Source organism: Mesobacillus selenatarsenatis SF-1, assembly GCF_000813125.1.
In the GTDB taxonomy this organism is placed as follows: Bacteria; Bacillota; Bacilli; order Bacillales; family Cytobacillaceae; genus Mesobacillus; species Mesobacillus selenatarsenatis.
This window is the reverse complement of the sequence record NZ_BASE01000113.1, coordinates 57672-101622: the sequence shown is the minus strand read 5'-3', so window position 1 is coordinate 101622 and position 43951 is coordinate 57672. Positions and strand designations below refer to the sequence as shown.

Genomic DNA, 43951 nt, shown 5'->3' with positions numbered 1-43951 from the left:
TGTAATGCCCTTTTGGAAAATTTGTGGTGCATAAGATGCACCGCCCACCTTCGTAATGTCCACCTTTAATTCTCCATTTTCTACTGCAGCCGATCCTTCAGCTACACCGCTCCATTGGTCACCCCACCAAGATGTCCAATGATCCATTCCTGTATCAAAAGTGCCATTGTCTAGTTCAGGTGTAAATTCTGGAGCTTCCGGTTCTTCTGGTATCGCTTCACCAGCCAAGCTAATCTTAACATTATCAATAAAAATGTCATGTGCTCCTGAGCCTTGTTTTCCCATTTGGAATTTCAAGCTTAGTGTGTCATTAGCTGTCATTTCAACGTCATAGGTAAAGGTTTTCATTTCATTCGTTAATTCAGTAATTTCAGAGAGATATCTTTTGTACTCTGCATTTTCCAAGGAGACAACGATTGGTCGGTCCGTTGTTGATCTTGCATCAAAAGAGACAGTATATTTTTGTCCCTGGCCAAATTTCAAGCCTTTTTGCTCAAGAAGAACGCCCCACTCTTCTCCACCAGGATTTGTAATCGCTACTTTCGCTTCACCGTTCGCTTCTGTTATTTGTGCCTGTGCATCAAAGTGGATGTATTGTGACCAAGGTTCTAGTCCATTGCTAAAATCACCATTTACTAATGATGGGATTACTGCATTCCCTGACAGATTCAGCAGCTTAACATCATCAATATAAACATCCGAACTATTTCCACCTAAGTTGAATACTAACTGACCTTGAGTGTCTGTCACTCCACCAGGCATTGTAAACTCAATCGTTTTCTTGTTCATTTCTTGAGATAAGTTGACAGTATTCGTTGAGTAAACGACTGTTCCATCCTTGCTTAAGAAATCTACTTGAATATCTCTTGGTTGGTCTGCTCTTGCATTGAAGGTCAATTCGTAATCTTTACCTTCGAGTAAATTCATACCCTTTTGCGTTAACTGGATAGCAGTTGAGCTGCTTCCTCCATCAGCAATGGTGGCCTTGAATTCCCTGGTTGCTTCACTAACATCCCCTGTGGCTGAACCGTCATTTTGAATAAAATTCCAAAAAGTCATGCGATCCATTGTTCCTTGGTCGAACGTACCATTATAAATATGGTTGCCATTTAGCAGAGGTTGCTTAGCAGAATAATCCTGTTGAACTCCTGTAATATCTTCCACTCTGACATTCCCAATCCAAATCGGATTGTTCCCGTTGGCTCCCATATTAAACTCTAATCGTGCAGCTAGGTCCGTTTCCTGAATCATGTCAAAGGTGAATTCATAGGATTGGACTTCGCTCGTTAATTCAATGGTTTCTTCATTTGAATACTTTGCCCAGCCTCTGTCAGCACCGCCAGATGCTTTCACCATCATATTCCGATTACCAGTGGACTTCGCATCAAAGCTGACTTTATACTTGCCGCCCTTTGCAATTGACATTAATTGAATCTTTTGCAGGGACCAAAGAGCAGTTCCTGGGTTTTTAACCTCTACCTTGGCAAATGCCTCTTCGTTAATGGTGTCAGTTGTTATGACCCCGTCACCGCCAAAGCTTGGCAGGTGAAGAAAATTCCAGTATAGGGAATCCATAGATTGTGTGTCTGTTGAAATATCTGTAAAACCCTTAATATACTCATTGTCATAAATAAGATTGCCATCTGCTTGCGGCATCTTTGCACCCGCTGGCAATTCTACTTTTTCAACAGATGGTTCAACCGGTGTTTTATAGTCTCTTCCTGTCAATTCGTAAACTCGTACATAATCTACTTCCATTTTACCAGGAAAAGAAGTTGTTGCATCTGGATCTCCACCATACCAGCCGCCGACTGCAAGATTCAAAACAAGATAGAATTCTTGATCAAATGGGGCAGGGAAAGAGTACTTTTCGGCATTATTTTTATTTTTGCTATACCAATTATTCGAAGTCTGATAGAGGTTTCCATCTACATACCAACGAATTTCTCCAGGTTCCCATTCAATTGCATATGTATGGAAATCTGTAATAGCCTCATCTTGAGGGAACTGGTATGCTTTTGCTGTATGAACATTGTTAGGAAATACCTCTCCAAAGTGAAGGGCACCACCAATTTCCTTTACGTTTTTACCTGCTGCTTCCATGATGTCTATTTCACCTGAAGCTGCCCAACCGCCATACACATCATTCTCAGGTAACATCCAAAATGCTGGCCAGTATCCTTGGCCACTTGGAAGCTTCATTCTAGCTTCGAACTTCCCGTACTTTTTGCTGAACAAACCCTTAGTTTTGAGCTTAGCAGAAGTATAGTCAAATGAGCCATACTCATCCGTCGTTTCTTCTTTCTTGGCTTCAATTACTAGATTCCCATCTTGAATATAGGAATTTTCAGGGGAGTCGGTATAATACTCTAGTTCGTTATTTCCCCATCCTGGAGCTACTCCATTTCCATCTCCATCGACAATCCAGTTTCCAATATCATATGACCATTTCGTTTTATCAATGGCTGTTCCGTTAAACTCATCCGACCAGAAAAGTGTCCAATCTGAATCATTTGTTGAATTTGTCGCCGCTTCCGGTTTGATCGTAGGGGTACTTGCAAGTCCTAAACTTTGAAATGCTAATAAGAACGTTAATAGAATAATAAATGGCTTATTCAAACTTTTTCCTCCTTCGTTTTTTACCCTTTTGCTAGTTCGGTGTCCTTTGGCCCTTTCCTTATTGCCCCCTTCTCACAAGCAAGAAAATAAAAGAGTTCTAAAACAATATCTACTAATCAAGTGACTTAGTTGAAAGTTGTTTTAATTAATCTAAGGATGTCGGCGCATTTATTTTCTTTTTATGGGATTATTTATCAGTACCACACTTAATTTTATCCTTTTTCGACATGTTTCTTTAGGTTTGGATTTTTGTAAACGGTTTCATTATTTTGGGACAAAGGGCTTGACCACCGTCTCTTTGTTTCTAACAACCGAAGGATTGTCTCGGAACAACCCTCAGAGAACACACAAGCCACTTGAATTTTAGAATTTTCCCTCGAGATTTATTAGGTAAAAATAACCTTATTTGTAAGAATGATGAATAATACTTGTGAATATATTCCTACAAACCGCTATAAGGAGTTGTATCGATTGCCATTAGTGAAGGTGAAAAACCGGAGAGATGAACAAGAATTCCAAACCATTCTTTCAAGAGGATGGAAGGAAAAGCAGTGGGAGCAATATGCAATCAAGGGACAAAATTATCTCTTCAAGGATATTAATGGAGAAAGTTTTGCTACTATTACAATCTTAAACTATAATCCCGACATAAAGAGTTTTGTTAACCATATATATCGCTTTGATCAAGCAGAACCGATAAGAAATAATATTGAACACACAATAGAACTGGATCAATTCACTATTCTTAAAGAAAAACGAGGTTTCAAAACAATACTTATGTGCGCTAAAGATACCGCTATAGAAGTGTTGACACATGCAGAAATTAAGTATTGCATAGCGATTAGGAGCCACGTTTCTTTAATGGGTTAAAAAGAATATTCGGAAAGTCAATGGTTGCTCTATCGGAACCTATATATCAAAAAGAGGATGATAGTCTCTTTATCCCCTTCTATTTTGACGTGGAAGTAGCGAGACAATATTTAAGAAGGTTGAAGCTAGTAAAAGTATAGGAGTGATAACTATACCTAAGTACTAGCTGTCGTAAAACCCAGAAAGCCTACCTTTCACTTAAAGAAAGATAGGCTTTCACATAGAGTTAAGTTTTGTCTTCAGCCTAATTTCCACGACTTCAGTTCTTTACTCCACCTCAGGTTATATATTCTCCAATTCTGCTAGTTGTTCTTGGATAACCTCCACAAATTGACCAATTCCTTTTACTAGATTTACTTCACTTAAATACTTTACTTCCGCATCTTTTTCATAATCTTCATAACTCCAGTAGGAAAGAGCTTGGATGGAAGTTGAAATGTTATAACCTATTTCTTGTGTAGGAAAGGGAATTTGTCTTAATTCAGGATATTTATCGATTACTTCATTTCCTACCTCTGCCCGAGCGGTAAAAAACTCTTCGGTCGATCCTGAATTTGCAGCGCTGTTTAATCTTTCATACCAGGCTTGTATATCTTCAAGATACGCCCTTGATATTTGAAGACCAGCCTCTCCGTTTGCATCTATTTGCTCAGGAACAATTTGATTTACCATAATTGAACCATACATAAAATTCGAGTTTAGGAGACTTGTATGTACTAATTCCTTTGCTCTTGAGTAATTAATCGCTTCTTCAAGCGGAAGGTAAGCATCACCATCTTCATTTATTTGATAATGCTCTAAATAGGGATCCTCCATATTAGCAGTGTACATATACTTAGGGTTGTTCTCTCCACCTTCATAATTCACAAGTGTAAGAACTCCTTCATCTATAGAGCTTTTTATCGAGTCGGAAGACCCCGAATCGATTGTTCCGATTATGATTTTATCGTTTAGCAAGGTCTGATCCATATAATAAATATACGCTCTCTTGTCAGAGGATGGATCCTTTTCAAGCACAACCTGTCCCTCTAAGCGATCATCAAGCTGAATAGAATATGTATTGTCAGAAGGCTGAGAAGCCTCTTCTTCCTCGGTTGAAACCTCTTCGTTTTCTGGTTGATTAGGATCAGCGTCACTAGAATCTTGTTTTTCTACAACGACTTCTTTTTCTTCCACCTGACTCTTTTCTTGACTGCATCCTGATAACACGAACAGGATGGCAAGCAAGGATAAAATGATATTTTTCATTCTATTTTTCCTTTCTCAGTTAATAATTTCTCATAACACCCAACGAGTAAAACATCTGTTATAAAAGGGATTATTATAACGCTTATGAACCTGTCCCTCATAAAAGTAGTATATTTCACCTATAAACTACCTATCGTCATTAACCAATAGAATTTTAGTTTTTTTCCCATTCTCCTTCCAAAATACTTTTTTAGAATATTATCTTCAGAAACTATTAGTTTAAAGTACACTAGCGCAAACGGTTCTAAAATAGCAGGATGGGAACCCAATAAATGGTATAGCGTACGATATGAAGTGGAATTTGATTATCCTTCTATTACACCAAGTTGGCCGCTATGGAATTACGGAGATTATGGGTGGTTAGCAGCTGGAAAGGGATATAGAATAGGAACTTTTAAATAATGTCTTTTCACTTCAAAAAAGTGCATCTTACATCGATGCACTTTTTTACTTATAATTTTTGAAGTATAAAACCCATTCTTTCCTTTCCAATCAATATTCTGTCTAAGCCATAGGCTTCAACGTTCACAATACTCGTAATTAACAAGAGGATCTTTAATGAACGATTGTTTGTTAAAGTTATATATTAATATTTTATCAAGAATGAGGTGATAAAATGGCAACATTCTTTACTGTTTTTATCATGATCGCAGGTACCTTTATCAGTGTATTTATAGTGGCACTCCTGATTGTTTTGTGGAGATTTATTAGACTTCAGTATCTAAAAATCAAAAATCTTTATATAGAGATGAAAATTTCAAATATTAAGAGTAAGGGAAGGTGACTTTATATAGTTTCTTAAAAAGGCCAAGCAGATAAAGCATAGGATCGTAACCGAGTACGTCCTTTGTTTTACTTAATTTCTCTCATAATATTTATAGTATTGTATCTCTCTGACTTCTCCCTCTGTTAATTCAAAAAGCTCACCCAACTCTTTTTCACTGGTCGCTCGCGGGAAGGTCCTTCTTTTGAGTGGTCCGTATTTGCGCCTGTTGTATGAACTCCACCAGCTGAGGAAGGCTGCGCTTGTGATTACCAAAAAAACGGTGATAAGCAGGATAGAATTCGCGTTAGCTAAATTCAGTTCTAGAAATGTGAAATCCACGGTAACGTTGAAATGAGTGATGAAATTATATAGGAAAAGAGCGAGAAACATCCATCCGAAAAAGGTAAGCAATATATCTATAATTTTTCGAGGGTTTGATTGCTTGCTGTTAATAATCATATTTTCTCCTTATAGATGGAGTCCTCGGTCTGGACTTTCCCATGTGGCAAATTGGTTTTTATTTTTCCTGAGTATTTTTAATCCTCTCGGCAATGCCATAATGACGAGCAGGGCGTTGATATGCCAGTAAAGAATGGGGTACCAGATTCCCCACAGCATGTATTTTAGGATTCCTTTTTCATACTTCCTTTCAATGTAGAGCGCAACCAAGAATTGCAGCAAGCATATAATAGAAAGGTAGTTGCCAATCCATAATGTTGGCAGGATGAATACTTGATGGAAAATGTATTGGTACAGCATAATGATTAGTGATACGAACCAGGTAATCGACCATAGAACGCTCAGTACCTGTTCGATATAGACTGGATACAATCTCCGCTGGCGCCAATCCAGAAAGATATCCTTGTGGCGCAGTATGACTTCGATTCCACCTTGGGTCCATCTCAGGCGCTGCTTCCAGATTCCCTTCAACGTTTCCGGGACAAGCATCCAGCAAAGCGCCTTTGGTTCGTACCGGACATCCCAGAATCTTCTTTGCAGCTTCCAGGTAATCCCGATATCATCCGTAATTAAGTCGGTATCCCACATTCCCACGTCCAGCAAGGCTTTTTTCCGAAATACGACAAAAACACCAGAAACCGTCATGACTTTGCCGAGCACTCTTTGCGTCCTTTTTATCAAGCCAATAATACTTGCGTATTCCACCAGCTGGATTTTCGCAAGCAGACTTGTCCGGTTTCGGATTCTAGGGTTTCCGGTAACCGCTCCAACTCTCTCTCCATTATTCGGAGTGATGAAATGAGGAACGATATGGATAAGCGCATCCTTATCCAAGATTGCGTCACTGTCTGTCGTCGCAATGAGTTCGCCTTTGGAGGCCAGCACGCCCTGCTTTAAAGCATTCGCCTTGCCCTTATTGTTCACGACATTGACGACCCGTAATTTCGGGTATTGGTCCAGCAGAGATTTTAGTATGGTGAGGGTCCGATCCTTGCTGCCGTCATTGATGACAATCACTTCATAGTTGGGATAATTGAGGCTCGATGCATATTTCACCGTTTCCTCGATTGTCTGTTCCTCGTTGTAGGCTGGAATCAGCAAGGAAACATAAGGTAACTCCTCCATACCATGTTCAAGGACACGATCCTGCTTTTCTTTTTTTATATAATAAAGTAAACTTCCCGTAATCCAAACAATTCCCATGACAAGTGGATAATAAAATAGAAACAGCACCAAGAAGTTGATCAAATTCGAACCCGTCCTATTAAGTAGTAATAAGATGATATTACTTTGCGGGTAGCACATTAGCAATCTTAAATATTTGGTAGTATTTGGAGTGTGTTTTGTTTTAGTTAAACAGTGGATTTCTTCAAAGAGCCTAACTATCTAATTAACCGAACAAAAGGAGAATCAGGCGTAAATAACCCCTGATAAAAACAAGCTGACTAATTACTCTTTAGCAACCATTAGTTAACTAACAAAGAACTACTTTCTTTTCGTAACACTCATACAATTAAAATTTCCCGCTTCCGCTTCATTCAGCTACATACTACCCCACCTCCGCATAGTTGCTCCCTTTCAAAAATACAGGAAATTAGTTATACCCTCCCTCTACCTTGTTTCTATTTCAAAACTACCAATTCCCCAAGGTCTGCCTAGTCCCTTTCTCTCATTTATTTCGTAAAACGAAATATTCGACAAATTATAGCAACATTTCACTATTATCCTTATTAAAATAGCTAGGAAATTACTTTTACTAGTTTAAGGAGTGATGAGTCGATGAAGAAAAATAAGGTAATTGCCGGACTAAGTGTATTGGCACTATGTACTGCCCTTGCTACGCCAACACTGGCAACCAACTCGCCAAATGGGAAACTCTACAACGAAAATCAGGTATACTCCGTAAAAGGTTATACCGACTATACTCAGATGGTGAATCGTCTTCAGCAAATTGAAGCTAATAGCCAGGGTAGGGTTACTTTGGAGGTAGTTGGCCAATCAAACCAGGGAAGAGATATTTACCAGGCAAGAGTCGGTACTGGGGAAAAAGTAGTTTTAATTGAGAGTGAGATCCATGGAAACGAAAGCACTGGGACTGAAGCGCTGTTAAGCATCCTTCAATATTTAGGATCAAGCAATTCACCTGATGCGCAAAAGATCCGTGAGGAAATCACCCTTGTCACTCTTCCAAAAATGAACCCTGATGCTTCCGAATTGGACCGCCGCGGAAATGACATGTCATGGGAGGAAGTTGTCGCAGCTTTCCCTCAGCTGGCCGACGCTGCGGGCCCTGCATGGAATTACTATAACAACGCGATCATCCAGGACAGAGATTACAACGGGCGACCTGGTTTCGATGTGAACCGCGACTTCAATCCAGACTTGAACTATGTCCCACAGGCATCCGACTTCCCTGGCAATTCAAGCAAGGCGGGCTGGTACATCACACCTGAGTCACAAACCGTACGCGATGTTTACAAGTCACTGCAAGCAGAGTTCGGAAAGGTAGATGTGTTCATTGACCTCCATCACCAAGGCCAATACTACGTAGAAGGAACAGATGACCTTGTTACAATGTCTTTGTCAGCTGACTTTGTTCCCGATCCAGACACACCGGTGGGAGCCAAGTACGCTCAGTATGCGGACAACTACAATTTCGAGTTTTCCAAGCAATTGAATCTGGCAGCGTACAACGCGCTGCAGTCACTTGGTGAAAATTCACCTTTCAACAATATTACCCTTTATCAACAAAACTTGGACCTTCCAGGAACAGCACTAGGAAGCTTCGCTTTAAATGGCAGCGGAACCGTACTTTTCGAAGTACGCGGTCAATCTCATACACTAGGCCATAAGAAAAAAGGCCAGCTGGTTAAAGCGGTCGAAACCGGACTATATGGAATCATTAACGGCGTCGTGGATGGCAGCGTTGAACAACTGGATGCTTCGGATTATGACAGTATTCCAAAGACCGCTTACAGACCTGGAATATAAAAATTAATACTAAAGGCGAAAGGCACCCCTAATTTGGAGGGTGCCTTTCCTCTTGGAAGCAAGAACGATGAATCGAACTGGTCAACTATGCTATAACAAACAACAATTATTAAACAGGAGAACATTAGCCTTCTGTTCTAATAACCCGTCTCTACCATTCTCACAAAGTCTTCTAATGTATGATTTTGCAAAATCATGATCCTCGGCAGTTCATACCTGTCTCTCTGGTCTGTGCTGAGTCCGCCGCCTACTTTGAATGCCCCTTTAAATCCTAATTCTTCTAAAACGGAGATTGTATCGGCATTATAGCTTCCATAAGGATAGGCGAAGGTATTGGGTGTTCTGCCTGTCAGATTTTTAAGGACCTTTGTTGCTTCATTGATTTCTGTGTATTGCTGTTCCCTGCTTAGATCGGCAAGGGCTGGGTGTGTTACTGAATGATTTTGGATGTCTACCCCGTTTTCCATTACGGTCAGAAGTTCGTTTGAAGTCATATTCCAGCTGCCATCTACCCAATCTGACACTGTGAATTGAGTGGCTTTCATTCCATACTTCTGCAAGACTGGATACACATAAGGATAAAAATCATTTGAATTGTCGTCAAATGTCAGCAGAATTGGCTTCTTTGGCATCGCTGCTTTTTTATCAAGGATGTTGAAGTATTGCTTCATTGTTAAAGTGCGGTAGCCATTTTCATGCAGGTATGCCATATGCTTTTCGAATTCTTCAAGACTGAATTGATAGGGATTATTCGGGTCTGGATTAGGTTTCACAACATGATAAAGCAAGACAGGAATCTCAACCTTTTTAGTTTGTTTAGCGCTGACTGGCAGCTGGTATTGAGTACTCGCAATTAGTAATAGGATCAAAGCCATAAACAGTCCTTTTATTTTTTTCATCCGTACCGTTCCCTCCTATTTTAGCTGCATCCACTTTGTTGTTCAGAACAACAAAGTGGATGCGGGAATTCCCAAGGAAATCAATAAAATGCAGCTATTAATCTAAACTTCTAGTCAATAATAGCCCAATAAGCCGGCTTGGCATTGTATTCATTATCGAATACAAACGGTGCGTCTACTCCAACGCCGTCATTGTATTCTTCTGCGCGATCATTCAGCCATGTATGGTTGTCAGCCACACCCCAGAATGTCACACTGCTGATCTTGTCCTCCAGTTTTTCATATAGCTGGAATAGCTGATCATAGCGTTCTGCCTGGCGTTCGAATTCAAATGCAGGAATCTCATCATAAGTTGGGTAAGCTGGTCTTGGCGGCCAGCCATAAAGGCTTACATCCAGTTCTGTAATTTGGTTATCCAGACCGAGCCCGGCAAACAGATTAATAGAATCCTCGATTTCCTGAAGAGATGGCCAGCCAATTTGGACATGTGCCTGATGCCCAACTCCATCGATTGGAACACCTTCCTCAACCAATTCCTTCACCAGGTTGTACAGGTGGGTTCTCTTCGGTTCTACCTCTGTATTGTAGTCATTGATGTAAAGCTTAGCATCCTTTGCAGCAAATCGATTTGCTGTTTCGAAAGCAACCTTGATATAATCTGTACCTGTGATTTGATACCATGGAGATTCACGTAAACCTTTATCGTTAGGCGCGTACTCATCAATTACTTCATTGACTACATCCCAGGAGCTAACATCGTTTTTATATCGTTTTACGACCGTTTTAACATGAGTCTCCAAACGTTTCAGCAATAGCTTTTTATTCTTTTCGCGCTGCTTAGGATCTGTTTCGTCGACCATAGGGTTTCCTTCCTTATCCAGGAAAAACCATTCAGGGACTTGACTGTGCCATATCAGCGTATGGAATCGCAGCTCCATATCATTTTCTTTTGCAAACTTAACGATTTTATCTGCTTCCTCGAAGGTGAACTTCCCTTCTTCAGGCTGGATATTGATCGGTTTCATCACATTCTCGGCAACAATGCTGTTAAAATGTCGCTTTAGAACTTCAGCGTCCTTGCCTTCGAACATATAAGGTTCAACGGCTGCACCAATATCGAATGAATCTGCATACCTTTCATCAAGTTCTACTTCGACATCCAGTGCACTAATCGGTTCAGCTGCTGCAACATTGGATATTCCGGCAGGTAAAAATAGGGCCAAAGCCAGTCCAGTAAGAAATGGTTTACGCAATACTTTTAACATATTAGGAGTTCCCCGCTTTCCAAAATTAGTTTTTGCATTTTACACAGTTCTAACGAATTCTCCCCCCTCAATCAGTTTACTTGGCCAGGAACAAAAGAAAGGGCTTTCATTGAGGTGTAAAAAAAATATGCAGCAGTTACCTGACGTAAGAAGATTATATCAGCACCAAACTTTGTTTATCCACTTAATAAACTAATAATTTAAAGTTTTCTCTAAAAATGATAAAATAGGACTAGATGGAAATTGATTTTTCACATAACTTACCTGAAATAGACATCTCACCAGTTAGTTAGAAAGGAGATATAATAATAAATACAAATACTACTAGAAAAAGAAAGGCGAAACGCCGTGCTGAATCAACTAAAAAAATGGAACACACTACGCAACCAGATTCTATTTATCTTTTTGATTGTCATGGTCATTGTTCTATTGATTGTCAGTCTTCTTACATTAGGACAAGTCTCGGCATTGCTGCAGAACAACGCAGAAAAGCAAATCCAGCAAGTAGCGATCGAAGCCAATGGACGAATCGAATCTCTTTACGAGCAAATCAACATGAATTCAAAGCTTGTCATAACCGATGAAGAAGTCCAAAGAATCTTGACGGATGTCCATGATGGAACACAAGTATCATTTAACGACAGACAGCGCTTAATGGGGCATATCAACAGGATTATCGGGAATACGGATGGGATTTTTTCCTTTCAGCTGTTTTCTGAAAAAAGGCAGCGGGTCCTCCCTCTCGATGAGGATGAGTTAATTAACCGTGTCGGCACAAAGTGGATTGAGGAAGCAAATCAGGCAAAAGGACGAATCGTTTGGATTGGTGAAGATCCAAATGATAAAAATTATTTCCTGGCCATTCGAAGAGTCAATTTAATGGAAAGACAATATAGAAATGGTGGTTATCTTTTAATCAGTATTAATCGAAACCATTTTCACTTTGCGAATGAAAAGTATGAGAACGACCAATACTCGATTCTTTTGGATCAATATCAAAATCCGATCATCCAGAATTATACCGGCGATATTAAGAGCATCATTGAAAGCAAAGAAAACGTCGTGCAGCTCAATGAGCGGGACTATATAGTAACAAAGGAAACATCAAGCCTTACAGGGTGGACTGTCTTCATTTTAACCCCTGTCAGTGAGCTGACTGAGGGAATGTCCTGGATCCGGAACGGCATAATTTTGTCTGGGGTAGTCGGTCTCATCATTTTTTCCATCAGCTCCTTCTTTCTAACAACCATAATTACAAGCCCGATATTAAGATTGACAAAAACGATGCAGCGAGCCGGAGATGGTTCATTAACCCTGAATCCAGAAGTGTACTCTGTCAATGAAATCAATGAATTGAACAGTACCTATAACCAGCTGGTCAAAGAAACGAACCATTTAATGCAAATGGTTTATCAGAAAGAGATTTTAAGAAGTCAAAGTGAATTGAAAGCGCTTCAGGCCCAAATAAACCCGCATTTCCTATTCAACACGCTGGATGCACTTCATTGGTCACTTGATGAAAAAGATGAAGAAGAGCTTGCAGAACTGGTAGTGGCCATGTCTGATTTATTCCGTTATACCATCACAAAAGAAACCGATGATGACTGGGTGTACCTGAAAGACGAAGTTAAACACATCAGCGATTATATGGAAATCATGAAAATGCGTTTTGGCAACAGTCTGCAATGGCATGTCTCCGTCCCGGAAAAATTTGAGCATGTGAGGATTCCTAAACTAATCATACAGCCCCTGGTGGAAAACGCAGCCCTCCATGGAGCTGGAACTAAAACCGGAAACTGCCAGATTTCTGTAACCGTAGAACCCGTCAAACATGAAAACCAGGATCGGATTCGTATCATCGTAAAAGATGATGGATCTGGAATGGACCCAGAGCGGCTTTCACAGATTATCCAGTCCATTGAGGATGGCGGCACATCCTCTGCGAGCGGAAAAGGAATGGCCATTTCAAATGTCTATAAGCGCTTAAAACTATATTACCAGGGCATTTCACACACAGACCTTTTGATTGAGAGTGAATTAGACCAGGGAACTCGAATTACGTTCGAGCTGCCGATTGAAGGAGGCGATAAGTATGTTGTCTAAGAATATTGTGATTGTCGATGATGAGCCCAGGACAAGACAAGGCCTGCAAAGAACACTTGAAAGCTGGAACAACGGTGAATACATCATCCTCACTGCAGAAAGCGGTGAGGATGTCCTGCGGATTGCAGAGGAAAGAAAGATTCATATTTTACTATCTGATATCCGAATGCCAGAAATGACAGGATTGCAGTTATTGAAGACACTGAAGGAAAAAGGAATGAAGCCAGTAGTGATTGTCATATCGGCCTATTCCGAATTCGAGTATGCACAGCAAGCATTAAAGCTAGGTGTCATCAATTATCTTTTAAAACCCATTGGGAAGAAGAAGCTGATAGAAGCTGTCGAAGATGCAGTGAAGGTCATGGCGAAACAAGAAAGGGCCGGATTGATTGAAAAAGTGGTCGACGAGAAAATAGTCGATGCCAGCAATAAGATGGACTCAACCAAGGATACCATCCGCAAGGCAATGATCTATATTGACCAGAATTTAAAGGAAGAAATCACCCTCAAAGACGTTGCTGCTCAAGTACATTTGAACCCGAGCTATTTTAGCGTGCTGTTCAAGGAGCAAGTAGATCTGAATTTCAGTGAATATGTGACCAGACGCAGAATCCAGCGTGCAAAAGAATTAGTTCTTTCTACTACCCTCCCCATTAACGAAATAGCAGAAGATGTCGGCTATAAAACGTCAAAATACTTCATTAAAATCTTCAAGGAGATAGAGGGCATGACACCTAGCGCTTACCGAAAAACAGGAAATGAAAGGGCTTTCTAAAAATAGTAGTATTTTTCCTAATCATAGTTGCCTTTTTTGGTCTGCCCCCTGGTGTTAGACTTTAAATGTAAGGCATAGATAAACAAACATTTAGGGGGGTTTTGGATTAATGAAAAAGAAAGCGTTTTCCTCGGTAATGACTTTGGCATTAGCCGGCGGACTGATTCTTGGAGGCTGTTCCTCATCTACTGGTTCTAATGGCGAATCGTCCAGCGGGGACAAAACTGTCGTGAAGATGATGCATTTATGGCCAGAAGGCAGTTCAAATGCACAGTACACAATCGTTGATGATATTATCACTGCTTATGAAAAAGAAAACCCAGATGTGGATATCCAGACTGAAATTCTAGGCAATGAGCAGTACAAAGAGAAAGTAAAGGTACTTTCCGCTTCAAATGAACTGCCTGACGTAGGGATCACCTGGGCAGCAGGATATATGAAGCCTTTCGTTGATGGAAAAATGTTTGCTCCATTAGATGATATTGCTAAAGAAGACAATTTCGTTGCTGGTACGCTGGATGCTTTCTCAGTTGACGAAAAGCCATACGCTGTACCTCTTGAATTAAACATCACCCCAGTTTATTACAATAAAGAAATTTTTGAGAAGTATAGCCTAGAAGCTCCAAAGACATATGACGAATTCCTGAACGTCGTAGAAACACTTGCTGATAACAAGGTTACTCCGATCACTTTAGGAAACAAAGACCGCTGGACTGGATCCATGTGGTATATGTACCTTGCTGACCGCATTGGCGGACCTGAAGCACTAAACAATGCAATCAACCGTTCTGGAAGCTTTGAAGATCCAGCTCTTGTCCAGGCAGCTGAAGAAATTGATAAGCTTGTCAAGATGGGCGCATTCGTCAAAGGTTATAACGGACTTTCAAATGATGAAGCAAAAGGATACTTTATGAATGAACAGGCTGCTATGTACTTAATGGCTACCTGGGAGCTTCCAAACTATACAACAACTCCTGATGTCTCTCAGGAATTCAAGGATAAAGTTGGATACTTCAAGTTCCCTACCTATGAAGGCGGAAAAGGCGATATTGACAGCTATGTAGGCGGACCTGGTGTTGGACTGTTTGTATCTGAACAATCAAAAGTAAAAGATGAAGCGAAAGAATTCGTCTCCTACCTGGTTGAAGAATGGGGCAAGCGTTCTGTTGTTGATGCTGGAGTCATTCCTGCTACAGTCGTTGATACATCGAATAGCGAGCTTCACCCAATGTATATCGACATCCTGAATGATTTAGGAAACGCGACGAACCTTACTCTATATGCAGATGTTCAAATGTCTGCCGGCGTAGCTGATGTTCACTTGAACCAGATTCAAGCATTATTCGGCGGACAAACAACTCCTGAAGAGTTTGCAAAAACGCAAGAAGAAGCACTCGCTGCTGAGAAATAATACTTGCTTGGAAAGAGGGCATATTGCTGATGAATATGCCCTCTTCTTTATAGAAAGGAAGGCGGCTGACAACCATGAAAAATGTTATGTCGAATAAATACGTAATCGCCCTTTATACGCTTCCAGCACTACTTCTCATCCTCACCCTTATCTATATTCCCATTGTGTTATCAGGCTATTACGGTTTCATGGACTGGGATGGAATCGGTGAGATGACGTTTATTGGGCTGGATAACTACATCACCCTCATTCAAGATAAATTGTTCTGGACAAGTACCTATCATTCTTTTCTTTTAGCCATTTTCTCTACAGCGAGCTTGCTGCTGTACCTGGCCATTTCCCTGGTTCTAGCCAGTAAAATCAAAGGCTCGGATCTATTAAGGAAGATTTATCTAATTCCAATGCTATTATCCTCAGTCGCAATCGCCCAGCTTTGGATGAAGATTTTCGATCCAACCAACGGTATGGCCAATAAATTACTTGAAATGTTCGGTGTAGAAAATACACCAATTTGGCTGGCAGACCCCGATATTGCGCTATATGCGATTTTCATCCCGGTTATCTGGCAGTTTGCAGGATTTTACATTCTTATTTATTATGCTGCATTAAAGAACGTACCAGATGAAATCATCGAAGCAGCAAAAATTGATGGAGCAAGCTCATTGCAGATTGCCTATAAAATAAAACTGCCCCTGATATCTGGAATTTTTAAAGTAACCATCATGCTGGCAGTAGTGGGTTCACTGAAATATTTTGACTTGATTTATGTTATGACCGGCGGAGGACCTAACGGAGCCAGCGAAGTAATGGCTTCCTATATGTACAAAGAAGCATTTAAATTGAATAATTTCGGTTATGGAAGTGCCATCGGGTTTGGACTATTAGTGATCGCACTCTTTATGACCTGGTTAATTTCGAAACTGACGAAATCTAAAGACGATGTTCAATTTTAAGGGAGTGAAACACTCATGAGTGAGGTTAGTACACAATCATCAGCAGCAACGACCCTTTCCGCGCCCCATAAAACAAAGAAATCTTACTTGAACAAAATCGGATTTGGATTTCTTTATCTAATATTAGGGTTATTTGCTGTCATTCAAATTTACCCATTGATATGGCTGTTGTTCTTTTCATTAAAAACGAATCAGGAAGTATTCGGGATGTCACCTTTCTCGTTGCCGCAAGACCCGCAATGGGGCAATTATACAAAGGCCTGGACATCAGGCAATATCGGGGTCTATTTCTTCAATAGTGTATGGATCACCGTTTTATCTGTTGCCCTTACGATCATCCTTGCGAGCTTCGTGACATTTGCAGTTACTCGTATGAGCTGGAAACTTAGCGGCCTAGTTCTGGGATTATTCTTAGTCGCTTATATGATTCCATTGCACTCCACCATCATACCTTTGTTTAATATGTATAACAGTGCGAACTTAATTGATAGCCCTGTATCGATTGTTTTATCGTATACAGCATTCAATCTGCCTTTAACGATTATGATTCTATTAGGTTTTTATCGAACCTTTCCGCGGGAGATTGAAGAAGCTGCGGTAATGGATGGCTGCTCGGTCCACAGGATTTTCTTCAGGATTACCCTGCCGATGACCGTACCTGTTCTATCAACAACCGCAATCATCAATATGATCTACAACTGGAATGAGTTCGTGTTTGTTAACACCTTCATCAGTTCAGACAACTGGAAGACACTGACGGTTGGGATCAATAACTTCGTAGGACAATATCTAACAGACTGGGGCGCAATCGGAGCAACTCTAGTCATCAGCATTGTACCAATTCTTTTAGCCTTCTTGTTCTTGAGTGACAAGATTGTCGAGGGTATGGCAGCTGGATCTGTTAAAGGTTGATACGGAAAAGACAGATACAAAAGGAAACTTTTGATATCTGTCTTTTTTTATTGCTAAAAAAGAGAACCCAATGGTTGTCACTGGGTCCCCTTCAAGATTAATAGTTTTTATTCAAATACACTTTTTTTTCTGTCCATCTTGCCGAAACCGAGATAGGCGGCGGACATAATGATGGCTGCTATGAGACTGCCGCCGAAGAAGAAGCCTAATGCAGGAATAAATTTTACTACGAATAGTACTGCGACGATTCCTGCGATCATCACGATATTTTCAATTGGGCTGATCAGCATCATCAGGAATGAGTTTTTAACAATCTGGAACCACTTTAACTCAAAATGGACATATACCGGGAAGAGATAGAGTATAGTCATGATGGCAGCAAACATGAACAGATAGATAGGAATTTGAATGAGACTTGTAAAACCGTTTCCTGACCTTTCCACGAAGACCAGGTTAAAAACAATCAACCCAACGACTGCGGCTACGAGCAATCCTAATCCATTGCTGCGGAACAACTCCGATCTCCAGGTTGTCCAAAAGGTCCGAAAAATCGGGATTTCCGTTTCCCCTTTCAGCCATTTGCGAATGATCGTGAACATCGCAATCGTCGCTGGGAAGAAACCTAGGACAATAAGCCCCGCCAGTGAAAACCCAATCCATAAAAGATTTATATAGGCAAATTTCGAAATCCATTCCGTAGCTGCAAAAGCTCGGTTTGCCAATGTATTCATCAAACCCCTCCATCCAAACCCTTGACATGTAATCCTTTTATATTTCTTGTCAGCACACCGACAGACGGTAACAACAACTTAAGGAAAGAGGGCTAAATTATGCGAATTAACCCTCTTCCTATCATTATAAAACAGTTTGAGTAAGCGTCCACCGCCCAGAATCAAAAAAGAAAGCACAAAATTTATATTTGTGCTTCAATACTTCAATGATTAGTAAGGCCCTCTAATAAAATCCTTTACATTCTCCTGATAAAAACGCTGGATGTTCTGAAGTTCTTCTTCTGTGAATGGCTTTGTTTCCAATGCTCCGAGATTATCCTTAACTTGATCAATGTTCTTAAAGCCAGGAATGATGCAGGTAATCTCTTTTTGATCGAGTATCCAGCGCAGTGCTGCACTTGGCATCGATTGTCGTTCTTCTGCAATCCACTTCAGCTGGTCGGCCAGTTCAACACCCTTCTTGAACCCAAGGCCGGCAAATGTTTCTCCGACATTAAACGCTTCTCCATTTTCATTGAAGCGGCGGTGGTCATCTTCTTCAAATACATGCCCAGTTGTGAATTTACCAGTCAGCAGCCCGCTTGCAAGCGGCAGTCTCACCAGCAGTCCTACCCCTTTTTGATAGGCCTGAGGGATCAATGTTTCGAGCGGCTTTTGGCGGAACATATTAAAAATGATCTGCAGGCTTTTGACATTTGGGTTCTCGAGACTGATCAGCCCTTCTTCCACCGTTTCGACACTGACTCCATAGTGACGGATTTTACCCTCTTCCTGAAGGCGGTCAAGTACTTCAAACACACTGCCATCCTTCAAAATCTCTGTAGCCGGACAATGGATCTGATACAAATCAATTGCTTCCCTGTTTAAACGGCGAAGACTATCTTCACAATAAGACCTGACTGTTTCATAGCTGTAGTTCTTCGGATCAAATATGTCACCCTTGCGGCAGAATTTTGTTGCGATATGAATCTGGTCTTCCTTACCTTTGGTGGCCTTCGCTAACAATTCTTCACTATGGCCGTCACCATAAACATCGGCTGTATCGAAGAAATTGACACCCTGGTCGATCGCGTACTCCAGAGACCTTAACGCTTCTGCATCATTGGTCTTTCCCCATGACCCGCCGATTGCCCATGTCCCAAAGCTCACTTCACTGATCTTGATCCCGGTATTTCCTAATTCACGGTAATTCATTTCGTCATCTCCTTATTCCAATCCAAATTTATACTTTGTGATAGACGAGTACATCTCCCCTTTGTCCAGAACCATTGATGGAAAATGTGGGTGATGGATGCTATCAGGAAAGGCTTGTGTTTCCAGACATATTCCCAAATGCTTTCTGGAAGGAACACCTCTGAAGTCTCCTTCTGCCTTTAGGGAGTTCCCCGAGTACACAACAACAGCAGGTTCATCCGTTTCCACCGTCAGGGTACGCCCGCTTTCAGGGTCCTTCAGAACAATCTCATGATCATGATTCACATCCAATATAAACGGATGGTCATATCCATTTCCTACGAGAACATTTTGGGAGTGATTCGATTCAGCCCCCGCTTTTACCATACCACCTTTTGTAAAATCAAATGGCGTATCTTTGACATCCAAAAAACTGCCGGTCGGCAGGAATTCCTCGTCAAGTTCAAGAAATCGCGAACTTTTAAGCTGTAAGGAATGGTTCAGAACGTCCCGTTTCATATTGCCGCTCAAGTTAAAATAAGAGTGGTTGGTGACAGTAAGCAGCGTTTTTTGGTCCGTTTGCGCCCGATACTGGATCGATAATTCATTGTCGTTATTCAGTCTGTAAGTTACTTCTATGTACAGATTTCCAGGATAGCCTTCCTCGCCGTCCCTGCTTAAATAGGAAAACAGAACACCGTCGTCAATGACCTTCGCATCCCATAATACCTTGTCAAAGCCCTTCAATCCGCCATGGAGATGGCTGGTGTTATCGTTTTTAGCCAAAGTAAAATTCTTACCATCCAGTTCAAAACTGCCGCCTTTGAGTCGTCCTGCCACCCTCCCTACAACAGCACCGAGGAAGTAAGGGTCTTTATGATATTCATCAAGTGTGTCATGGCCGAGAACAATATTTTCAAATTCCCCATCTCGATCGGGAACATTCATTTTGGTGATAATGCAGCCATAATTAATGGCCGTCACTTCCATGCCATGGTCATTTCTCAAAGTAAATGAATGCACAGGCTGGCTGCCAATTTGGCCAAACCTCTCTTTCAAAACTTCCATGCAGATCCTCCTCTCTTTCATTAAAAGAAAGCCCCACATTAAGTGGGGAATGTAAATCAAGATTATCTCCTGAATTCTCTTAACTGGTCATTAAGCGTCTTGGTCTGTGTGTAAACATCCTGATAAATCAAAAAGAGCTTCTTATATTGTTCAACATTTTCCGGAATTGGCTCATAGGTTTTAGAGACTTGAATGAAAGCTTTTGCGCAATCCTTCAGTGAAGGGAACCAGCCGCAGCCATATGCAGCAAGCATTGCCGCTCCCATTCCAGGTCCCTGTTCACTTGCCAGCTTTTCAATCTTCGCATTGAAGATGTCTGCCTGCATTTGCAGCCATGTTTCGTTTTTGGCTCCGCCGCCGATGGAGATGATGGAATCAATCGTCTTTCCGCTGCTTCTGAAGATCTCAATGGATTCATTCAATGAGAAAGTGATTCCCTCAAGTACCGCGCGTGCAAAATGCTTCCGTTCATGTGAAGCATCAATGCCAATAAAGCTGCCGCGGATCGCTGAGTTGGCATGCGGTGTTCTCTCCCCGACGATATAAGGAGTAAATAACAGCCCGTTGCTGCCGGCTGATACTTCATCCACTCCCGCTAAAAACTGGTCAAACGCTTCCTCTTTTGCAAAAGTATCCTTGAACCAGCTTAAGCTGTAACCTGCTGCCAGTGTCACACCCATTGTGTAGTAAGCATTCTCTTCCCCATGGTTAAAATAATGAACCTTACCTGCAAAATCGAGGTCATTTCTTTCTTCATAAGAAAGAACTACACCAGAGGTTCCGATGCTGCATAGGCTTTTTCCTTCCGATAAAATCCCGGAGCCAATCGCACCGCAGGCATTATCTGCACCGCCAGCAAACACTTTTGTTCCTTCCGTTAATCCTGTTGCCTCCGCAAACCCAGCCGTAACGGTGCCAACGAATTCATGGGATTCCACCAATGGCGGACAAAACTCAGGAGAAAGACCAAATGCATCGAGGATTTCATGGCTCCATTGACGCTCAGCCACGTTCAACAACAAAGTCCCGGCAGCATCCGAGTATTCCATCTGAATCTTCTTGGTAATACGATAACGCAAATAATCCTTAGGCAGCAAAAAAGTGCGGGCACGTTCAAATAGTTGCGGCTCATTTTCTTTTACCCAGAGGATCTTTGGCAATGTGAATCCTTCCAATGCAGGATTCTTCGTTACCTCTAACAGTCTCTCCTTGCCAACAACACTATAAATTTCCTCACATTGCTTAGTAGTTCTCGTATCATTCCATAAAATCGCATTCCTTAATACCTGATGGTTTTCATCCAATAAGACAAGTCCATGCATTTGCCCGGAAAAACTGATGCCTTCAATTTCATTGGCATCACCATCAAATTGCTCTAATAGTTCAGCAAGGCCCTCAGTGGTTTTCTCAACCCATTCCTCAGGGTTCTGCTCACTGTAACCAGACTTCTCAATGATAAGGGGATAGGATTTAGAAACTTCCCTGCACACTTCTCCATTTTGATTGACCAGCAGTATTTTAACGGCACTTGTACCAAGGTCCACACCGATGACGTATTTCATCAAGATCCTCCTATTCTATGAAAATGGGGCTGTCTAACCAGGCTGGTCCTCATTTCGAGGATTTAGCACTTCGTTATTTAGACAACCCCAATGTTTATGTTTTACACTCTTACACTTGAAAGTGTTTCTAGTAAGTATTGATTGATCAGTGCTTTTAAGCGTTCTGTTCTGCCAGATTGATTTTTAATCTCGGTTAATTGATGTGCATATTCTTCAAGTTCATGGAAGTTTGTTTTACCTTCTGCAATTTTCAAGCCGATTCCAGTTGTATAGCTGCTGTAGCGTTCTTCAATGAAGCTATCAAGAACCTTATCTTCAATTAATTTGTTTGCAACTTTCAGGCCGATTGCAAATGCATCCATTCCTGCAATGTGTGCGTGGAAAAGATCTTCTGGCTCGAAAGAACCTCTTCTTACTTTAGCATCGAAGTTCAAGCCGCCGCTTCCCAAGCCGCCGTTTTTCAGGATTTCATACATTGCCAGTGTGTTTGTATACAAATCTGTTGGGAATTCATCTGTATCCCAGCCAAGCAGTGTATCACCCTGGTTGGCATCTACTGATCCAAGCATTCCATTAATTCGTGCTGTTCTTAGTTCATGTTCAAAAGTATGGCCGGCAAGTGTAGCGTGGTTCGCTTCAATATTAAACTTGAAGTAGTCTGTCAGATCGTATTTTTGCAAGAATCCTAGACCAGTAGCAACATCAAAGTCATATTGGTGTTTAGTAGGCTCTTTCGGTTTTGGCTCAATCAGAAATGGAACATTCAAGCCAATTTCTTTTGAATAATCGACTGCCATATGGAAGAAACGGGCAAGGTTGTCCTGCTCAAGTTTCATGTCTGTATTCAGCAGTGTTTCATAGCCTTCACGGCCGCCCCAGAATACATAGTTTTGTGCTCCAAGTTCTTTCGCTACTTCAAGGCCTTTTTTCACCTTTGCTGCAGAGTATGCAAAAACATCCGCATTTGGAGAAGTCGCTGCACCATGAGTATATCTTGGATTCGTGAACATATTAGCCGTGTTCCAGAGCAATTTCGTCTTGCTTGTTTTCATGTATTCTTTAACCATGGAAACAATTTCGTCCTGGTTTTCGTTTGTTTCTTTTAAAGTGCTTCCTTCTGGAGCGATGTCCACATCGTGAAAAGCAAAGAAAGGAACATTCAATTTCTCAAAAAGTTCAAACGCGGCCTCAACACGTGCCTTTGCCAGATCCATGCCCTGGTAACGGTCCCATGAACGAATCGCAGTTCCCACACCAAATGGATCTGTGCCATCAGCTGTGAATGTATGCCAGTAAGCAACTGAAAAACGAAGGATTTCCTCCATTGTCTTCCCATTGATTTTTTCTTCCGGATTATAATATTTAAATGCAAAAGGATTGTTGGAGCGTGGACCTTCAAATTGGATTTTGTTCACTGATTCAAAATAAGCCATGCCGTAATTCCTCCCTGGTTTCTGTTTTAAAAATCATTAATGTAAATGCTTACAAAAGGTCGTTTTTGAAAAATATCTTCTAACCTGCTACACCTCAAATTATAGCACCCGAAACTTAGTTTGTCTATCTGATAAACTAAGATATTGTGAAGAAATTTTAAGACATAGTATAGACCAAACCATTACTAGTTCATACCTCGCACTTAAACATAGGTTTTATCTACTACGATTTTTAACCTATCCCCCGAAGTTTGTATGTTTGGCAAACTAAGATTATGATAAAATAAAATTACTATTGAATAAGGAGCTATAAATAAGTGGGAACCTTAACGTGGAATCAGCATGTTGTAAAGAAAAATAATAAAGCACTTGTCCTGAGTTTGATCATTGAAAAAGAGACAATTTCTAGAGCAGACATTGCCAATGTAACAGGCTTGAATAAGACGACCGTTTCGTCTTTAGTCACTGAATTATTAGAGGATGAACTGATTTATGAATCCGGCCCGGGGATCTCAAGCGGCGGCCGGCGACCGGTCATTCTCCATTTCAACAGGAATACTGGCTATGCGATCGGTGTTGATATCGGCGTCAACTATGTCCTGGCAGTGTTAACGGATTTAAAAGGGAAGATTATTGTTGAGAAAAGCCAAAATGTGAACCGGACCTCCTATTCTGCCATCATCAGCACTGTCCAAACAATGATTCAATCTCTGATAGATGAGATGCCTAAAAGCAGATATGGCATTGTCGGAATCGGAGTAGGTGTCCCTGGAATTGTGAACAAAGAGGGATCAGTCCTGCTTGCTCCAAATTTAGGCTGGACTAACATCCAATTAAAAGAGGACCTGGAAAGAATCTTTAACGTGCCTATCATCATCGAAAATGAAGCAAATGCCGGAGCTGTCGGCGAGCAGCAATTTGGCGCAGGCCAGGACTATCAAAATATCCTTTATGTCAGTGCGGGAATCGGTATTGGTGTCGGAATTATTTTAAACAAAGAGCTGTACCAGGGGAAAAGTGGATTTTCAGGTGAAATGGGCCATATGATTATAGAATTGAACGGCAAACGCTGTAACTGTGGCAGCAGAGGGTGCTGGGAGGCATATGCCTCTGAAAACGCCCTGCTTGAAATGGCCGAAGAAAATATTGACTCATTGGAATCCTTGATCCAGCAGGCTAAAAACGGAGAGAAATCCGCCATCGAGCTTTTTGAAAAGATTGGACAGTACTTAGGATTCGGAATCAATAACATCATCAATACCTTCAATCCTGACCAGGTGATCATCGGAAACCGTTTAGCATCAATCAGAGAATGGATTGAGGAGCCGATCCTTACAACGATTGAAAATCATACACTTGCATACCACCAAAAGGAGATGCAACTCCACTTTTCGAAGCTTGGAAAATATTCAACTGCTTTAGGTGTTTCTGCTTTTGTCGTTGACCATTTTATCAAAGCAGGAGAAGCATAATTTTAAAAAGCAAAAACCCGATTCAGCCTTTGAATCGGGTTTAACTTTGCTAAAATTTATTTATCGCCATAAGGATCGATCGTTTGAATCGTTCCATCTTCATTATATTTTAATTCCGTAAACTTCACAGAACGTTTATGGTTCACGCCGCCGGACATCGAGCAGTCATGATAGAACAAATACCACTTATCTTTGAATTGAACAATCGAATGATGGGTTGTCCAGCCGCTGACAGGTGTAAGAATCGTGCCTTTATATACAAATGGCCCCTGTGGATTCTCACTGACAGCGTAAACTATTTTATGAGTCGTGCCGGTAGAATAAGAAAGATAATAAAGACCATTGTACTTATGAACCCATGGTCCCTCAAAATATCTGCGGTCTTCGTCACCTGCAAGAATCGGATTGCCCTCTTCATCAATGATGGAGATTTCCTGTGGTTCCCCTTTGAAGTTCAGCATATCATCGGTTAATTCAGCAACGATTGGTCCTAAAGCAGGTTCTGTCGGTGCCGGGCCTTCAGCATCAGAAATGAACTCGCCTGTCTGCCACTTTTCTAGCTGTCCTCCCCAGAGGCCGCCAAAATAAACATAAGCTTTGTCATCTTCAACTAACACCGCTGGGTCAATGCTGAAGCTGCCAGGAATATAATTTGGCTCAGGTTTGAAAGGGCCCGCAGGACTTTCGCTTGTCGCCACACCGATTCTGAAGATCCCATCTTGATCTCTTGCAGGGAAAAATAAATAATATTTGTTGTTTTTATAAGCAGCATCCGGGGCCCATAGCTGCTTGCTTGCCCAAGGGATGTCTTTCAGATGAAGCACTTCCCCGTGGTCGATACATGGAGCATCGGCATCTTCCATCGAAAGGACGTGGTAATCCTCCATTTTATACTGGTCACCATTATCATTCGAAGGCTCATCATGATCAAGGTCATGCGAAGGATAAATATAAAGCTTCCCTTCAAAAACATGCGCGGAAGGATCTGCCGTAAAAATATGCGTAACCAAAGGGTCATTCTGCCTAGAATTTTTCACACTGATAACCTCCATGTTCATATTATGATCTATTTTAAATTATAAACGAAATCTATCCCCTTTGTATACCGATTAAACTAACTTTTCGGGACATAGGGACAGTTCTCTTGTCCCAAAGTCTGTGAGCAACTTCCAGCTTTCGATTGAAACTCTTATATTGTAACTTCTTCTTTCTGTTCTAAAGAGGAATAGCAGGCATTAATGACACGCATATTTTGGATGGTCTTTTCCGCCGGATAGATTAGGGGTTTCTTTTCAAGAATCGCTTCGGAAAGATGATCTACCTCGAGTAAATAAATATCCCCCTCCACCAGCTCAGTCCGTTGCTGGCCGTTCGATTCAACCGTAACCAGTCCAACATCGCCGTTCACGTCCGGACGGAAAGCGCGGGGTACGAAAATCCTTCCTTTTGTTCCTACTACCTCATATTCCTGTCTGAAGGATGCCTCAAAGCTGCAATCAAAAACTCCCTGAATCATCCCCCTGTCAAATTCCAGATAAGCCACAGCCGAAACATCCACACCTGTATCTGGATCGAGATTACCATGTGCATGAACTTTCACAGGTTCAGCTCCTAAAATATGCCGCATGCTATGGATACAATAACAGCCAACATCATAAATGCTGCCCCCGCCCAAGCTTTTATCCATGCGGATGTTCGTCTCACGGTCCTCCATGTAAAAAGAGAAGCTGCTTCGCATCAGTTTTACCTCGCCAATTTCTCCAGACGCGATGATCTCCTTGACACGGTCATGCTGAGGATGAAATTGATACATAAAAGCTTCCATAAATAAAACATTCTCTTTCTTGCAGTGCCTGTCCATTTCGATCATTTCCTCAGCTGCTAAAGCAGCCGGCTTTTCACATAGAATGTGCTTACCATGTTTGGCTGCTTCGAGAACCCATTTACGGTGAAGGCTGTTAGGCAGAGGAATATAGACAGCATCGATTTTCGGGTCAAGCAGAAGCTCTTCGTATGTATCATATACTCTTGGAATATTCAGCTTCGCCGCCACCTCTGCCGCTTTGCCACTAGAGCTAGCAATCGCACCAACCTCTGCTAAAGCCGATCTTTGAATCGCAGGAATGACTTGTGTTTGGGCAATGTTAGCGGTACTTAAAATTCCCCATTTGATTTTTTTCACCACAAAATACCTCCAATTATTATTCTTCCATGAATTACAATGTATTTTTTGTTTTACTTTTTCAGGGTGAGCCAAAAGCGCCTGTGTCAAAAGGAAAAAATATATCTTCCTTTTGACACAGGCGCTAATATAGCTGCTATTAAATTACTCTCTCTAATACCTTCTAAAAAACAAAGGTATTATCCCTTAACAGAACCGCCAAGCAAACCTTTTTCAATTTTTTCTTGAGCCAATACGAATGTAATAATTACCGGTACACTTGCGAGAACAAGAGCCGACATCAGACCAGGTATATTGACTGAGAACTCCCCATAGAACTTTTGAAGACCGATTGGCAGTGTCATTTTTTCCGGACTTTGTATTAAAATCAATGCGAAGATAAATTCGTTCCAAATATGAACAAAGTTATAGATAACGACTGTGGAAATCGCAGGCTTAATATTAGGAAAAATAACCTTCGAAAAGATGATCCAATGTCCCGCGCCATCAACCTTTGCCGCTTCTTCAAGCTCTGCCGGTATTTCGCTCATGAATTGAGTGAAGATGAAAACGGAGATTGGCAAGGCAAACGCAACGTACGGCCCAAGGAGCGCGAGTAATTTATCATAGAAGCCGAGATCGTTGGTCATGACAAAGATTGGAATCAAAGTAGCATGGATTGGCACCATCATACCGATGATGAACAGAGTGAAAATTGATTTGTTCAGGCGGAATTTAAGCCTGCTCAGTGGGTAACTCGCAAGCGCTGCTATAAGAACAACCAATGTAACTGATAACACAGTAATGATTATGCTATTTAGGAAATAGCTGTTTAAGCCCATGTCAAAAACAGAAGTATACTGTTCTAAAGTAAATGAACCAGGTAATACTGAGAACGGGTTGGTAAAAAACTCGTTCATGCTTTTAAATGATGTGCTTATCATGTAAACGAACGGATAGCCTGCAAATAATGCGATGATTGCTGCCAGGACATATAGCAATGAAGTTTTTGTAAGTTCTAATGGCCTCATGATATACCCCTTTTTCTTTTCTGGATTGAATCTATAACCTGGATAATGACTACGCTGATTAATGCTATAACGAACATCATTGCGGCTATTGTACTTCCATAACCCATCCTGAAATTAACAAAGGTCTCTTCGTACATGAATGTACCCAGGATGGATGTCGAGGTTCCTGCCCCGCTTCCGGACATGACATAGAAAAGGTCAAACGTCTTAAGGGAACCGACAACCGCTAGAACAGAAGAACTGATCAGCATTGGTATTAACGAAGGGAGCGTCACATAGAAGAACTTTTGAATGTCATTCGCTCCATCCATTCCGGCTGCTTCATAAAGTTCCTCAGGAATACCTACTAATGCTGCCTTAAATAGAATCATATAAAAAGGTGCAAATTGCCATGCCATAACAATCAAAATTGCAATCAATGCAGAAGGACTTTCTGCAAGCCAGTTGATTGATTCCACTCCGATTGCATTCAACGCCATGTTAATAGGGCCGTTAGTTGGGTCGAACATGAAGACCCATAACAAACCTACTGCAACCGTCGACATGAGATATGGAAGGAAGAAGATGACACTAAGGAGTCTTTGTCCTTTAATTTTGCTGTTTAAGACCAACGCCATCATCAGTCCGAGCGGAATCTGAACAAACACAGAAACACCAACAAGATAGAAATTATTTTTCAAGGATTGCCAAAAAGTAGGATCGGAGAATAGCTCCGAATAATTCGCAAAACCAACAAACGCTTTTTCTGCTTCTATACCATTCCATTCATGAAAACTGTATATAAAAGTGGAAAGGATGGGATAGAGGATAAAGAGAGTGTATACGAACAATGCCAGAAACATAAACGATAGAATGGCCAGCGTTTGTTTCCTTTTTTCTTTTCTTTTGACTGTTGTTATGTCAATTATAGGTAATTTACTTACTTCCGCTGCAGCTTTCATGGGTATCCCCCCTCCTGATGTCTTTATTGAGGCCACTATTAAAGGAGATCGCGGTGCAGAAGTATACAGCATCCTTTAAAAGTGCCTTAAAGATAAACCGGAGAAAGGCTAGGAATCTAGCCTTCTCACATTATTGTTTGTTTATTTTTTCTCTAGTTCCGCAGCCTTCTTCTCCATCGCATCTGCAGCTTCTTGAGGAGTCATGGTTTTGCCGAACAATTTGAATGTTGTTTCTTTATGAAGCTGTGCAAGCTCTGGTGACAATGTTTGGTCATACGGGAACTGAATGGAATTCGCATCGTTGATCCAGTTAGTGAATGTTTTTACGTATTCATCCTTCGGCTCAACCCCTTTAATGGCAACAGGAGTTCCAGACATATCTGCATAATCCGTTCCTGTTTCGACGCTTGTCAATTCGTTGATCAGTTCAAGTGCAAGTTCTTGCTGTTTGCTGCTTTTAGAGATAGACCACACCGGAGAAACACCAGCGCTGATATTTGTTGGGTCTCCTTTTCCATCTTCTAATGCCGGGAACTGGAACACACCCATTTTATCTTCAAACTCAGGGAATTCATCGCGGACGTTGTTAACAAAACCTGAAGTCATAAGCATCATTGCTGCTTTGTTGGTATACATCATTTGACGCGCTGATCCTGCATCATATGGAAGGCCGTTAAATCCTGGGTTAAATGCGTCCCGATCAACCAAATCCTGAATCATTTCTCCAGCTTTAACATAAGCCTCGTCTGCGAAGCTTCCGCCATCCCGGTTGTAAGCCTTTTGGAATACTTCTTCCCCCCCAATGCGGTCAGCTAAATACATCAGGTAAAAAGCTCCTGGCCATTGCGGCTGGTTTGCCAGCGCAATTGGATAAACATCGGCTTTCTTCAAAGTTTCTGCTGCGGCAAGGAATTCATTGTAAGTCTTCGGAACTTCAATTCCGTTATTTTTAAAAATTTCCTTGTTATAGAAGAACTGATACGTTGCAATCCCCAATGGCAGCCCATAAACTTTGTCATCATAAGTGGAATTCTTCAATGCAACATCTACAAATCTTGAATAATCAATATCTTCATTTGTCAGGTCTACAAGTTTTCCGGAATCCGCAAATTCTTGCAGATAGCCTCCACCCCATGTCGCAAAAACATCAGGTGCGTTTTTGCCAGCCATTGCAACAACTAGACGCTGCTTGTATTTATCATTAGGTATCAAAAGTGGCTTTACCGTTACATTTGGATGTTCTTTTTCAAAACGCTCAATTGCCTTCAGGTAAACTTGTTCCCTTGTCCCCGGGTCAAAGTGCCATAGGTTAAGTGTTACTTTTTCTCCTGACTCCTTAGATGACTCCCCTTCTGAAGACGTCTTTTCATCTCCGCAAGCGGCTAGCAAAGATACCACTACTGCCATAACCAAAGCCATCAAAACTTTAAATTTCTTCATAATTCCCCCACCCTTTCCGATTTCCTATTATTTTTGCTCGTTAGCTTGAATTTCCCTATAGTCAAAATAGTCAAAGTCTGCAAACTTTTTTTGCCCGCTTAAATCCTGTGCAGCCAGACCAACGAATGTCCCGGTAAACCTCAATACCTCCTGGCCCTCATCCGAAAGGTGGCTGAAATCGATTGGGTTCCCAACTTTTTTCCATTCACCTTGTTTTTCAGAATAATAGAATTGAACCCAGTTTTCTTTGATTTCTGCTTTAAGCTTGCATGCACCCTTGTCCTGCAACTTGTTGTCTTCACTGAGTAGCTCATCGTATTTCCCATATTTCGATTGGATGATTCCCAAGCATTTCCCTTTTTCTTCTTCTTGAGTTACACGTAGATATACGTAATCCTCTGTATCATAATAGAGAATCAATCCGGCCATTTGCTGGAAGTTTTCCGGCTCAAATTCAATCGAAGTCTCAACTTCAGCATGGAAGTTTTCAAGCCTTCTAGCTATCAAGCTTTGACGGTGCCGTGAACTCAGGGATTCACCGCCAATTAAACGCAGATAACCAGGTCGCTCCGTCAATGAAATCCATTCCTCCGAAAAAGGTCTGCGAAGTGAACTCCAATATAGTTTGTATGTTGGATAAACAAAGTGGTCATGCGTATCCTCATTTTCGAAAAGAAAGGGTTCCAGTTTACTCGGAGCAGGTACAATCTTTTTAGGTTCGTTGCCTCCTCCCTCAATCCTTAACCAGCCATCCTCTGACCAATAGCACTTCTGGATTGCGGTTTCACGTCCTAATATGCATTTTTGATCCGCAACCGGTCTTCCCACTAAGTGTGCAATATACCATTCGCCGTGTTGTGTTTCGACCAGGCAGGCATGTCCTGCTTTTTGCAGCTCATTTTTGGGTTTGGCAGTTAACATTGGATTCTGCGGATCTACTTCGTACGGGCCAAATAATGATGTAGAACGGGCCATTGTCACTGCATGATTGTATCCAGTGCCGCCTTCCGCGGTCATAAGATAGTAGTATCCACTCTTTTTATAAATATGGGAAGCCTCTGTAAACTCCAGCTCTGTTCCTTTAAAAATATTATGAATCGGACCGACCATTTTCTTTTGTTCAAGTGAAAACTCTTGCAGGACAATACCGCCGACCGGACTTTTACCTTTCCGATGATCGTAAAGCCTATTAGAAATCCACTTCCTGCCGTCGTCATCATGAAAAAGTGATGGATCAAAACCGCTGCTATTAATGTAAATAGGTTCGGACCATGGGCCCTCGATATTTTCCGAAACGGTTAGATAGTTATGGGTATCCCGGTAAGCCCCTCTCCTTGTTTTTACATCTGTGTAAAGAAGATAGAACAAACCATTATCATACGTAAGGCAGGGTGCCCAAATGCCTCCTGAATCTGGGTTGCCTACCATATCCAGTTGAGAGGTGCGAGTTAATGGATGCGGCAGCTGCCTCCAATTTATCATGTCCTTTGAATGGAAAAGCTGTACACCGGGAAACCATTCAAAAGTGGACGTCGCAATATAGTAATCATCACCTACTCTTAAAATTGAAGGGTCTGGATTAAATCCGGGCAATACTGGATTCATTATTTGACTCATTGACAACCACCCTTTTTAAATTTGATTAAAACGGCCCAAGGACCAGACTATCCCAACTTTAAAATAAATTCAGAAATCCATTTATGCTAAAGTTTTGATTTTAATAAAATCCAGAAAAGCAGCCAAAATCAGATAAGCTGATGTAGCTCCCGGATCTTGCACACCGAGGGACCTTTCACCAAGACGGCTTGAGCGGCCAATTTTTGAAATCAGGTTCGTTGTAGATTTCATTCCTTTTTCAGCTTCAATTACCGCCTCGCTAAACACTTCTGCAAAATTCCGGGTGCCTCCCGCGTTAGCTTGCAAGACAATCAGTGCTGGTTCCAATGTATCAATCATCGTCTTATCGCCGACTTTAGCTTGCCCTCTTTCCTTAACCCCGTTAATGAAGGCAATCCAATATTCTTCAAGATCTCGGTCTGTCAGTTCTGACTTTTGAGAAGCTACTTTCCCCCCTCTAAGGAAACCTGTTGCATACAGAGGGCCCACTGAAGAACCTACCGCATTAAGGAAAGTCATCCCGATGGTTGAACTGACCTTACCACAGTCACTCTCGTTTGCTAGCTCATTGTTCAGCTTTTGATTGACTGCCTGCCAGCCAATTGACATTGTTACACCATGGTCGCCATCACCTAATTTACGGTCAAGCTCACAAAGGTAGTCTTTTTCTTTTTCAATCATTTCGGTCACTGATTTAAAATAATCAATAAAATCTGCTGTTGTAATATGCATTTCCCCTTTAAATCCTCCTTACTTTTGAACGAACATCGGACAATCTGCCGGGTGGTCCAGCAACGTTTTCAATTCGTTGTCCAGTTTTGTAATTGTAATTGAACATCCGCCCATTTCGAGTGATGTAATATAATCACCAACGTAGGAACGATAGATTTTAATGCCTTTTTCTCTTAAAATTTGCTCTGCTCTTCTAAACATAATGTAAAGTTCCATACGAGGAGTGGAGCCTAAGCCATTCACAAGAACAGCTACCTCTTCACCTTCATTAAGAGGGATATCCTCCAGTATTGCTGCCACGAGTTCATCTGTTACAACATCAGCTTGTTGCAGCTTTGCCTTCCTTATTCCCGGTTCTCCGTGATGACCCAGGCCGATTTCCATTTCATCATCGCCTATTTCAAAACTAGGCTTGCCTGTTTGAGGCAAGGAACACGGAGTCAATCCAACACCCATTGAACGCGTATGATCATTAGTTTTCCTCGCAATCCTTGCAACCTCTTCAAGGCTGTATCCAAGATCAGCTGCTGCACCGGCCGTTTTGAATACAAACAATTCCCCCGCAATCCCGCGACGGCGATGTTTTTCTTCCTTTGGAGCGGAAGCAACATCATCAGAACCTAAAACCATTTCTACTTTTATGCCTTCCATTTCTGCGAGCTCGGCTGCCATACCGAAGTTCATAACGTCACCTGCATAGTTGCCGTACAAGTAAACGACACCGGCCCCCTTATCGATTGCCTTGGTGACTTCGAGTATGGGTGCTGGCGGAGGCGATGCGAAAATGTTACCAACCGCTACACCGTCCGCCATGCCGTCCCCAACATATCCCAAAAAACCCGGTTCATGGCCTGAACCCCCTCCGATTAGTACACCAACCTTACCTTCACGGGTAGTCCTGGAAGTGACTAATGCACGATCATTTTCAGGCAGGACTCTTATGTAGTTGGAATGAGCTTTAAGAAACCCATCTAGCATTTCTTCGACTACGTAAGTCGGATTGTTAATCAGCTTTTTCACTTGAACTGCTCCTTCCTAATAAAACTCTGACTCTAAAACTGAAAATCTATTAGGTTTATTCTAAAATCGGGTACAATTCTTTTCTTACAAACTTCCCTATTTCGGCAATAGTTTCTGTTGTTTTTAACTGAGCTTCCGGGGTTTCTTCTTCCACCATAATCCAGCCCTTATATCCTCCATCTTTTAGAACTCTTACACAGCCTGCAAAGTCAATATCACCTTCACCCATTTTCCTCCACTCGCAATTATTTGATGCATCCTTGAAGTGCACGTGTTTAATGAGCGGAAGATATTCCTTAAAAATTTCCACAGCATCCATACCACCAAATGTGATATGGCCAACATCCGGAGTGTATCCCATATACTTGGGATTCAGTCCTTCCAACAGCACTTTATAGTCTTCCTCAAATCTCCAATAGGAAGTTTTATATGAAATAGGATGCATAGAGGTGGTAATGCCATTTTCATAGGCACGCTTTCCCAGCTCGTTCATACCCTGGATAATTTCTTTTTGCCTTTGCACTAAATTATCTCGGTTGGGTCCAACCCTGGAAGGGACATTCATAATGGCACCTGGAAAATGTTTCAGGAAATTTATGTAGTAGTCAGCTTTTTCTCTTTCTTCCCCAGATTCCCTTCCCCCTTCAAAAGCCATCGGCAGGGTTAAGGCAGCTAATTCCAGGCCTCTCTTTTCCAATTCCCCTTTAAGCCGTTCAGGTTCTTCCCTGTATCTCCCCAGCAGGGTAACTTGCATATCAAGGCCTTTGAAACCACCATTTTTAATATCATCCATAATTTTATCCAGCATATCTGCTTCGATATCATAATCCAGCATCCAAGTGGATCCCTGGCATCCAAATTTAATGCCCATCGCTATTCTCCTCCCTACAATCAGTGAATTGAACACGCTTTCAATATTTTTAATATTCAAGTACTTATTTATGATTTTAATCATTTACTATCATTCAGTCAACCTTTTTCTAAAGTTGAAAAGAGTTCGATAACTTTCAATAAAAAATGAAAACAAAAAATAATAATTTTATTCATAATGGTTGATAACAATCATTAAATCACTTAATATTTAACTGGGTATCCCTAAAGTAAAAGGATGGAGAAATTTATGAAAATGTTTGTTACCGAAAGAAGAAACAAAATACTAGAATTACTAAATGAGAGACAGCGTATGACCGTGCAGGAGCTCGCAGCCAGTCTTGGAGTTTCGGAAGCTACCTTGCGATCCGATCTTAATAAGATGGAGAAAGAAGGACATCTGACCAGGACACACGGTGGCGCTATTCTTAATGATTTAAAAGGAAATGAAACCAGTTTTTCTGCCAGAGTCAAAAAAAATCAGAAAGAAAAATTATTAATCGCAGAAAAAGCTTTTAGTTTTATCGAAAAAGAACAATGCATTTTATTAGATGCAAGCTCAACTGCTCTTGCATTTGCCGAATTCCTAAAAGATAAGCACATCCGCCTTACTGTAGTAACTAGTAGCGTGAAAACGGCCATGGAATTAAATGAAAACCCGAATATTACAGTCATCCTAATAGGCGGAATGATGACAAAGGGTTCCTCTTCCATCGAAGGAATAATGGGTTCCAGTATTCTTGATCAGTTAAATATCGATATTATGTTCACATCGGCTAATGGATTCACTCCTGAAACAGGATTAAGCGATTTTAATTTATATGAGGTTCAGTTGAAGCGAGAAATGGTGAATAAGGCCAAGATGGTCATTGCATTGATTGACCATACAAAAATAGGATTTAACTCAAGTGCAGTCTTTGCAAAAGCCCACCAAATCCACACCATTATTACGGATATGGAATTAAATGAGGATCTCATGAGCCACCCATCAATGAAAGACATTCAAATAATCGTAACTTCCTATTAATAAGAAGTCCAAAAATTCACAGTCACTTTTAGCAGAAGCATATATTTCCCAATTGCCTATAGAGAATCATTTAATTAGGGGAGCATGAAGTAGTTTTCCTTCACCTTTAGTAATCGATGAAGGTTTGTCTTAGTTATCCCACGCTCCCTTTATTATCAATTACAACGATTCCCTGTAGCGTCCTTTTCTAATTGACCTAAAAAGGATTGTTCCTTTTCGATAATTTTACTGACTTTCCTTTCGGATCCCCCTGTCCAATGAGATTTCAGGAAAGCTTCCACGACTTTCTTTCCAACTTCGACTCCAATAATTTGAGCACCCATAGTAATAATTTGAGCATTGTTGCTTAGCTGAGCTCTTTCTGCGGAATATGTATCATGAGTCAGCGCTGCTCGGATACCAGGGTACTTCCCTGCCGCAATTGCTACTCCAATCCCAGTCCCACAAATCAAGATTCCCCGGTCAATCTTGCCATCAATGATAGCATTAGCTACCTCAAATGCAATGTCAGGATAATCAATCGGATCCTTTGAATCGCATCCATAATCCACTAACACATGTTCAGTATTTTCTATGAATCTTTTAATCTCCTCTTTAAATTCATATCCATTGTGATCACTTCCAATACCTATTCGCAAAACGTTTACCCCTTTCACTTGATTATCGTTTACAAAGCAATATTATTATATATTTTCGTTTTATTCAAGAAAACCTTCATTTATTTTCATTTATAACTAAAAATATTATTAAACAACTATACAAAACCTCTTTTTCCTTTCATTACATTTCATTTTTCATTTTTATTTTTATCATTTTATGTACAACTCGAAAAATTTGAACTAAAATAAAATTAAAATATGATAATTGGAGGAATAATTATGAAAGTAGGTTTTATCGGATTAGGTATCATGGGAAAGCCAATGGCTAAAAACATCATTCATAAAGGGTTCGAAACGTATCTTTACGATTTAAACAATGAGGTAATCCAGGAATTGGAGAAGGCTGGAGGTCATGGCTGCGATTCTGTAAAACAAGTTTCTGAAAAATCGGATGTCATCTTCACCATGCTTCCAGCTGCAAAACACGTTCAGCAAGTGCTGTTTTCCGAAGAAGGCGTAGCCGCAAGCGCAAAACCAAACACGATTGTCATCGATATGAGCTCCGTATCCTCAGATGATTCCCAATCCTTTGCAAAGGGGCTTAAAGAGTATGGAATTTCATTTCTTGATGCACCTGTTAGCGGCGGTGAACCCATGGCAATTGAAGGAACACTTTCAATCATGGTTGGCGGTGATGAGGCAGTCTTCAATAGCGCATTACCTGTATTCCAATGTATGGGTAAGAATGTTGTCTACGTTGGCGGAAGCGGTGCTGGGTCTATTGCGAAGCTGGCGAATCAAATCATGGTGAGCATCCATCTAGCAGCTTTATCTGAGGCAGCTGTTTTTGCAAGCAAGGCTGGCATTGACATGGAAAGGTTATATCAAGCCATTCGTGGAGGGTTGGCTGGCAGTGCAGTAATGGATGCTAAAATGCCAAAAATTATTGCAAGGGATTTTGAGCCAGGCGGCAGGATTGAAATTAACTTCAAAGATTTAAATAATGTGAAGGAAACTGCAAATTCATTAGGCGTTCCACTACCTTTAACCACTCAGGTTCGTGAAATTTTCAGCTCTCAGGTTGCGAATGGCAACGCAACAAAGGACCATTCCCATATCATTGACTTTTTTGAAAAAATGGCCAATCACCAGATTCCAAAGAGCAATAACCTTTAATTCGTTAATGGAAGTGGAGGATGAATGAGATGTTAAATTCCTTCCTTTTAATTGGACAATCCAATATGGCAGGCAGAGGCCAAATAGGCGACGTTGAACCAATTGACAATAACGAGATTTATATGTTTCGAGACGGTGAATGGGCCACAGCGAAAGAACCTTTACATACGGATCCTTTGGGGTTGGCAGGGATTGGTTTAGGCATGAGCTTTGCCGACGCTTTGCAAAAGAAGTACCATAAACCAATCGGACTAATTCCCTGCGCGGTTGGCGGCAGTTCTTTATCCCAATGGCAAAAAGGCGAAACGCTTTATGTAAATGCACTAGAGCAAGCAAGTCAAGCTTTAAAAAGCAGCAATTTAAAAGGAATCCTATGGCACCAGGGAGAAACTGACTCAGATCAGTTGGCTTCAGCACAGACTTATAGGAACAGATTCCTGGTCTTTATTGATTCCTTACAAGAAGACTTAGGAATATCCAAGACACCAATCATCCTTGGGGAGTTAGGAGAATTTTTACAGCAATATGAGGAATGTACCTATTATGAAACGATAAACGATGTTCTAAAGGAAATCACGAATACTCATAGTCTCTTTTCATTCGTGCCATCAACAGGCTTAACCCATAAAGGAGATTTCCTTCATTTCGACTCCTGTTCACTGCGTGAGTTCGGAAGTCGGTTTGCTCATGTTTGGGAAATCGCCAGCCAGAGACTAGGAGTTTCATTAGATTAGACAGAAAGACTCTACTCAGTTTCAAATAAAGGTAAAGCTATTGTTCAAGACGGACATAGACAGTTTTTGTATTCCACTATTAATGATTTTGTTTATAGAAGACGAGACTAGGCCTGTAAAAACATTACTTGCAAACAAAATGCACCTCCAATTGTTATATGTGTGTCTTACAATTGGAGGTATAGTCCAGAATCCCTCTAACAAAAGGGATGAACATCCTGCTTAACCCTACTTAAAAAGGCATTTCCCTTGAAGGAAATACCTTTAATAGAATGTAACTTTATCTCTTCGGAGCAAGCTCTACAGCCTGTCTCATAGCCTCAATCAAACTTTTCTCATCAGCTATACCTTTTCCAGCGATATCAAATGCTGTACCGTGATCGACGCTTGTGCGGATGATTGGCAATCCAACCGTGATGTTGACGCCCGCATCCAAGCCTAAAACCTTAACCGGTCCGTGTCCCTGGTCGTGGTACATCGCGACGACAATGTCAAAGTCTCCGCGGACTGCTCGGAAGAATAGTGTATCAGCTGGGAGTGGTCCAACCGCATCAATTCCTTCACCCTGAGCTTTTTCGACACCCGGAACGACCTTCTCATCTTCTTCACCATAACCGAATAATCCATTTTCGCCTGCATGCGGATTGATGCCGCAAACGGCGATTTTCGGAGCTTCGATTCCTGCTTTGCGCAGTGTATCATGTGCAAGCTTGATGACATGATATACACGTTCTGGATTAATCATTTTAACTGCATCGATGATCCCTACATGCGTCGTAACATGGATTACACGCAGGTTAGGAGCAGAAAGCATCATTGAATAATCCTGAGTGCCAGTCAAGTCAGCTAAAATTTCTGTATGGCCCGGATATTTATGTCCGCCTTTTTGCAGCGCTTCTTTATTCAAAGGAGCAGTACAGATCGCATCAATCTTCTGTTCATTGGCAAGCTCGATTGCTGTACGTAAGTATTCAAAAGCTGCATGTCCAGCATCGGGAGAAACCTCTCCGACTGGAAGGTCAGCAGGCAGAAGATTCAAGTCCAGGCAATGTACCGTCCCAAGCTTATATTCTATCTCTCCTAGCCCTTCTGCAGTAACGGACTGGATTTCCAGCTCACTGCCGACAAAGCTTTTAGCACGTTCAAGAATCTTGCTGTCACCGATGACAAAAGGATTGCTGATGTTATAGATTTCTTCATTTGCAAGCGTCTTTAAAATGATTTCCGGGCCGACACCTGCTGCGTCACCCATTGTTATTCCGACCACTGGTTTAGTTTGTTTCATATTGCCCAACCTTTCCTGTCATGTATTCCACTGCTTTTACAAGCGAGGCTTCGTTACCGAATCCTCCAGCCTTTGTAATTGCCCAGAAGTCCTTTTCCCCGCTGCGGATCCTGCCAAACGGCAGTCCGGATTCGACCTCAGAGTGGAGTTCCATTTCATTTACACCTAATTCACCGCAAACAGCTTTCGCAGTGTCACCGCCTGTTAAAACTAGGCCGCCAATTTCCTCGACCTGTTCCAGGAATGCTTTTGCAGCCTTCGCCAGTCCGGAGGCAATCGCTTCACTCACCTGGTTGCTGTTATAGCCCAATTTGCCGCCAGCTTCACGCGCAGCCACTCTGTTTTCTTCGGAAGAATCAACATAAAGGACATAATGACTGGCCTTTTTGTCTACTGCCAAGCTATTCGCCTCAAGTGTATCTTCAACTAATTGAACTGGATTTATTTCTATAAACTCAACTTCCTTTAACCCCTTTAGGCTCACAAGCTGGTTTTTCGTTACCTGAGAAAGGCTCCCGGATACAGTAAGAGTCCGGTCGATGGAGGATTTTTTCATATTTTGACCTGTCTGAGGAAAAATCGCCAACTCAGCAGGAAGATACTCTATTAAACCGCCAGACCCTGCCCAAACAATCTTTTTGCCCAGCTTCGCAAAAAATGCCGCGATTGCCTTTAGGTCGTCTTCTGTCTCGCTGTCACAAACGAACCAGGAATGTCCGCAGTCAATAGATTTTTCAACGAACGCAGCTAACTGGTCCTCTGATCCTCGAATCAAATCGAGGTCAATCAAAGCAATATCTTCATCCACAGATTTCTTCAGCAAATCCGGGATAAACCCTTCTGTAACTGGAGTCTTCGGATCGCGCCCAAATTCCGTTTCCGTAATCAGTGTGCCATCCACATAATGAAGACCTTTGACTGTGGTCCTGTTCACCTTCGGAAAAGCTGGCACAATCACAACTGCTTCAGGCTTATAAACACTGGCAGCTGCAGCAATTTCAACCGCTACATTTCCACGTAAGGTAGAATCGATTTTCTTGTAAACATGTGAGTACCCATGCTGAAAAAGAAGAGAAGCAGCTTTAACAACTGCTTCATGTGCTTTTTCCCCAGCAACTGCCCGGCTGTCAGTATCGACAACCAGAACATCAGGGGTTGAGCCTGCTTCTTTAATGCCTTCTAGATTGAACACTACGGTTGAAGAAAATCCTTTTTTCGCCAATTGAACACCTGAGTCATTGGCACCTGTTAAGTCGTCTGCGATGATTCCGATTTTTTCACCCATATGAACACACCCTTAACTATCCACTTTTATGACATTTCCTTGCTTGAACGCGTACCCCTTTTTCTCAAGTCGTTTAACAAGGAAAGCGATGAACAACGGAAGTAGAATTGCCGTTGTAACAGTCGATGCAGCTACCTGGACAGTCGCCAGTTCAGCATATTGCGAGAAGCTTGCGTTTGCCGCAGCAATCGCTGCAGGAGTCGCAACCGCATTACCCGCTGTCGAGCCTTCAGCAGCGCCGACAATTGGATTCCACTTGAAAGCTTTGAATACAAAGTAACCTGCAGTACCTGTGAATAGAACAGTCATTACCCCTAATAGAATTCCTGTTAATCCACCTGCAACGATCGCTCCGAAATCGATTCCCATACCGAGCGCGAAAGCAAAGAATGGAATCAGCATTGAGCTTCCTTGATCAAGGAACACTCGCATTTCTTCATCCAGGTTACCTAACACCATACCAACAAGGATTGGCAGCAATACAGCGATGAATGACTGGATGGAGAACATTCCGTCAACAAAGCCCATTGCACCAAAGATTGAAAGGGCAACCATCGTTAGGAATGGTCCGTCATTCAAAGCAAGCAGTGAGTAAGAAGCACGGTCTTCTTTATTTCCGTATTGACCAACTAAGGCAACGAACAATCCGCCATTGCTGTTTGTCATTGCGGCAATTATGGCAATCGGCGCAAGCCCTAGCCACAATCCATTGTCACCAGCGAATAAGTATGCAATAAGTCCAACTGCGGCACCGACAATCCACTTGATTCCAAGCAATGTCGCACCTTTACCAACCGAAACACCGAAAGATTTAACATTTATTTGCGCACCAGTCGCCAATAGGAAAAGTGCAATTAAAGTACCTGCGCCATTTACAAACAGCGCCTCTGTAAAATTACCAATGCGAAGCAAGTTTGGTGCAAATGTGTTCAGTGTTGCTGCTAAAAGCAACGGCACAACCATCATCCCACCAGGAATTCTTTCTAAACCTGCCTTTATTCTCATATTCTAGCATCCCCTTTTGTATTGTTTCAAATTTAAACGATTTAGTAATCGCTTACATGTTTCATTTTAATGAAAACGTTTTATTTTTGCAATAGTTTTATCTAAGAATGTTCACATAAAATTATTAAACTATTAAAGTGTTGCATTTTTAAACAAAAATAATAAAAAGCTGAAGAATCAATTCTTCAGCTTTCTCCATAATGTGGAACGATTGATATTCAGCCTATTCGCGACTCTTGTCTGATTGCCATCCTCATGCTCCATGACTTTGCGGATAATTTTCTTCTCGATTTCTTCTAATGTTCCCTGTAAAAAATCTTCTGGAATCGATAATTCACTTGAAATTTTTGATTCCATTAAAGGACCAATCAATTCAGTACTTAAAACATAACCCTTTTCCGCAGCAGCGGCATCTTGCAGAACAGCCTTTAACTCTGCTACATTACCAGGCCAATGATATTTCTCCAAAAGGTCGAGAGCTTCCTCTTTAATCTTGATTGGCGATGTGCCAAAGCGCTGATTTGAATCCGCGATTAAATAAGCTGCAAGCGCCCTTATGTCACCATTCCGTTTCCGCAAAGGCGGCAAGTAGATTCGGGCTACGTCCGTATCAAAGACTCCTTCGCTATCCGATTGAACAGAAAATAGGATGTTAATTCCTATGCTGCAATGGTAATCAGCCACCTGCTGCAGTCTCTGTTGTTCAGGAAAATCCAAAGCTTCTATGCCCTGAAGGTAAATCGTTTTGATATCCTCATCAACTTCTGATTTTTTTAAAAAGTCCCTTGCCACCGCGACTGCAAAAAGTCCCTCGCCACCATGCTTCATATAATGGATATACCTTGCAATCAAACCTTTACCAGTACCATTTTCGCCAATTAATGCCCATTTGGACTTTTTAATATTTGCTTCTATCGAGGAAATACAATTCTTCATCTGCTCGCTTTCCTGAATGATTAAAGGAAGCTGAGATACATGTTCTACTTTTATCAATGATTCATCCATTGATCGTTCAACCTTTGAAAAAGAATACAAATAGTATTTCCTGCCTCCATTAGTCAGCACAGACGGTTTCACCTTGTACATTACATCGCTGACCGTAATAACCCCATGGGAATTCAGTCCTCCATCTTCGGCATGGAGTAATGTAGATATATCAATTATTGATGGAGAGATTGAATTCCACTGTTCGTAAACAACACCACCAGCAGAGTCAAGGACGACAAGGTCTGTTGCTGCTGTTTTCAGCATAGCCTTCATCAAATCGATCTCTGTCTGTTTCTTCTGGTAAAAGGAATAGATAGTTCTTGTTCGCTGGAAAGCATCAAAAATTGCCTCTCGACCTGACTGAATCAGGATTCCTTCCATTCCGTACCGGTCAGCATTATGGACAGTAACGACATCCCCCATAATGACACTATATCCCTGATCCTTGAGGTCCTTTATAAGCGGTCCGACTTCTTCTGCTTTCTCAACTGTAAATACTTCAATTGGAAACTCCAATATATCAGTGATTGTTTCTGCTCCCAATGTGATGTTCGAAAAGCCAACTATCGCCTTCTTGCCAGGAAACTCATTCGCAAGGGTAAGCACACGAAGCATATCATAACCGGAAACATGGATATCAATAACCGGCAGATTGGTCACTTCTTCAATCAATTTAGCAGTTCCTCCGCGGCTTATGATTACATCAAAACCGTCCTGTTCCGCCCGTTTAGCCAGCGGGACCGCAGAGCCAAGGTTTCCAGTCTTTACAGTAACATCCAAATCCTCAGCATCCGCTTTACATTCATCGATCAGTACAGCCATCGCAGGATATGGCGCAATAAACAACACCTTAATCATCATAATCACCCGTTCTTTCCTTCCCTTCATACATAGCATACCTGGAAGAAAAGCGCAATGAACAAAGCCGGAAAAGCGGGAAGAAGTACGGAGGCATCATAGCCTTCAAGATGCCTAGACTGATTTACCATTTTTATATATATGGATTTGAAGGAAATTTAGTTTAGTTTATAGAACATCTCATTTAGTGAATTTTGAACTTACAGAAAGATGGGATGATAATTATGAAAAAATACTCTATTTGTCTCTAGGAGTTCTCCTGGTTTTAATTGCTCTCGGTGTGGCAACTTTTTATTCTGGATAAGTTTTTCTGAATGGGACGTGATCCCCTGGTGTCTCTCCTTCAAAGCATATTCGATCCAGTACCTCCGAGACCCTCATTCTTGAGACTAATACTTTCTTTAAAACTATTTGTCAAGATCTGAGAAATATTCCCACCAACGAAAAGTAAAAAGAAGCAAAAGATACGTCCC

General features: G+C 41.4%; 36 protein-coding genes. 11 read left to right on the top strand and 25 right to left on the bottom strand.

What is annotated here, in order from left to right:
- Positions 1–2619: carbohydrate binding domain-containing protein (locus TY49_RS21195; RefSeq protein WP_084135571.1), on the bottom strand; the 2619-nt coding region annotated here is incomplete at its 3' end.
- A 471-nt stretch (positions 2620–3090) separates the two neighbouring features.
- On the opposite strand from TY49_RS21195, the gene TY49_RS21190 reads away from it, so the two are divergent.
- Positions 3091–3489, top strand: a complete 399-nt coding sequence (locus tag TY49_RS21190; RefSeq protein ID WP_041967883.1) for a hypothetical protein — start codon at positions 3091–3093, stop codon at positions 3487–3489.
- A gap of 282 nt (positions 3490–3771) precedes the next feature.
- On the opposite strand, the gene TY49_RS21185 is transcribed toward TY49_RS21190, so the two are convergent.
- From TY49_RS21185 to pgaC, 3 genes are all read right to left on the bottom strand, one after another.
- Positions 3772–4737 (bottom strand): hypothetical protein, encoded by a 966-nt coding sequence (locus TY49_RS21185; RefSeq protein WP_041967882.1) that lies wholly within the window; start codon positions 4735–4737, stop codon positions 3772–3774.
- Between the two features lie 856 nt (positions 4738–5593).
- Positions 5594–5962, bottom strand: coding sequence for a poly-beta-1,6-N-acetyl-D-glucosamine biosynthesis protein PgaD (gene pgaD, locus TY49_RS21180; RefSeq protein ID WP_041967881.1), 369 nt, complete (start codon positions 5960–5962; stop codon positions 5594–5596).
- A 9-nt stretch (positions 5963–5971) separates the two neighbouring features.
- Positions 5972–7210, bottom strand: a complete 1239-nt coding sequence (gene pgaC / locus TY49_RS21175; protein WP_232310497.1) for a poly-beta-1,6-N-acetyl-D-glucosamine synthase — start codon at positions 7208–7210, stop codon at positions 5972–5974.
- A gap of 531 nt (positions 7211–7741) precedes the next feature.
- On the opposite strand from pgaC, the gene TY49_RS21170 reads away from it, so the two are divergent.
- Positions 7742–8953, top strand: a complete 1212-nt coding sequence (locus TY49_RS21170) for a M14 family zinc carboxypeptidase (RefSeq protein ID WP_041967879.1) — start codon at positions 7742–7744, stop codon at positions 8951–8953.
- 137 nt (positions 8954–9090) lie between these two features.
- On the opposite strand, the gene TY49_RS21165 is transcribed toward TY49_RS21170, so the two are convergent.
- Together TY49_RS21165 and TY49_RS21160 are read right to left on the bottom strand one after the other, a co-directional pair.
- A complete protein-coding gene (locus TY49_RS21165; RefSeq protein WP_041967878.1) occupies positions 9091–9852 on the bottom strand; it encodes a polysaccharide deacetylase family protein in 762 nt (253 codons plus the stop codon).
- A gap of 110 nt (positions 9853–9962) precedes the next feature.
- On the bottom strand, positions 9963–11117 hold the full coding sequence (locus TY49_RS21160; protein ID WP_041967877.1) for an endo-1,4-beta-xylanase: 1155 nt from the start codon (positions 11115–11117) through the stop codon (positions 9963–9965).
- Between the two features lie 348 nt (positions 11118–11465).
- Here TY49_RS21160 and TY49_RS21155 point away from each other — a divergent pair, with 348 nt between their 5' ends.
- The 5 genes from TY49_RS21155 (at position 11466) to TY49_RS21135 (ending at position 17271) form a co-directional block, all read left to right on the top strand.
- The gene (locus TY49_RS21155; protein WP_041967876.1) at positions 11466–13220 is read left to right on the top strand and encodes a sensor histidine kinase; all 1755 of its coding nucleotides are present in this window, start codon (positions 11466–11468) and stop codon (positions 13218–13220) included.
- Positions 13210–13995 carry a response regulator transcription factor gene (locus tag TY49_RS21150; protein ID WP_041967875.1) on the top strand — a complete coding sequence of 262 codons (786 nt, stop codon included), beginning with the start codon at positions 13210–13212 and terminating at the stop codon, positions 13993–13995. The genes TY49_RS21155 and TY49_RS21150 overlap by 11 nt, the downstream gene beginning before the upstream one ends.
- A 109-nt stretch (positions 13996–14104) precedes the next feature.
- Positions 14105–15406, top strand: a complete 1302-nt coding sequence (locus TY49_RS21145) for an extracellular solute-binding protein (protein WP_041967874.1) — start codon at positions 14105–14107, stop codon at positions 15404–15406.
- 74 nt (positions 15407–15480) lie between these two features.
- Positions 15481–16359, top strand: coding sequence for a carbohydrate ABC transporter permease (locus TY49_RS21140; RefSeq protein WP_041967873.1), 879 nt, complete (start codon positions 15481–15483; stop codon positions 16357–16359).
- Between the two features lie 15 nt (positions 16360–16374).
- Positions 16375–17271, top strand: a complete 897-nt coding sequence (locus TY49_RS21135) for a carbohydrate ABC transporter permease (protein ID WP_084135570.1) — start codon at positions 16375–16377, stop codon at positions 17269–17271.
- Between the two features lie 107 nt (positions 17272–17378).
- Here the strand turns inward: TY49_RS21135 and TY49_RS21130 are convergent, their stop codons facing one another.
- From TY49_RS21130 to xylA, 5 genes are all read right to left on the bottom strand, one after another.
- Positions 17379–18002: a YesL family protein gene (locus TY49_RS21130; protein ID WP_041967872.1), complete on the bottom strand. Its 624-nt coding sequence runs from the start codon at positions 18000–18002 to the stop codon at positions 17379–17381.
- Positions 18003–18212: 210 nt separating this feature from the next.
- Positions 18213–19196 (bottom strand): aldo/keto reductase, encoded by a 984-nt coding sequence (locus tag TY49_RS21125; RefSeq protein ID WP_041967871.1) that lies wholly within the window; start codon positions 19194–19196, stop codon positions 18213–18215.
- Positions 19197–19208: 12 nt separating this feature from the next.
- Positions 19209–20243 carry an aldose epimerase family protein gene (locus tag TY49_RS21120; protein WP_041967870.1) on the bottom strand — a complete coding sequence of 345 codons (1035 nt, stop codon included), beginning with the start codon at positions 20241–20243 and terminating at the stop codon, positions 19209–19211.
- Between the two features lie 62 nt (positions 20244–20305).
- A complete protein-coding gene (gene xylB, locus TY49_RS21115) occupies positions 20306–21805 on the bottom strand; it encodes a xylulokinase (protein WP_041967869.1) in 1500 nt (499 codons plus the stop codon).
- A gap of 101 nt (positions 21806–21906) precedes the next feature.
- Positions 21907–23238, bottom strand: coding sequence for a xylose isomerase (xylA, locus tag TY49_RS21110; RefSeq protein WP_041967868.1), 1332 nt, complete (start codon positions 23236–23238; stop codon positions 21907–21909).
- 317 nt (positions 23239–23555) lie between these two features.
- On the opposite strand from xylA, the gene TY49_RS21105 reads away from it, so the two are divergent.
- Entirely contained in the window at positions 23556–24710 is a 1155-nt protein-coding gene (locus tag TY49_RS21105; protein ID WP_041967867.1) for an ROK family transcriptional regulator, read from the top strand.
- Between the two features lie 56 nt (positions 24711–24766).
- On the opposite strand, the gene TY49_RS21100 is transcribed toward TY49_RS21105, so the two are convergent.
- From TY49_RS21100 to TY49_RS21060, 9 genes are all read right to left on the bottom strand, one after another.
- On the bottom strand, positions 24767–25747 hold the full coding sequence (locus TY49_RS21100) for a glycoside hydrolase family 43 protein (protein WP_232310496.1): 981 nt from the start codon (positions 25745–25747) through the stop codon (positions 24767–24769).
- Between the two features lie 152 nt (positions 25748–25899).
- Positions 25900–26892, bottom strand: a complete 993-nt coding sequence (locus TY49_RS21095) for a Gfo/Idh/MocA family protein (RefSeq protein ID WP_369390578.1) — start codon at positions 26890–26892, stop codon at positions 25900–25902.
- Positions 26893–27071: 179 nt separating this feature from the next.
- On the bottom strand, positions 27072–27902 hold the full coding sequence (locus tag TY49_RS21090; protein WP_041967865.1) for a carbohydrate ABC transporter permease: 831 nt from the start codon (positions 27900–27902) through the stop codon (positions 27072–27074).
- Positions 27899–28843, bottom strand: coding sequence for a carbohydrate ABC transporter permease (locus TY49_RS21085; RefSeq protein ID WP_041967864.1), 945 nt, complete (start codon positions 28841–28843; stop codon positions 27899–27901). The genes TY49_RS21090 and TY49_RS21085 overlap by 4 nt, the downstream gene beginning before the upstream one ends.
- 141 nt (positions 28844–28984) lie before the next feature.
- Complete coding sequence (locus TY49_RS21080; protein WP_041967863.1) at positions 28985–30283, bottom strand: extracellular solute-binding protein; 1299 nt, start codon at positions 30281–30283, stop codon at positions 28985–28987.
- Between the two features lie 27 nt (positions 30284–30310).
- The gene (locus TY49_RS21075) at positions 30311–31900 is read right to left on the bottom strand and encodes a glycoside hydrolase family 43 protein (RefSeq protein WP_041967862.1); all 1590 of its coding nucleotides are present in this window, start codon (positions 31898–31900) and stop codon (positions 30311–30313) included.
- Between the two features lie 81 nt (positions 31901–31981).
- On the bottom strand, positions 31982–32632 hold the full coding sequence (dhaL, locus tag TY49_RS21070; protein WP_041967861.1) for a dihydroxyacetone kinase subunit DhaL: 651 nt from the start codon (positions 32630–32632) through the stop codon (positions 31982–31984).
- Positions 32633–32650: 18 nt separating this feature from the next.
- Positions 32651–33652, bottom strand: coding sequence for a dihydroxyacetone kinase subunit DhaK (locus TY49_RS21065; protein ID WP_041967860.1), 1002 nt, complete (start codon positions 33650–33652; stop codon positions 32651–32653).
- 55 nt (positions 33653–33707) lie between these two features.
- The gene (locus TY49_RS21060; RefSeq protein WP_052442261.1) at positions 33708–34523 is read right to left on the bottom strand and encodes a sugar phosphate isomerase/epimerase family protein; all 816 of its coding nucleotides are present in this window, start codon (positions 34521–34523) and stop codon (positions 33708–33710) included.
- Between the two features lie 249 nt (positions 34524–34772).
- Here TY49_RS21060 and TY49_RS21055 point away from each other — a divergent pair, with 249 nt between their 5' ends.
- Positions 34773–35549 (top strand): DeoR/GlpR family DNA-binding transcription regulator, encoded by a 777-nt coding sequence (locus TY49_RS21055; protein ID WP_041967859.1) that lies wholly within the window; start codon positions 34773–34775, stop codon positions 35547–35549.
- Positions 35550–35704: 155 nt separating this feature from the next.
- Here TY49_RS21055 and rpiB read toward each other — a convergent pair whose 3' ends face one another.
- Complete coding sequence (gene rpiB, locus TY49_RS21050) at positions 35705–36187, bottom strand: ribose 5-phosphate isomerase B (RefSeq protein WP_041967858.1); 483 nt, start codon at positions 36185–36187, stop codon at positions 35705–35707.
- A gap of 240 nt (positions 36188–36427) precedes the next feature.
- Between rpiB and TY49_RS21045 the strand changes: the two genes are divergently transcribed.
- Positions 36428–37324 (top strand): 2-hydroxy-3-oxopropionate reductase, encoded by an 897-nt coding sequence (locus TY49_RS21045; RefSeq protein ID WP_041967857.1) that lies wholly within the window; start codon positions 36428–36430, stop codon positions 37322–37324.
- 29 nt (positions 37325–37353) lie between these two features.
- Positions 37354–38058, top strand: coding sequence for a sialate O-acetylesterase (locus tag TY49_RS21040; RefSeq protein ID WP_052442260.1), 705 nt, complete (start codon positions 37354–37356; stop codon positions 38056–38058).
- Between the two features lie 280 nt (positions 38059–38338).
- On the opposite strand, the gene pdxA is transcribed toward TY49_RS21040, so the two are convergent.
- The 4 genes from pdxA to TY49_RS21020 form a co-directional block, all read right to left on the bottom strand.
- The gene (pdxA, locus tag TY49_RS21035) at positions 38339–39343 is read right to left on the bottom strand and encodes a 4-hydroxythreonine-4-phosphate dehydrogenase PdxA (RefSeq protein ID WP_041967856.1); all 1005 of its coding nucleotides are present in this window, start codon (positions 39341–39343) and stop codon (positions 38339–38341) included.
- The gene (locus TY49_RS21030) at positions 39330–40628 is read right to left on the bottom strand and encodes a four-carbon acid sugar kinase family protein (RefSeq protein WP_041967855.1); all 1299 of its coding nucleotides are present in this window, start codon (positions 40626–40628) and stop codon (positions 39330–39332) included. The genes pdxA and TY49_RS21030 overlap by 14 nt, the downstream gene beginning before the upstream one ends.
- Before the next feature lie 12 nt (positions 40629–40640).
- Positions 40641–41633: a 2-keto-3-deoxygluconate permease gene (locus TY49_RS21025; protein ID WP_041967854.1), complete on the bottom strand. Its 993-nt coding sequence runs from the start codon at positions 41631–41633 to the stop codon at positions 40641–40643.
- A gap of 177 nt (positions 41634–41810) precedes the next feature.
- Entirely contained in the window at positions 41811–43508 is a 1698-nt protein-coding gene (locus tag TY49_RS21020; protein ID WP_232310495.1) for a sigma-54-dependent transcriptional regulator, read from the bottom strand.
- Positions 43509–43951: the final 443 nt, after the last annotated feature.

What these genes read in the sequence shown, in the direction of transcription:
- TY49_RS21060 (WP_052442261.1), bottom strand. Translation starts at nt 34,523, where the DNA reads ATGGGCATTAAATTTGGATGCCAGGGATCCACTTGGATGCTGGATTAT.
- dhaL (WP_041967861.1), bottom strand. Translation starts at nt 32,632, where the DNA reads ATGCATATTACAACAGCAGATTTTATTGATTATTTTAAATCAGTGACC.
- xylA (WP_041967868.1), bottom strand. Translation starts at nt 23,238, where the DNA reads ATGGCTTATTTTGAATCAGTGAACAAAATCCAATTTGAAGGTCCACGC.
- xylB (WP_041967869.1), bottom strand. Translation starts at nt 21,805, where the DNA reads ATGAAATACGTCATCGGTGTGGACCTTGGTACAAGTGCCGTTAAAATA.
- TY49_RS21160 (WP_041967877.1), bottom strand. Translation starts at nt 11,117, where the DNA reads ATGTTAAAAGTATTGCGTAAACCATTTCTTACTGGACTGGCTTTGGCC.
- TY49_RS21085 (WP_041967864.1), bottom strand. Translation starts at nt 28,843, where the DNA reads ATGAAAGCTGCAGCGGAAGTAAGTAAATTACCTATAATTGACATAACA.
- TY49_RS21025 (WP_041967854.1), bottom strand. Translation starts at nt 41,633, where the DNA reads ATGAGAATAAAGGCAGGTTTAGAAAGAATTCCTGGTGGGATGATGGTT.
- TY49_RS21170 (WP_041967879.1), top strand. Translation starts at nt 7,742, where the DNA reads ATGAAGAAAAATAAGGTAATTGCCGGACTAAGTGTATTGGCACTATGT.
- TY49_RS21090 (WP_041967865.1), bottom strand. Translation starts at nt 27,902, where the DNA reads ATGAGGCCATTAGAACTTACAAAAACTTCATTGCTATATGTCCTGGCA.
- TY49_RS21040 (WP_052442260.1), top strand. Translation starts at nt 37,354, where the DNA reads ATGTTAAATTCCTTCCTTTTAATTGGACAATCCAATATGGCAGGCAGA.
- TY49_RS21045 (WP_041967857.1), top strand. Translation starts at nt 36,428, where the DNA reads ATGAAAGTAGGTTTTATCGGATTAGGTATCATGGGAAAGCCAATGGCT.
- TY49_RS21130 (WP_041967872.1), bottom strand. Translation starts at nt 18,002, where the DNA reads ATGAATACATTGGCAAACCGAGCTTTTGCAGCTACGGAATGGATTTCG.
- TY49_RS21020 (WP_232310495.1), bottom strand. Translation starts at nt 43,508, where the DNA reads ATGAAGGGAAGGAAAGAACGGGTGATTATGATGATTAAGGTGTTGTTT.
- TY49_RS21165 (WP_041967878.1), bottom strand. Translation starts at nt 9,852, where the DNA reads ATGAAAAAAATAAAAGGACTGTTTATGGCTTTGATCCTATTACTAATT.
- TY49_RS21055 (WP_041967859.1), top strand. Translation starts at nt 34,773, where the DNA reads ATGAAAATGTTTGTTACCGAAAGAAGAAACAAAATACTAGAATTACTA.
- TY49_RS21135 (WP_084135570.1), top strand. Translation starts at nt 16,375, where the DNA reads ATGAGTGAGGTTAGTACACAATCATCAGCAGCAACGACCCTTTCCGCG.
- TY49_RS21145 (WP_041967874.1), top strand. Translation starts at nt 14,105, where the DNA reads ATGAAAAAGAAAGCGTTTTCCTCGGTAATGACTTTGGCATTAGCCGGC.
- TY49_RS21125 (WP_041967871.1), bottom strand. Translation starts at nt 19,196, where the DNA reads ATGAATTACCGTGAATTAGGAAATACCGGGATCAAGATCAGTGAAGTG.
- TY49_RS21140 (WP_041967873.1), top strand. Translation starts at nt 15,481, where the DNA reads ATGAAAAATGTTATGTCGAATAAATACGTAATCGCCCTTTATACGCTT.
- pgaD (WP_041967881.1), bottom strand. Translation starts at nt 5,962, where the DNA reads ATGATTATTAACAGCAAGCAATCAAACCCTCGAAAAATTATAGATATA.
- TY49_RS21075 (WP_041967862.1), bottom strand. Translation starts at nt 31,900, where the DNA reads ATGAGTCAAATAATGAATCCAGTATTGCCCGGATTTAATCCAGACCCT.
- TY49_RS21150 (WP_041967875.1), top strand. Translation starts at nt 13,210, where the DNA reads ATGTTGTCTAAGAATATTGTGATTGTCGATGATGAGCCCAGGACAAGA.
- TY49_RS21080 (WP_041967863.1), bottom strand. Translation starts at nt 30,283, where the DNA reads ATGAAGAAATTTAAAGTTTTGATGGCTTTGGTTATGGCAGTAGTGGTA.
- TY49_RS21120 (WP_041967870.1), bottom strand. Translation starts at nt 20,243, where the DNA reads ATGGAAGTTTTGAAAGAGAGGTTTGGCCAAATTGGCAGCCAGCCTGTG.
- TY49_RS21030 (WP_041967855.1), bottom strand. Translation starts at nt 40,628, where the DNA reads ATGGGTGAAAAAATCGGAATCATCGCAGACGACTTAACAGGTGCCAAT.
- pdxA (WP_041967856.1), bottom strand. Translation starts at nt 39,343, where the DNA reads ATGAAACAAACTAAACCAGTGGTCGGAATAACAATGGGTGACGCAGCA.
- TY49_RS21185 (WP_041967882.1), bottom strand. Translation starts at nt 4,737, where the DNA reads ATGAAAAATATCATTTTATCCTTGCTTGCCATCCTGTTCGTGTTATCA.